Source organism: Microcoleus sp. S28C3 (assembly GCF_036700785.1).
Classification (GTDB): domain Bacteria; phylum Cyanobacteriota; class Cyanobacteriia; order Cyanobacteriales; family Microcoleaceae; genus Microcoleus; species Microcoleus asticus.
The window spans coordinates 1-45,934 of sequence record NZ_JAUBPO010000064.1 but is presented as its reverse complement, the minus strand read 5'-3'; the positions used below and the strand labels follow the sequence as shown (position 1 = coordinate 45,934).

Annotated in this window: 41 protein-coding genes and 3 pseudogenes; 15 read left to right on the top strand and 29 right to left on the bottom strand. The window is 44.0% G+C overall.

The genetic code is table 11. The features are described from left to right. Positions 1 to 69: 69 nt before the first annotated feature. Positions 70 to 354: pseudogene (locus QUA13_RS19310) on the top strand (ISAs1 family transposase); the annotation flags it as partial. A 558-nt stretch (positions 355 to 912) separates the two neighbouring features. Here QUA13_RS19310 and QUA13_RS19305 read toward each other — a convergent pair. Continuing rightward, entirely contained in the window at positions 913 to 1,101 is a 189-nt protein-coding gene (locus tag QUA13_RS19305; protein ID WP_333201030.1) for a hypothetical protein, read from the bottom strand. Positions 1,102 to 1,228: 127 nt separating this feature from the next. Between QUA13_RS19305 and QUA13_RS19300 the strand changes: the two genes are divergently transcribed. From QUA13_RS19300 to QUA13_RS19290, 3 genes are all read left to right on the top strand, one after another. Next, on the top strand, positions 1,229 to 2,551 hold the full coding sequence (locus QUA13_RS19300; RefSeq protein WP_333201028.1) for a class I SAM-dependent methyltransferase: 1,323 nt from the start codon (positions 1,229 to 1,231) through the stop codon (positions 2,549 to 2,551). A gap of 114 nt (positions 2,552 to 2,665) precedes the next feature. After that, positions 2,666 to 3,184 (top strand): type IV pilin-like G/H family protein, encoded by a 519-nt coding sequence (locus QUA13_RS19295; RefSeq protein WP_333201026.1) that lies wholly within the window; start codon positions 2,666 to 2,668, stop codon positions 3,182 to 3,184. A 102-nt stretch (positions 3,185 to 3,286) separates the two neighbouring features. Beyond that, on the top strand, positions 3,287 to 5,545 hold the full coding sequence (locus QUA13_RS19290) for an O-linked N-acetylglucosamine transferase family protein (protein WP_333201024.1): 2,259 nt from the start codon (positions 3,287 to 3,289) through the stop codon (positions 5,543 to 5,545). A 398-nt stretch (positions 5,546 to 5,943) separates the two neighbouring features. On the opposite strand, the gene QUA13_RS19285 is transcribed toward QUA13_RS19290, so the two are convergent. From QUA13_RS19285 to QUA13_RS19255, 7 genes are all read right to left on the bottom strand, one after another. Next, positions 5,944 to 8,946: an O-linked N-acetylglucosamine transferase family protein gene (locus tag QUA13_RS19285; protein ID WP_333201022.1), complete on the bottom strand. Its 3,003-nt coding sequence runs from the start codon at positions 8,944 to 8,946 to the stop codon at positions 5,944 to 5,946. A gap of 157 nt (positions 8,947 to 9,103) precedes the next feature. Next, positions 9,104 to 10,075: a hypothetical protein gene (locus tag QUA13_RS19280; protein WP_333201020.1), complete on the bottom strand. Its 972-nt coding sequence runs from the start codon at positions 10,073 to 10,075 to the stop codon at positions 9,104 to 9,106. Further along, positions 10,045 to 11,205 (bottom strand): DegT/DnrJ/EryC1/StrS family aminotransferase, encoded by a 1,161-nt coding sequence (locus QUA13_RS19275; protein ID WP_333201018.1) that lies wholly within the window; start codon positions 11,203 to 11,205, stop codon positions 10,045 to 10,047. The genes QUA13_RS19280 and QUA13_RS19275 overlap by 31 nt, the downstream gene beginning before the upstream one ends. Before the next feature lie 3 nt (positions 11,206 to 11,208). Beyond that, positions 11,209 to 12,195 carry an NAD-dependent epimerase/dehydratase family protein gene (locus QUA13_RS19270; RefSeq protein WP_333201016.1) on the bottom strand — a complete coding sequence of 329 codons (987 nt, stop codon included), beginning with the start codon at positions 12,193 to 12,195 and terminating at the stop codon, positions 11,209 to 11,211. Beyond that, the gene (locus tag QUA13_RS19265) at positions 12,192 to 13,865 is read right to left on the bottom strand and encodes a methyltransferase, TIGR04325 family (protein ID WP_333201015.1); all 1,674 of its coding nucleotides are present in this window, start codon (positions 13,863 to 13,865) and stop codon (positions 12,192 to 12,194) included. Before QUA13_RS19265 ends, QUA13_RS19270 begins: the two co-directional genes overlap by 4 nt. A 66-nt stretch (positions 13,866 to 13,931) precedes the next feature. Then, a complete protein-coding gene (locus tag QUA13_RS19260) occupies positions 13,932 to 14,909 on the bottom strand; it encodes an FkbM family methyltransferase (protein WP_333201013.1) in 978 nt (325 codons plus the stop codon). A 66-nt stretch (positions 14,910 to 14,975) separates the two neighbouring features. Then, positions 14,976 to 15,389, bottom strand: a complete 414-nt coding sequence (locus QUA13_RS19255) for a tetratricopeptide repeat protein (protein WP_333201037.1) — start codon at positions 15,387 to 15,389, stop codon at positions 14,976 to 14,978. 284 nt (positions 15,390 to 15,673) lie between these two features. Between QUA13_RS19255 and QUA13_RS19250 the strand changes: the two genes are divergently transcribed. Together QUA13_RS19250 and QUA13_RS19245 are read left to right on the top strand one after the other, a co-directional pair. Beyond that, a complete protein-coding gene (locus QUA13_RS19250) occupies positions 15,674 to 15,904 on the top strand; it encodes a hypothetical protein (protein WP_333201011.1) in 231 nt (76 codons plus the stop codon). Continuing rightward, positions 15,891 to 16,331: a hypothetical protein gene (locus QUA13_RS19245; protein WP_445242731.1), complete on the top strand. Its 441-nt coding sequence runs from the start codon at positions 15,891 to 15,893 to the stop codon at positions 16,329 to 16,331. Before QUA13_RS19250 ends, QUA13_RS19245 begins: the two co-directional genes overlap by 14 nt. 233 nt (positions 16,332 to 16,564) lie before the next feature. On the opposite strand, the pseudogene QUA13_RS19240 reads toward QUA13_RS19245, so the two are convergent. The 8 genes and pseudogenes from QUA13_RS19240 to QUA13_RS19205 all read right to left on the bottom strand — a co-directional run bounded on the left by QUA13_RS19240 (position 16,565) and on the right by QUA13_RS19205 (position 23,142). Further along, a pseudogene (locus QUA13_RS19240) lies at positions 16,565 to 17,254 on the bottom strand (Uma2 family endonuclease). A gap of 141 nt (positions 17,255 to 17,395) precedes the next feature. After that, positions 17,396 to 17,896, bottom strand: coding sequence for a Uma2 family endonuclease (locus tag QUA13_RS19235; protein WP_333201009.1), 501 nt, complete (start codon positions 17,894 to 17,896; stop codon positions 17,396 to 17,398). A gap of 101 nt (positions 17,897 to 17,997) precedes the next feature. Continuing rightward, positions 17,998 to 18,624: pseudogene (locus QUA13_RS19230) on the bottom strand (Uma2 family endonuclease). A 35-nt stretch (positions 18,625 to 18,659) separates the two neighbouring features. After that, the gene (locus QUA13_RS19225; RefSeq protein WP_333201007.1) at positions 18,660 to 19,250 is read right to left on the bottom strand and encodes a Uma2 family endonuclease; all 591 of its coding nucleotides are present in this window, start codon (positions 19,248 to 19,250) and stop codon (positions 18,660 to 18,662) included. A 96-nt stretch (positions 19,251 to 19,346) separates the two neighbouring features. Further along, on the bottom strand, positions 19,347 to 20,099 hold the full coding sequence (locus tag QUA13_RS19220) for a Uma2 family endonuclease (RefSeq protein ID WP_333201005.1): 753 nt from the start codon (positions 20,097 to 20,099) through the stop codon (positions 19,347 to 19,349). A gap of 232 nt (positions 20,100 to 20,331) precedes the next feature. Further along, the gene (locus QUA13_RS19215) at positions 20,332 to 21,822 is read right to left on the bottom strand and encodes an MlaD family protein (RefSeq protein ID WP_333201004.1); all 1,491 of its coding nucleotides are present in this window, start codon (positions 21,820 to 21,822) and stop codon (positions 20,332 to 20,334) included. A gap of 90 nt (positions 21,823 to 21,912) precedes the next feature. Further along, positions 21,913 to 22,287, bottom strand: a complete 375-nt coding sequence (locus QUA13_RS19210) for a four helix bundle protein (RefSeq protein WP_333201002.1) — start codon at positions 22,285 to 22,287, stop codon at positions 21,913 to 21,915. Between the two features lie 72 nt (positions 22,288 to 22,359). Then, positions 22,360 to 23,142, bottom strand: coding sequence for an ATP-binding cassette domain-containing protein (locus QUA13_RS19205; protein WP_333201000.1), 783 nt, complete (start codon positions 23,140 to 23,142; stop codon positions 22,360 to 22,362). A 171-nt stretch (positions 23,143 to 23,313) separates the two neighbouring features. On the opposite strand from QUA13_RS19205, the gene QUA13_RS19200 reads away from it, so the two are divergent. Further along, entirely contained in the window at positions 23,314 to 24,714 is a 1,401-nt protein-coding gene (locus QUA13_RS19200) for a gluconeogenesis factor YvcK family protein (RefSeq protein WP_333189122.1), read from the top strand. 136 nt (positions 24,715 to 24,850) lie between these two features. Further along, positions 24,851 to 25,300: a tRNA (adenosine(37)-N6)-threonylcarbamoyltransferase complex ATPase subunit type 1 TsaE gene (tsaE, locus tag QUA13_RS19195; RefSeq protein ID WP_333201033.1), complete on the top strand. Its 450-nt coding sequence runs from the start codon at positions 24,851 to 24,853 to the stop codon at positions 25,298 to 25,300. 41 nt (positions 25,301 to 25,341) lie between these two features. On the opposite strand, the gene QUA13_RS19190 is transcribed toward tsaE, so the two are convergent. From QUA13_RS19190 to QUA13_RS19180, 3 genes are read right to left on the bottom strand one after another with little or no spacing between them, the layout of a single operon-like run. Further along, positions 25,342 to 25,653 carry a DUF5615 family PIN-like protein gene (locus tag QUA13_RS19190; RefSeq protein ID WP_445242730.1) on the bottom strand — a complete coding sequence of 104 codons (312 nt, stop codon included), beginning with the start codon at positions 25,651 to 25,653 and terminating at the stop codon, positions 25,342 to 25,344. Positions 25,654 to 25,675: 22 nt separating this feature from the next. Continuing rightward, complete coding sequence (locus tag QUA13_RS19185) at positions 25,676 to 26,017, bottom strand: DUF433 domain-containing protein (RefSeq protein WP_333200998.1); 342 nt, start codon at positions 26,015 to 26,017, stop codon at positions 25,676 to 25,678. Positions 26,018 to 26,072: 55 nt separating this feature from the next. Next, entirely contained in the window at positions 26,073 to 27,401 is a 1,329-nt protein-coding gene (locus QUA13_RS19180; RefSeq protein WP_333200996.1) for a dihydroorotase, read from the bottom strand. 400 nt (positions 27,402 to 27,801) lie between these two features. On the opposite strand from QUA13_RS19180, the gene lepB reads away from it, so the two are divergent. Next, on the top strand, positions 27,802 to 28,410 hold the full coding sequence (gene lepB, locus QUA13_RS19175) for a signal peptidase I (protein ID WP_172191701.1): 609 nt from the start codon (positions 27,802 to 27,804) through the stop codon (positions 28,408 to 28,410). Positions 28,411 to 28,514: 104 nt separating this feature from the next. On the opposite strand, the gene QUA13_RS19170 is transcribed toward lepB, so the two are convergent. Further along, positions 28,515 to 30,038 (bottom strand): peptide ligase PGM1-related protein, encoded by a 1,524-nt coding sequence (locus QUA13_RS19170; RefSeq protein ID WP_333200993.1) that lies wholly within the window; start codon positions 30,036 to 30,038, stop codon positions 28,515 to 28,517. A 363-nt stretch (positions 30,039 to 30,401) separates the two neighbouring features. Further along, positions 30,402 to 32,018, bottom strand: a complete 1,617-nt coding sequence (locus QUA13_RS19165) for a glycosyltransferase family 39 protein (RefSeq protein WP_333200991.1) — start codon at positions 32,016 to 32,018, stop codon at positions 30,402 to 30,404. A gap of 318 nt (positions 32,019 to 32,336) precedes the next feature. Between QUA13_RS19165 and recA the strand changes: the two genes are divergently transcribed. Further along, a complete protein-coding gene (gene recA / locus QUA13_RS19160; RefSeq protein WP_333189115.1) occupies positions 32,337 to 33,476 on the top strand; it encodes a recombinase RecA in 1,140 nt (379 codons plus the stop codon). Positions 33,477 to 33,789: 313 nt separating this feature from the next. Here recA and QUA13_RS19155 read toward each other — a convergent pair whose 3' ends face one another. Both QUA13_RS19155 and QUA13_RS19150 read right to left on the bottom strand, forming a co-directional pair. Beyond that, positions 33,790 to 34,083 carry a hypothetical protein gene (locus QUA13_RS19155; RefSeq protein WP_333200989.1) on the bottom strand — a complete coding sequence of 98 codons (294 nt, stop codon included), beginning with the start codon at positions 34,081 to 34,083 and terminating at the stop codon, positions 33,790 to 33,792. A gap of 161 nt (positions 34,084 to 34,244) precedes the next feature. Next, positions 34,245 to 34,964, bottom strand: coding sequence for a hypothetical protein (locus QUA13_RS19150; protein ID WP_333200987.1), 720 nt, complete (start codon positions 34,962 to 34,964; stop codon positions 34,245 to 34,247). 561 nt (positions 34,965 to 35,525) lie between these two features. Between QUA13_RS19150 and QUA13_RS19145 the strand changes: the two genes are divergently transcribed. Then, positions 35,526 to 35,999: a Coq4 family protein gene (locus QUA13_RS19145; RefSeq protein ID WP_333200985.1), complete on the top strand. Its 474-nt coding sequence runs from the start codon at positions 35,526 to 35,528 to the stop codon at positions 35,997 to 35,999. 29 nt (positions 36,000 to 36,028) lie between these two features. Continuing rightward, entirely contained in the window at positions 36,029 to 36,253 is a 225-nt protein-coding gene (locus tag QUA13_RS19140; RefSeq protein WP_172191715.1) for a response regulator transcription factor, read from the top strand. A 115-nt stretch (positions 36,254 to 36,368) separates the two neighbouring features. Here QUA13_RS19140 and QUA13_RS19135 read toward each other — a convergent pair whose 3' ends face one another. From QUA13_RS19135 to QUA13_RS19125, 3 genes are all read right to left on the bottom strand, one after another. Further along, positions 36,369 to 37,265 carry an alpha/beta hydrolase gene (locus QUA13_RS19135; protein WP_333189111.1) on the bottom strand — a complete coding sequence of 299 codons (897 nt, stop codon included), beginning with the start codon at positions 37,263 to 37,265 and terminating at the stop codon, positions 36,369 to 36,371. A gap of 217 nt (positions 37,266 to 37,482) precedes the next feature. Next, positions 37,483 to 38,961 carry a D-alanyl-D-alanine carboxypeptidase/D-alanyl-D-alanine endopeptidase gene (gene dacB, locus QUA13_RS19130; RefSeq protein ID WP_333200983.1) on the bottom strand — a complete coding sequence of 493 codons (1,479 nt, stop codon included), beginning with the start codon at positions 38,959 to 38,961 and terminating at the stop codon, positions 37,483 to 37,485. A gap of 75 nt (positions 38,962 to 39,036) precedes the next feature. After that, positions 39,037 to 39,363, bottom strand: coding sequence for a (2Fe-2S) ferredoxin domain-containing protein (locus QUA13_RS19125; RefSeq protein ID WP_333200981.1), 327 nt, complete (start codon positions 39,361 to 39,363; stop codon positions 39,037 to 39,039). 244 nt (positions 39,364 to 39,607) lie between these two features. Between QUA13_RS19125 and QUA13_RS19120 the strand changes: the two genes are divergently transcribed. Then, the gene (locus QUA13_RS19120) at positions 39,608 to 40,069 is read left to right on the top strand and encodes a CBS domain-containing protein (protein ID WP_333201031.1); all 462 of its coding nucleotides are present in this window, start codon (positions 39,608 to 39,610) and stop codon (positions 40,067 to 40,069) included. A gap of 120 nt (positions 40,070 to 40,189) precedes the next feature. Continuing rightward, positions 40,190 to 40,864, top strand: a complete 675-nt coding sequence (gene nblB / locus QUA13_RS19115; protein WP_333200979.1) for a phycobilisome degradation protein NblB — start codon at positions 40,190 to 40,192, stop codon at positions 40,862 to 40,864. 190 nt (positions 40,865 to 41,054) lie between these two features. Here nblB and QUA13_RS19110 read toward each other — a convergent pair whose 3' ends face one another. Next, positions 41,055 to 41,243: a hypothetical protein gene (locus QUA13_RS19110; RefSeq protein WP_333200978.1), complete on the bottom strand. Its 189-nt coding sequence runs from the start codon at positions 41,241 to 41,243 to the stop codon at positions 41,055 to 41,057. A 103-nt stretch (positions 41,244 to 41,346) separates the two neighbouring features. Here QUA13_RS19110 and QUA13_RS19105 point away from each other — a divergent pair, with 103 nt between their 5' ends. After that, positions 41,347 to 42,633 carry a CAP domain-containing protein gene (locus QUA13_RS19105; RefSeq protein WP_333200976.1) on the top strand — a complete coding sequence of 429 codons (1,287 nt, stop codon included), beginning with the start codon at positions 41,347 to 41,349 and terminating at the stop codon, positions 42,631 to 42,633. Positions 42,634 to 42,899: 266 nt separating this feature from the next. Here the strand turns inward: QUA13_RS19105 and QUA13_RS19100 are convergent, their stop codons facing one another. Together QUA13_RS19100 and QUA13_RS19095 are read right to left on the bottom strand one after the other, a co-directional pair. Continuing rightward, entirely contained in the window at positions 42,900 to 43,481 is a 582-nt protein-coding gene (locus tag QUA13_RS19100) for a hypothetical protein (RefSeq protein WP_333200974.1), read from the bottom strand. Positions 43,482 to 43,743: 262 nt separating this feature from the next. Beyond that, complete coding sequence (locus QUA13_RS19095; RefSeq protein WP_333200973.1) at positions 43,744 to 45,384, bottom strand: bifunctional diguanylate cyclase/phosphodiesterase; 1,641 nt, start codon at positions 45,382 to 45,384, stop codon at positions 43,744 to 43,746. Positions 45,385 to 45,934 lie beyond the last annotated feature (550 nt).

Genomic DNA, 45,934 nt, shown 5'->3' with positions numbered 1-45,934 from the left:
ATGAAATGTCAAGTACATTGATATTCACTCATTTGTTTATTATACCTTGCTTGTGTTATTAAATTTTCATTCCTTAGTAGTTTATCAAATGATGCTCAAAAACTTGGTGAATCAGTCCGCAGCCATTGGGAAATTGAAAATTCTTTACATTGGGTATTAGATGTGGGTTTTCGTGAAGATGATTGTCGGATTAGAAAAGATAATGCTCCGCAAAACTTTGCTATGATTAGACACATCTCGCTTAATCTTTTGAATCAAGAAAAAACCTCAAAAACCGGAGCAAGAAATAAGCGACTTCGAGCCGGGTGGGATGATGAATATTTGACTAAGATTTTGGCTGTTGCAGTTAACTAAATTCTCACGAATAACTCATTAGTAACTATTATACAACTTGTAAACAGTGGTTGTAATATTTTTATTGTCTCAAAAATAGCATTAAGTCAAAACCACCATTAATCAGTTCCTATTTTATCTAAAAAGTCATTAGAAAGCGTGTCTGTAGCTTCTAAAAATGGTGAATTTATCTCAAAATTTACTCACCACTGATGAACAGTGTTCAATAAGATGCGTTACCCCTGGTGCATGGGTTTGATGACGCATTCTTTTGGGATGAAGTAGGCAAATTAAGACGCTCAATCTCTATTCCGATTTTCTGGACCGTAAAACCGGCCACTTCAGAATGTTTACCTGTTGCTTTTGGCGTCTCAACAATTTCTCCATTGTGCAGTTCGTAGGGGTATTATGAGTTCTCAGGATACCAGTCAATGAATTCATCGAATGTTACTAATACAGGTATGATTTGAATCATGGTGAGTGCCTCAAGTTTGGTTGCGTTGTGCCGGGAATTAAGATTTGGGCAAAAACACAGTCTTTAGACCTAGTGTAGATCGATCGCACTTTTTGATGGCGTCTTTACTGCTGCTGTTGGCGCGATCGCCAGCCGAGGATCGCAGCTAGGATGATACTGGGGGTAAAGACGGCGATCAGGGCGTTGAGGTCGGTAGAGGGGATGGATAAGCTAGGCCCTGCGTACTTGATGGCCAGGGAAAGGGCGGCGGAAAAGGTGAATACTTTGAGGATGGGGCTGATGTTGGTGTTCATAGAGGTGGTGGTAGGTTCGGCGATCGGGTTTTGAGAGTATTATTGCAAGTATGTGTTGCGGGTGGGCGGGCGATCGGCTATTTTCTGAGATACTAAGGTAATTTGCCAGCGTTGAGCGTAATTGAAAATGGATCACCAAAATTTAGAATTAATCGAGAAAATTCGCCAGCAATTTGACAATACTCCTTATCCCAGAATCCCGCTGGAAGAATCTCCAAAAGATAACAGTGAATTGCTCTATCTTCATAATCTTGTAACTGCTTACTACTTCAGAAATAGAAAAATTATCAATACAGAAGGTAAAGTTATCCTAGATGCGGGATGCGGCACAGGTTATAAATCCTTGGTTTTAGCTATAGCCAATCCAGGAGCGAAGATAGTAGGCATCGATTTATCAGAAGAATCTGTGAAACTAGCCGAGCAACGTTTACAGTATCATGGGGTTGCTAATGCAGAGTTTTATGCTTTGAAGATAGAAGAATTACCAAGTTTAGGGTTACAGTTTGACTATATCAATGCTGACGAAGTTCTGTATCTCTTGCCCGACACTGTTGCTGGATTGCAAGCGATGAAATCAGTTCTTGCGACGGATGGCATCATCCGCACCAACCTTCACAGTTCAAATGGTAGAGCCGGAGTATTTCGCGCTCAAGCTGTTTTCAAAGCAATGGGATTAATGAATGGAAGCCCGGGAGAAGTGGAGATAGAAATAGTCCGGCAAACAATGGAAGCCTTGAGAGATGAAATAGAGATCAAGGCGGCAGGGTGGAATGCCGATTTGGCACAGGATGAGGGATGGATTATGGTTAACTATTTATTCGTGGGTGATAAAGGTTGTACCATTCCTGAAGTGTTTGCTATGTTGAGAGGTGCTGATTTAGAGTTTATCAGTATGGTGGCTTGGCGCAGGTGGGAGTTGATGGATTTGTTCAAAGATCCAGATGATTTGCCTCCGTTTTTGGCGATGAGTCTGCCAGAAGCTTCTCTGGAAGAGCGACTGCATTTATTTGACTTGTTACATCCCCTGCACCGTTTGTTTGATTTCTGGTGCGGCAATCCCGCCAGAACTCAGGCTTTTGTGCCAGTTGCGGAATGGACCCAGGCTCAATGGCGGGAAGCACGGGTACACCTGCACCCTCAACTGAGGACTTCCCAGATTAGGGAAGACTTGAGTAATTGCATTGACAGCCAGACGCCGTTTGAGATTAGCCGTTATATTATTGTGCCAACTCTAGCGCCAGTGGCGATCGACTTTACAATGGCGGCTTGGTTGCTACCTCTGTGGGAGGGGCCGCCGCAGTCTGTGGTGTCACTGGTGGAAAAGTGGCTCCAAATCCTCTCCCAGAGCGGTGTTAACCTAGAGGCTGTTAGTGAGCAGACGGCCTGGGAAGAAGTCAAGAAACTGTTGACTAGGCTGGAAGTCTTTCTGTACGTGCTTTTGGAGCATTAGAGCCAGGAGTTGAAAAAAAAATGGCTCGGGGGTGATATTAAAGTGCCCATAACTGGGTAAGTTACATATAAGAGTTAGAAATCAAGCATCCCACCCCTCAAGGAGAAAAAACTTATGAAGACTGAATTTAAAGCCAAGTTCCTGCAACACATCAACAAAAGAAGAGAGGATCAAGGTTTCACACTGATTGAACTGCTGGTTGTTATTATCATTATCGGTATTTTGTCGGCTATTGCTTTGCCATCCTTCCTCAGCCAAGCAAACAAAGCCAAGCAGACAGAAGCTAAGCAGTATGTCGCTTCAATGAACAAAGGTCAGCAAGCTTACTACGCAGAGAATACCAAGTTTGCTGACGATCCTACTGGCACTGCGTTGGGTCTTGGTATAAAAGTTGCCACCAACAATTACACCTATGTAATAAGCGCTACGTCGAATACAGGAGGAATTGTTAATGCCAATCCCACTATTGGTGGTGCTCTCAGATCATATGGGGGAAGTGTGGCTTTAATTGCGGCTGGAGAGGCAAGCACAACTACTAGCATCCTCTGTGAAGGCGCAACAGGTGTAGTTGGTAAAGTAGTAGTAGGCACTACTGATTGCCTGGCGGTAGGTATGACTAATGTTACTAAGTAATTTTTGAGTTGCATCACTCCTCCTTGTTTATAGTCCTGCATAAGCGGGTAGCGCTTCTGGCTACCCGCTTTAAAATTTAAATAAAAATTCCTTGAAGAGTTTATGATTTCTAGTGATTCATTAGTTGCCGCATGGCAGCAGCAAGCTGATCAATATATTCTTTCAGACAACTATTATCAAGCAGCGAAACTTTACGAAGAGGCGATTTTACAGGAGCCTAATGTTAACTCTTACTACTGGCACTTAGGTCTGATTTTTCTCTTGCAGGGCCAAGAAAGTGAAGCTCAAACAACATGGCTCATAGGAATGGCAGATGGAGAGCCAGAAGACATAGAAAAGTGGACAGAAGAACTGATAGAGGTATTGGAAACAGAGGCAGAGCGACGACGATTACAGGGAACAAAGGAACAAGACTATTGTATAGCATGGGCAATCCGGCAGCATATACGGGAAATTAACCCAGAAGGAGTTAATAACTTGTTACATTTAATCGGGCTGTCCACTTTGCTCAAAACATACAAGGGGGAACTGTTGAATGAACTGCATATCCTCGAACTGCTCAAGTCAGAAGTAGTAGAAGTGGATACTGAGCTATTAATACAAGTGCTGAAAAATGTTTTAGATTTGGCACCCTTTCACCCTTCATCTTTCGATTTTGCAGAAACAGCTCTGGTGTATGTTAAAGACAATCCATCAATTTTAGAGGAGTTGCTACTCCCCTTTGTCTATAAGCTTGGTTACTCATTTAAACGATTTGAGTTGGCAGCCCGTTTTACCGAACTAGGTTTAAAGTTTCTTCCTAAACATCTAGAGTTTTTATCGGCGTTGGCTTCTTTTTATCAAGATAGCCATGAATATACGAAGGGAATCGAAGCGGCTAAATTCTACTTTTCACTTGAAGAGAAGTTAGCCAATAAAATTTATGCTAACTTGCTAATTATGCGTGGTTTGATGGGCGCTGGTGGCTACTGGAATGAATTTTGCTTAGCTTTTGAATTGCAGAAGTCCATGCTAGCTTCTTTGATCGAAAAACAAAATATTAATAAGCTATATATCAATGAGCTATCAGAGACATCAGTGCTGCGATTATTTATTTCCGTTTTTTTCTTTCCTTATTTTCAAGATGATCTTGAGGAAAATTTAAAAATTCGGAGTCAAGTAGCTCGATTAGTACAGTCAAAAATAGAAACATCTATGAAAGATAAGGTAGATGGGTGTCGCCAGTGGAACTCAAGGTTAATAAAAACTGATATTTCTACAAGACGTTTGAAAATTGGATATCTCTCCCACTGCTTGTGGACTCATTCTGTAGGTTGGTTAGCACGATGGGTATTTCAGTACCACGATCGAGAGCGTTTTGAGATTAATGGTTACTTTATGAGCTATTTAAAGGGTTATAATCCATTACAAGAATGGTTTGTGAGTCAGGTTTCTAAGGCTTGCAAGTTAGAACTCAGCGGTCAAGAAGCTGCTGAAAAAATTTATGAAGATGAAATTGACATTTTGATAGACCTTGATAGTTTAACGTTTAATAACACTTGCGAGGCAATAGCAATGAAACCAGCACCAATACAAGTAACTTGGCTAGGTTGGGATGCCTCGGAGATTCCTGCTGTGGATTATTTTATTGCTGATCCTTATGTTTTACCGGAATCCGCCCAGGATTACTATACAGAAAAAATCTGGCGTTTGCCTCACACCTATATAGCGGTGGATGGTTTTGAGGTAAGTGTACCGACTTTGCGACGGGATCAATTGGATATTTCTACTGATGCTGTTATTTATCTTACTGCTCAGAGGGGATATAAGTATCATCCCGATACTGCAAAGCTGCAAATGCAAATTATTAAAGGAGTTCCCAATAGCTATTTTTTAGTGAAAGGAGTAGCCGATCAAGAATCTCTAAAAAACTTTTTTCTTCAAATTGCAGAATCAGAAGGGGTGAGTGGAGATCGCCTAAAATTTTTACCATCTGCTCCTTCAGAGCAAGTCCACCGCGCTAATTTAGGCATAGCTGACGTAGTATTAGATACTTACCCCTACAACGGAGCTACAACTACAATGGAGACGCTGTGGATGGGCGTTCCTATAGTAACCCGCGTAGGGCAGCAATTTGCTAGTCGCAACAGCTACACGATGATGATGAATGCTGGTATTTCGGAAGGGATTGCTTGGACTGATGAAGAGTATGTCGAGTGGGGAGTGCGCTTAGGGAAAGATCCAGTTTTGCGAGAGCAAATATCGTGGAAACTGCGACAGTCACGGCAAACTGCGCCTCTGTGGAATGCTAAGCAGTTTACACGAGAGATGGAGAAAGCATACGAGCAAATGTGGCAGATATATCTGGATAAAAATCGTTAATTACCTAGACATAAATTTGTCAGTTATAGAAATTTTATTTGAGTGGTCAACCTAGGGTTTAGCAATAAAACCTGATTATTCACATTAAGATTTAGAACTGCTATATGACAGGTTAAGATTAAAATCATCCTACATAATATGACGCATTATGAAAACTCTCAGTGAGCTCAAACCTACCCTGCCAAATCTATGGCCCGATCTGCAAAACCGCTATAGCATCATATATTTAGGGATATTTGGCTCCTAGGTGCATGGAATTTACCACATTGGCTGATTTACAGCAAAAGTAGTTAGATTAGCAATTTGTGGAACAGGTTCTTGCAAAAATTCTTTGGAGGCATAATGTCAGCTACAATTTTGACTTTTTTAGTTTGGGAGTGGATTGAATTTTATATTTTTCAGCTGTCTAATTCAAATAAGGCTATGTTCTCTGCTTTTGCATGAGCGATCGCCTCTATATTCTCACGCTCCAATACGATTCTCCCATAGAGGCGCGGGATCAGAACTGACCACTGAATTTCGCTCAACTGTCCAATAAGTGAAATTTCTGGCCCGTCGGAAACATCTAAGTCCTCTTCCATCAAAAGATTCATCGCCACACTAGATAAAAGCAGGTTGGCATCTTCTTCAGAAATGTTGCTATTGTCTATTAGGAGAGTCATGTTACTTCTATCTGGGCGAGTTACCATCGCAATCAGGAGAGCACCCAATTGCTCATACAGTGATTCTTCTGATTGACTCCAATCGGGAAATATAATCAGGTTAACTTGTCTTAACCTCAACTTTGTAGTGATAGCATTTGCCTGGTAGTTGCTAAAGAACTGTTGGAATAGCGCATGCATTTGAGCCGAGTAAGAGCGACTGTCTAAAAATCTAGGCTTTCTCTGCATTTTTTGCTTGATTTGCTCGCTCGTTTTTTCCCGCAACTGTGAGTTAAGTGCCAAAGCTACTGCTAGCTGAATATAGGCTTCTTCGCTGTTAGCGATTAAGTTAGTTACTTCGAGTTCTCGTAACAGCGAAGATCCCAGGCGATAACGAGCAGATTCTCCTTCCTTGACAACCGTTGCCAAACCAGCCTCCAACGGATCGATCAGCGAAGCCATGCCAGAGGAGGGGTAAGAATCTAAATATATATCAGCATTTTTTAAACATTCCTTAATATCCGCACGATTCGGTAATGGCTCAAGGAATCTTAACTGATTTTCATTTAAACCGTGCTTCCCTAGCACCTGCAAAAAACGGTCTTTAAACGCTTTTTCTGAAGAGTTAAGTTTACTGTGATGATTCAAGAAATATAACACGAGAATAGAGTTAGGCACCCTAGCAAGGATTTGCGCCCAAGCTGCTTGTACTTCTGGAAGAATTTTGTCAAAATTAACCCCCGAAATGTAAACTACAGCATTCTGAGCAATTCCTAAACTTTCTCGGCTAATACTTGTTGTCACTAGGAGTTGCTCTTCAGTGGCAAAATCGAAGCACTGAGACGGCCCTTCCACCATCACTAATGTCTCTGTATAGTGTTCTTGAGCGCAATTTTCTACCTCACTCAGTTTACCTGAGATAAAGTAATCAACATTACTCATACCAGTAGTCGCAGTTGAGTTCATGCCGACTACTTGAACTCGTGCCAAACGATGCAAGGAAAGCAATGTAATTAAATTGGTTTGTGATGTTATATCGGAAGCAATGAAAATGAGATCGAGGTCGTCATCGCGGATAGTCTTCACCTGATTATACAGGTCTTCAGGAAGTTGTACTGCAGCATCAGCATGGCCTGAACAGTACCTTTCAATCCGGTGTCCACTAGCTTGGGTAGAATAGAGAATTATTTCAAATAAATCTCTATTTAAGTGTTTATAAACTGACAAAGTGGCAAATGTCTCGGGATTCGGCTCAAAGTTAGTCACAATAATACCCAAGCGGATTTTACTCCTAGCTGGTATTCGTTCGGGAAAATCATACTCTAGTTGATACCCCTGTCTCGTCAAAGAAAATTCCATGATTTCTGCTCGTTTTTTGTAAATTTCCTTCAAATTTTCTGGACTAAAATCCATAAAAAACTTGACATTCAGGGTTAAAAGGAGAGCTAGTTCTTGGGAATTGGTTGCCGTGGGGTTGCTAAAAATGTAGGTGTGGAGAGTATTGATTACTTTTCGCAAGTGGTGAGAATATTCCTCTGATTCACCCATTTCTTTAAAGAAAATGGGAGCTTCTAAGAGGAATTTTATATAATTGTTAAGTAGCCACTGGGGAATTCGGGAGAGGTCATACTGCAACGGTAACTGATGGGGATACATGTATAGCATCGCTACCAGTAAATTCTGAATAGCTTTTGTCTCATTCAATTCATTAGACATATTTGCCATTAACTCCTGTACAAGATTTTTTTCTTTCTTTGTGATAGCTTGGTCAATAGTGCGAGAAGAGAGAATTCTTGTTATAATATCCTGCTGGGGGATATCCTCCAGTTCCTCCCTAGTTAAATTCAACCACACATTAGCCATTTTACTTCGCAAGTATGATGAATCTCCACTAAAAACAATTTTTTGAATAAATTCATCTACTTGAGGGTCACGGCTGATAGACAAAGGATGCCTTAAAGGAAATTCTAGGGGCTGTACCAGCGTATTAGCTAATAAGCTGTCCATATTGATTGTATTTGTAGAATCAGGATTATCAAATCCTATATTAGAAACTAAATTAATTTCAGGAATAATTGTGAAACCATTTTGTAGCCAGCAAGCTAATTTCCAGCGAAAGGCCCAGGAATTAATGTACCCATCATAAGTAGCCTGAAATGTTTTTGTCCACCGTTCTGCTACTTCATAATCTTGTAAAAATTCTGCTAGCCAGTTTCGATCTCGACATTCTGGCCATTGCTTCATTTCAAAGTCAAAGTGTTGCCAAGCACGCCTCCAAGTGGCCCATCCCCAGCAGTCGATGTAGCGAGTGAAATAGTAACTATCATTATTTGGTTTCCATCCAAATAAAAAATTTGTGCCTGCTATCACCATAATTTGCTGGTTGTGGCGGTAGTATTCGAGGAGTTCCTCGCAAAATCGAAAAAATGTTGGGTCTGGCAAACAGTCATCTTCGAGAATGATAGCTTCTTCTACTGTTTCAAATACCCAATCTAAGCCACTCGCCACGCGATGCTTCAAGCCGAGGTTTACGTCCGAGTAATTTTTCAAGACTTCGCAATCCCAATCTACGCCCTCAATAATTTGACGGGTAGCTTCACACTTTTCGGATTCACCCAATTTATCTGGACGGGGACCATCGGCAATTACCAATAGTTTAGGGGGTTTGACTTTGCTAATTGCTTGAAATACCTTTTCAGTGATATCAGGGCGCTTAAATATAATTAAGCATACAGGGGTTTTTAACTTCCAGTCGGTCATGGGGAACTTTCCTCATCATTTAAGTAGGTAGGCGGGATTCAACTGAAAAATGTAACAGTATGTAACCCAGATTCCGCACCCTGGGGTGTCTGACACCATAATTACGCAGTAGACTCTATTGTTAAAGTAATAAATTATGCCTTTATTTTTTGTATTTTCAACTATTATTCTGTGCAATAGCAGGAATTGCTATCCCTCTAATAGTGCTTTGAATAGAAACTTCTGGCAAAAGCGGTGAGACTTCCTTTGCTATTTCTCTTAGAGTCTGAAGATAGGGAGCATAGATATCTCGACAAATGACGCGATCGCTAAATCGTTTCACTTTAAAATCTGGGTTGAGACCAAAAAGCTCAAACTCCTGCTTGTAATGATTAAACCCGTGAAAGTGGAAAAATATGAGAGGTTTCTCATCTATCCACACCCGATTTCCCTCACCATAAATTTGGTAATTGTTAGTATTCCAATGAGCTACGTTGGCTCCCTTGTGTTGCAAGACTACCACGCCTGGAAAACGAGTTGGCCAGTCATCTAAGTATTTTTGATCGGCAAAGCGATCGTCTTCTGGTCGATCGTAACACCATTCAATACATCGTTCCCGCCACCATTGCAGACAGCTTAAACCATTTGCGTCCCGTCGAAACGACTCCCACCCCACATTGTAAATTCCAAATACTTTTAAGTGGATGCGTTCTGGCGAGAAACGGTGTTCAATAATTCCGACCGATTGCTCACCAAGTTCTTCATAAATTGGTTCTACACTCGAATAAAAGAAAAGGTCGGAGTCAAGATAAGTTATTAAATCGACTTCAGGGTAATTTCTGAAGATAAATAAGGGTAAAGAAGGAGTACAGGTGAAGTAGTATTCAACCACGGTGCGGTTTTGCTTAGCAGCGAGAAGGGCTTCATCTCCCCGCTCAAATTCTTCGAGAGCAATTAAGTGGATATCTGGTAGAGCTAACTCAGAAAGAACGTCATAACAAGTTTTGCTCAAGCACAACACCCACCATTTAAATTCGGGACAATGCTGCTTTAATGAGCGATAAAGTGCCAGTCCTCTTGGCAGGTAGCGATGGTCGAAATAACTGCAATAGTAGTACATTATGCCTTGTTCGCTATTTTTTGATACCACGAAATAATCTTTTCACTCACATGCTGAACCTGCTCGTTGCTCAATTGAGGATACATCGGTAAGCTCAAAATCTCCCGTCCTATTTGTTCTGTGACTTCTAGTCCCAGGCCAGCGATCGCTACCCTCCCATGATAAGCAGGTTGTAAGTGAACTGGCAATGGGTAGTGAATCAAAGTGCCAATTGAATTATCCTTCAAAAAGGCTCTAAGGTCATCCCTCTTTTTGTCGCGCACAACATATTGATGGTATACATGATCGATATTCCCACATTTTTGGGGCAGTTTCAGAGGGGTATTGAAAAGCCAACTATCATAGATGTGGCAAGCAATTTGCTGCCTGCGGTAATTCTCTTTCTCAAGCTGTGCCAGCTTCACGCGCAAAATCGCTGCTTGCAGCTCATCTAAGCGGGTATTCATGCCGGGAATATCGCTGATATAGCGCTCCCGCCAACCATATTGTTGCAAACTCCGCACTTTTTCTGCTAATGGAGCCTGATTCGTGACGACAGCACCGCCATCTCCCAAAGCTCCCAGGTTTTTGGTTGGGTAGAAACTAAAAGTCCCTAAGTCTCCCCAGATGCCTGTTTTGCGCCCCTCAATTGTTGCGCCGTGAGATTGAGCGCAGTCTTCAATCACATACAAGTCGTGGCGGCGGGCAATCTCTACAATTGCTGGCATATCCGCTGGATGGCCGTAGAGGTGAACGGGGATAACAGCTTTAAGATTACCCAGAGATGAGTTTTGGCGAGTTTGGGCGATCGCTTCCTCTAGATAATTCGGCTCCATTGTAAAAGTAACTGGGTCAACGTCCACGAGTACAGGCATTGCCCCCGTTAATTCTATCGCTGCAACTGTTGCTACCGCAGTATGAGATACTGTAATCACAGCATCCCCGCTGCCAATGCCACAGGCACGCAGCGCTATTTCTAAAGCATCTGTGCCGTTAGCAACTCCTATGCAATGACTCGCGCTAATATAAGCAGCGAATTCTTGCTCGAAAGCTTCAACTTCTCGACCGAGAATGTACCACCCGCTGTCTAGAACTCGGTGAATCGCTGCATCAATTTCCGCCTTGTGAGCCTGGTAATTAGCTTTGGGATTGGATTGGAAAATGACGGTTTCGTTGGCCATAATTCATAAATAATGCGGTAGATGTTCCCGATAAAAAGCGATCGTCCGGCTTAGTCCTTCTAGTAAAGAAACTTTGGGTTTCCATCCCAACAGTTCGCGAATCAATCTATCGTCTGCATAGTAATCCCCAATATCAATCAGTTTGCGTTCCGCTGGAAAAGAACGAACTGTGAATTCTCCGCCCCCATTGGCTTTAATCAACAATTCTGCTGTATCCTTCAGGCTAATCACGCAATCGCCGCCCAGATTAAAAGCTTGCCCTTTGGCTTCCTCACTAGCCGCTACTATTAGCATGGCATCTACAGCATCATCTACATAGGTAAAATCTCGCAATTGCTCACCTCCCCAAACTTCAAAAGGTTTGCCTTCAACTAGCAAGCGAATCCAGATGCCTAAGAAGGTTTGACGAGCATCTTTTACTCGCATCCGGGAACCGTAGGTGTTGGTTAACCGCAGAGCGCAGGAGCGAATGCCGTAAACATTATTATAGAGAATATGATACCATTCTCCAGCCATTTTATTGATGCCATTGACATCTACGGGGCGCAGTAGGTGCTTTTCATCTACGGGCAAATAATCAGGCTTGCCGTAAAGCTGCCTGGTACTGGCAAAAACTACCTGAATATCGGGGTTATATTTGCGGCAAGCTTCTAAAATGGACAGTTGCGCTCGGCAGTTAATCTCCAAGTCAGTATAGGGGTCGTGCATCGAATCCAAATGGCTGGTTTGGCCAGCTAAGTTGAATAAATAATCTTGCCCTTGCACTAAATAGCGCATACTGTATTCATCGCGAACATCGGAGATATTGACTTTTACTTTGTCTTCAATACCAGCGATGTTGAAGATATTGCCACCGTATTGAGGGACAAGGCTATCTACCACTAACACTTCGGCCCCTATTTCTATCAAACGTCTGGCTAGATTACTGCCAATAAAACCTAATCCACCCGTGATCAAAACCTTCCGTTCTTTAAAAAGTGCGTCAATCATTTTTCTGTGCCTCGCGGACGAAACAAAAACCCTCTACCTTCTCCAGGCTCCGGTGCTCCTGGCACTGGAAATCCCTCTGCCATTATAAATTCCCGCACTAATTCCATCTGCCCCCTATTCATGTAATTCAAAAACTCTCCTCGATTCAAAAACCAACCCAAATATTCTGTTCCGTATCCATATTGATACGGTCTTTGTAATACGACAAAAGAAGCTGCTTTGTGGACAATTGGGAGGCGAGTTATGTAAAGATATGAGCGGCTCACCGCCTCTAACTGACTTACGACTCCCTGCCAATTTTCAGAGTATTGCAGAGATGAGCTTGCCACGACTAAATCGTAACTTTGTTCGAAGCACTCACTGTCATCGTCATAAAACTTGGCTTCTGGCAAAAGTTCACGACCCGCTTCGCAAAGCACAGACACCTCTTTGCAGTGATAGTCAATTTCTAAATCAGGCAATAAAGCTTTACTAAGTAGGTAATACTCTCCAAGACCCCCTCCCCAATCGAGTATAGAAATGCGTTCTTTTCTCTGAGCCGTCAAAGCTAATACATAGGCATAAGCCATGTAGGTGTTGTGAGTTCCATGGTTGTTTGCTACAGGTTGAGCCATCTGAAGCAATTCCCGAAATCTTGACCAATTTGCTTTGCGAATTTCTAAAATACTTTCAACGTTCCAACCCTTAATTTTTAAATTGTTTTTAGCCCATTTTTGTGGAATATACTCCCATTCAGGAAGTGAATAACATTGGCGTTGTTGCTCTAGAATTTCTTCAACAAAAATTATTTCAGTTTCTGTCAGAGGTTGCTCTTTAATAGCGCTGGAAACTAACTTTTGAGAAATATTCGCTAGTTCACCTAAGTAAACATTTGGCAAATGCTCGGCTGGCATATTCAGCAACAAATCTGCTATTTGCCTGCGACTTTTTTGCAGACCCGCAATTGTTGAATCACTATCTAAAGATGTTGGCGTTTGTTCAACACAATTGGAGATTTTAGCAACCACTTTTTCTATCTCGATTAATCTATTAGCTATTTCATTCCGAGATTCACGCTGCGGCAAGGGATAAGTGACCTCTGTTGTAGGGGCGAATTCTCCTTTAGTTAAAGTGACAAAAACTGAAATTATTTCTTGAGGTTTTAGAGTATGAATATCCAATATTCCTGCACTAGCCGGAATAGAGAGCCTCCAGTCACACTCTAATACTGTGAAGCCAGCTTCTTTACTCAAAAAGCGCAAACCCTCTGGCGAATAACGCCAGTAGTCACGAGGAGATGGATGGTAGGGGAATAAAAATACAGTTGAGATCACTAATAAACTATTGGGCTTCATTATTTCGTAAAAAGCACGAAATACCTCAAGGGGATTTTCTATGTGTTCAATGACATTGAGGCAGACAGCAGTCCCGAAGAAATTGATGTATTTTTGAGGTAGAGCCTCTATTGCGGGATCGCCCTTTTCAGGATTTAAAATTAAATAACTTGGATCTATATGGTCAAAAGGTCTTTGCCTCAAACCGACATATCTAGCAGACTGGTCTCCTGTTTTAATGGTTAAGTCATAATCAGCAATCGTAGGTTTTTCCAGTCCACCTAAATCTACAAAAGGTTTTCTGAGTCCATATTTTTGTACTTGTTCTGTTACTAGCTTTATATCATCCCAAAACATTTCTTATTTCCTTGTTTAATGTAATAACTACCATCTCTTAGCACTACTAATTTAAAAGCCTATCTATCATTGGATTATTCGCTCGAAAGATGCTAGTTTACTTTTCGGGAAATCTTCACGCTTAATTTCACTATTCAGGAATATTTCATGTACTTTTCCTAGTTTTAAAAAATAAGTAATTGCTAGTTGATCGGCGGATAAACTAAGCAACAGTTCGGCAAATTGTTGGCGTGCTTGCTGAAGGTTATTAATCGAAACTTGAGTTCGTTCTTGGCGATACGCTTTGACGCAGTTATAAATATTATCTATTACCTTGGATATTTCTCTCCCCAGTGCAGGAAAGGCAACATAATTTTCATAAAAAGATTGCGAATCGGTCGCAAGATCGCCAATGCTGCCATCGATCTGAATCTGATGAGTCTCATATCCATTTTCACTCAGTACGTCAAAAGTATCTTTAGCTTTACGGCTCAAACCCTCTAACATTTTTTGAGAAATTTCAAACTGGATAAAATGAATTGCTTTTCTTTTGAGAAGTTCAAATGCTCCTTTTAAAACATCACTTTCCGCTCCTTCTACATCTATTTTTAAATAATGAATAGTTTCTATTTTGTTTTGCTGACAAAAGCGATCGAGAGTAATTGCTTCAACTATTTCTGTACGAACAATAGGTACATAGGCTGCGTGATTTTCCGGATCTAGCATTTTGGGAAAGCCAAGGCTATTCCAAGATGAGTATTCTTCTGGGAATTCATTAAATTCTATTTGCTTATTTTCCGAGAAAATAGCTTTTTGAAAAGCATAGATATTAGAGCAATTAAATTCTTGAAAGCGACGCAATAATTGCCTAAACGTACTTGAAGTCGGTTCAAATGAGTACACTTTCCCAGAACTGCCAACAAGTTGACTTAGAAAAATTGAATAGTTGCCAATATTTGCTCCTACATCAAACACAGTCATGCCTGAAGAAACAAGCCTTTTTACTAGCAATTGCTCCTTGATTTCTGTATAGAAAGAAAAGCTGCTTTGCTCTCGGTCATTCATAGGATTTACGCCTAAATAGCACTATTAGCCTCAAAAGCAGAAACCTAGCGATCGCCCCGACTTGCACTACTTCTTCCCCTCACCCTGCGACTTCGCCTGTCCCAACAGCGCCTTATAATCAGCTCTGTCAGGATTCAGCTTCACTAACTTCTCCAAAGGCTCGATCGCCCCCTTTCCATTCTTCATTTCCAACCGCACATTTACTAACCCTTCCAAAGCCGTCTGATTTTCAGGCTCCCGCTTTAACACTAACTCATATCCCCGCTCCTTGGCCGCCAATTCCGACTCTTGAGCCACCGCCACATTAGCAGGTTGCTGCTGAGCCGGAGGACGACTAAATAGTTTACCAAGACCAAACACGGTCGAGCCAGCAAACGATACCATTGACACTAGCACCAATATTTGCTGTATCCGCTTAGACCGCTGCATCCGCTGCACGCGGACTTTTCCATATTGTTTTTCAAGCTGAGCGTCATCCATTGCCAATCTCTTATCCTCCTGACTTCCTAGTCACCTCTCCTTATAATGCCCAAGTTCGATCGCAAAACGATCGCCCCTCCCAATTTAAAATTTTCGCTAAAACTACTTACACATCAACCGATATTTGTCAAGCAAATTCAACAAATTGTCGGGTTCACAAGCGGGCCGAGCTTATAACAATTATCCTATAATTTTACAAAGACGCGCCCGGACGCAGTACCGCAAATACTTCGCCCAGACGACTTCTCCAATGTTGTCAACCCAACACAGGGAGCAATACAATTATGCCAAATAATCCAAACTGGTTGCGTTACGATGCAGGGGAAGACAAGTCTCGACATGGAGCTGCCGATCCAGATTGTTGTGAAGAGATGGAAGAAAAGTATGGTTGGAAGCTGATTGAGATTGAGAAAATTGATTGCCCTATTCTAAAAGTTGATTGTGTTTTTCAAGGCAAAACCGAGTTTCCCGACTGGTACAAAGAACTAGAAAGCAAAGAGGATGAAGATGCGTAAATGGATAGTCTTTAGAGCAGACAAGCGCCAACCTGGTTGGGAAAAACGCAAGTTTCAACACACCCAATCATTAACAAAGATTTTGGGAGAACACTTTGACTCTTCTGATGGTCCAATTCCTGAAGTTGGCTATCGTCCCCCAGAGTTTGTTCGCGTGGAAGCAGAACACGATCCAGATAGGCACGGTTACAGCACTCATTACCGCACCAGCGATTGGGAAGTTGCGCGAGTTGAGACTTATACTGCCGATATTCCGATCGGTGAATTTGATATGGTAGTAATCTGCTATTGTCAATATTCGCCTATTGATGCTCCCCTCAAACCCATGCCAGAACGTCAAGTTTCTGTCGATTCCTTTGGAGGTGACAAGGAAGCTTATCAACTTTGGTTAGAGTCTCAAAAAGGCAAAGAATACACTGAAGTGTAAATGATAAACCTGTATTTTTATCCCGCTTCAGAGTATCGATCGACTCTGTTACCGCATCTCTAGAGTGCCCAAGTTCGATCGCACGCGCGATCGCCCTTCCCCGATTTAAAATTTGAGAGTGATTCGACCGCATAACACAAAATTTGATAGTTGTCAAGGACATTCAACTAACAATTTACCCGATCAATAAAAGTCCGATCGCCTCGGTGAAGCGCGATCGCACCCCTGCATCTTTAGCCGTTATCCTCGGGCAATTCTCCAAATTGTTCTCGATAACGCGCCAGCAAAGATTCCAGTTCAGCAGCCCGTTGCCGTTCCGCTTCAGCTCGTTGCCGTTCCGCTTTCAAAGCTGAAACCAATTCATCGGGAATCAATAATTTATCTCCATTATCTTCCCGATAAAACCCAAGCAGTTTTCCTTCTATTTCTAACCGCAGTTGCAATACATCGCTGCGATTATCTCTAATTAATTGATACCCCTCTACTCCCAGTCGATACCCGCGCAATTGTTCGGGAATCCATTCACCTCTCGGGTAAAACAACCAGTATTCCTGAACTTCTAACCTTTTGTACAAGTCTTTTTTATTATTTTGATCTTGCGACTTTGTACCTGCTGATGTAATTTCAAAAATCACTTTCGGCACTTGACCTTCTTCCCAGATTTTGTAATTATCTCGGCCACCCGGTTCTACATCAAAAATCACCATCACGTCTGGTGCTACGCGGACTTTTGGGAAACCTTGAGCGTAGTATAAAAATTAGTTTGCTAAAATAGTAGCTCGACGGTCTGCGAGGTATTGTTTTAAGACTTCTAAAGTGGTTAAGATTGCATAAACATGGTCGTAAGTTTCTGCTATTGGTTCTCCATCAGCGCTAGGGTATATGAGTTCAGATTTTTTGAGGGTGGGAACGACTGTTGTCATGGTCGCGCTTCCTATGATTTGTATATCTATTATAAACTTTTTTACTGCAACTAATCGGATTTTATTTTTAATCGCAGATAGCTCAGATCCCGGACGCCAGTGCCACAAAAAATGTAGTGTATTTACGATCGCCCTTTTTGACTACAAATCCCGATCGAACCCACTGCGAAATTCTTTGATAGCATCAACATGATTCGCGATACTCATGGACCTAACAAACAAGGCAATATCAAGTTCTGGTAGCAACTCGGAACAGCTAATCCCTTCGTATCCTGCCTCTCTGAGAGCATACAGAGACAATTGGCTTTTTTCCCAAAACCAAACTTCACGAATTCTCAGGCGTTTGTAAGCCTCAAGTTTATCAATTCCGCCGCTAGTGACGACAACTTCTATCGCCAAATCTGGACGTTCCCTATTAGCACCCAATTCGTATGATTTATCTGCTTCCCTTCTGACTAAACCTTCTTCGCTTTCCAATGTCATCGAACCTGTTGGAGTGTAATCTCTATCTGCTTTCATCAAATAGATTTGCAGAAAATCACCAATTCTCTCCTTAGCTGTTTCGTGTTTTCTTCCAGGCTTTTTCTCTATCTCCAGCACTCCATCTAAAAACGACAATCGAACACCTGGAATATCCAGCATCGGTTCTAAGATTTTGAATAGTTGCCAGGTTAATCAGGGAAATAGCAATGGCCGATCTAATTTTTTTTCTAATATTGTTGTAGTCATAGCCAACTCGCTCCTTATTCATTAACAATTCCTGCGTTAAACACCTGTTGAGCAGTCAAGTTCAAATCTGGAAAAGCAGCCGATTCAATTCTCTAGTCTCCCCGGAACTGCGTCAACTCGTACTCCCCATCAACCAATTGATAAAGCGAAAGCGTAGGTTGTTTGGGATTGCCGATGTAGCGTCTCCCGCCCAATCCCAAATAATCCACAATCCAGTATTCAAGAATGCCCATTTCTTCATAATCGCGTAGTTTGGTAAGATAGTCAGTCTGCCAGTTAGTGCTGACAACTTCTACTGCTAAACGCACCGACGAACCCATTGTGATAATTGATTCTGCTGCCCAACGCGGTTCATTTATCACTTGCTGTCGATCGAGAACGATGACATCTGGCTCATATCCTGATTCGTCGCGATCGGGTTTAAGGACACATTCTTTGGGAAGGAAATAGGGCAATCGGGCATTGCGACATACAACGCCAACTTCTATATTGAGAAAGCCAGAGATTTCTGAATGTTGGCCAGTTCCTTTGGGCCTTTCAACAATTATTCCATTGTGCAGTTCGTAGCGGTATTCGGAATTTTCCGGATACCATGCAATAAATTCGTCAAATGTTACTAATTTTGTTAATGCTTGAACCATGTCGATCGCTCCTTTATTCGAGTTATATTTAAAGTTTATTTTAACTCTTCCCGCAAAGACTTGATGAATTCAGTAACAGCATCATATTGGTCAAAGTAAGTTATATATCTCACTAACAAAGCAATGTCTAACTCCGGCAACAACTCGCTGCGAGCGACTTGCTCGTACTCCTCCCTCAAATAATAGATACTCAGCACCCCATCTTCCCAAAACCAAACTTCTGGTATGCCCAACCGCTTGTATAGTTGAAGTTTATCGATGCCACCGCTGGTGAATACAACTTCGATCGCCAAATCGGGAATTGCCTTTTTACTCTGCAAATTATAAGACTCATCAGGCTCTTTTCTCGCCCCTAATTCTTTACTACCCAAAGTCGGCCCGCCCTTGATATAAAATCGGATGCCCTTCTCTCTCAGGTATGCTTCTAATAAAGCCCTGATAGTACCCTTTGTCTCTTCATGTTCGGGGCTAACTGTCATAATTTCTAAAATTCCATCTAAGTAAGCAAATTTGATACCGCCGACCGACTCAAAAGCGGCTTCTAGCGATTCAAATTGTGACCAACTCACTGCTCTTAGAGTCAGGCAACTATCAGTAATTGAGTTTTTGACTGCTGTTTGCGTCATATTTTCTCCTTATCACTTTTTTAGATTAATCTCTTGACAGCGCAACTGTTTTCTCAATTTTATTAACTTTTGTTCGATCGCGCGAGCCCTACACCCTCAAACTCCATCGGGATCGATGCCCTGACTTCTCAAGTATGCTGCAAGTCGATCGGCTCGCTGTTGCTGAATTTCGGCCCGCTGTTGTTCCTGTTCCACCCGTTCGGCACCCCACAGCAACAAATTGCCATTCTCATCCCACCACCGCAGCCAATAACCCCTTCTCTGGGATTTTTCGCCTTCCCAAACCCCCAGAAATAAACCCATTGATTCTATCGAATAGCGATCGTCAGCATCCGGTTCTTGCAGCTCGTATTTTCCCGAAATCAATCTGTATACTTCCAATCTTCCCGATTTTGGCTCGAAAATTGCATAAACGGGAACTTGCAAAATTTGCTCGTAAAACCGCCACTTTCCGTAAGGATATGTCGGTTTTATGGAATATTCAGCCTCGTCATTATCCGATAAAAACTCCATGACTACCGCCGGCACTTCCCCCTCCGCATTGCGAGTGTAACTGCGGCGAACTTCTCCTGGTTCTGCTGGCAATACTGAGGGAACGTACACCCAATCCGGTGCTTTTACTACTGTTTTGTCGTTAACTTTGGCACCGAGTCCAAAATTGGAAGCTATTAGCATTGAAGCTAGGATAAATCCTGCCCAATCCAAGGCTTCTCGCAGGGCGGCGGCTAAAAGTGGTTGGTCGATATTTTCCACTGGAGCGTCGGGTAATTTAAAGTCATCTGGCAATTTTTCCCAAGTTACAGTATACTGGGTTTTGGTTTCGACTGGTTTCGATAATGTTTGCGTCATTGGTTTTCCTTGTTTCGATCTAAAGAGTTTTTTGTTAATAGGATTTGGACAATAACTTTAATGCCGGGGTGCACACTGCTAACTAATCGTAGGGTGCGCTTCCGGGGTAAATTCTGAGTCTCTGGTCGCCCGATTCTGACAGTAAACGCACCCTACAATAACTACAATAACTTAGTAACTATAAAAAATCCCGAACCTTGTAATAATTGCGTTTATTGAATGATACCATGTTTTAAGGAGTATTTTCTGGAGCCACTGGTTCTGCTGACCTTGCAGTTTGAGAAGGTATAACAGGCAATTTTTGCTGTTTTTGCAAGCGGGGAAATCCAGGCTGTACTGATTGATTTCTGGCAGTTGTACTCGCATTTATTTTCTCAGAAAGTGGAGCTAAGGTTTGAGCGACTTTAACTTGCTGTCGCAGTTGTTCTGTCGAACCCAACAAGCCTCCTAATCCGTTGAACAACCTGCGAATGTTGTTGCGGAAAGCCGGATCTCCCGTCAAATCATCCACGTCGGAAGTAATTTTCTGGACGTTCTGAAATGTAGCTCGTGCAGAATCTAGAGTTTGCTGCAATAATAGCAAAGTGGCCGGATTGTTTACCTGGCTGGATAAATCTCGCAAATTACCAGAAGCTTGGGCTGCATTCGCTGATAAAACTTCTAAATTGTTCAGCAATTGTCCTTGGTTGATTCGATTAATTGTCGGACTCAAACTGCTGACAGCTACCCGCAGTTCCTGACTGCTTTGATTGATGTTATTCAGAGTTGAAACTAAACTGGCGCGGTTGGTTGCTACTAAAGAATTGAGTTGGTTGGCTGTTAATGTAACTTGATTGGCTGCTTGAGTTACTGAATTGGCAGAATTTATCGCAGCGGCAGATACGGCTTTTGTGGAAGTGTCCGCCGTAGCTGCTACTTTAGAAATATCAGCGACGACTCCTGATATTTCCCCTTTAAGCGATTGATTTAGACTTCTTGCCTCTCCCTTTAATGATTGATTTAAACTATTAACTTCTCCCTTTAATGATTGATTTAAACTTGTTAAGTCGGTTTTTATAGATTGATTTAAGCTGCCAATGTCTCCCCTTACAGATTGATTTAAAGTTTTTATTTCGGTTTGGGCAGTTTGAGTTAAATTCGATAAATCTTGAGTGAGTTTAGCTGCCCCTTTAGCTGTGTTAGCTGTATTCTCTGCCAGAGATTTAATATTGTTAAACAGCGCTGGGTCAGTGTAGAAATTAGCTAGGCGGACTGTGGATCGAATAAGTTCGTCGATAGTGACTCCAGCTTGACCTTTTAAGCGCGAATTTTGGCAGATAATCTCAGGGGGACAGTCGGCACTAACGGGATTGGCGGTAAGTAAGGATTCTGGCAAAATCGAGTTGGGGGTAATGTCGATCGACGATTCGCCAATTAAACCCGATTTATTCGCTTCGATCACCACATCCCGGGGAATCACTAAAGTACCGGGGGCAATCTCCAGCGTCACGTCTACGCCGTTGGAACCCGGTTTGAGGGCGGTAATTTTACCGACTGCAACTCCGCGATACCTGATGGGCGTGCCTATTTGCATTCCTTGGGCGCTGGCAAATTCTACGGCAAATTTGTAGCTGCGGTTGCCTACCTGCACGCCCCGCAACCAGAGCACTAAACCACCAAATAAACCGATTCCTACTAAAATTAAGAACCCGACAGAACCTTCTCTTACAGTTCGCGATTGCATATTACCTCCTTAGGCAGTTGGCAGTTGGCAGTTGATAGTTGGCAGTTGATAGTTGGCAGTTGATAGTTGATAGTTGGCAGTTGATAGTTGTTAATTTTTGTCATATGTGTTGCCGATAGATTTTAGATAGGCGTTTAGCCGGGGCGACAGTTCATCAATAATTGGCTTGAGTGTTTCTACTTGCGTACTTGTTAGTAGTTGCCTAGTATAAGCCCGTCTCAACCAGTGCTTTGTTTCATATAAAGAACCTCTGGCGATCTTGATAAATCGCCGATGGTCCTGATAGCTACCTCGACCATCTCCTTCAGCAATATTAGCACCAATACTATCAGCAGAGCGAATAATTTGCTTGCCGACCGTATCTTTTGCGAGTGCGTCCCATTTTATAACAATATTCCAAATTTCATCAGCTAATTTTTCAGCTAATTTATAAACATCTAACTTCTGAAAGTTTGTTTGTGACATATACTATCTCCCAACAATACAAACAATTAACCACGGCAAACTGACCACGGACAACTGACAACTGACAATTGACTATCCAATCACTTGAATTGGGCCAGTAACGCTGCCGCTAAAAAATTGTTGAATTAACAAATTATCTGTTGATGCAATATCGCTGACAGTTCCCTCCCACTGCACTTTGCCTCGATAGAGAAACACGATGCGATCGGCAGTGCGACGGATGGTACTGTCTTGGTGAGTGACGATCGCATAAGTGCTGCAAACACCTTGGGCCACCTGTAACTCGCGGATTAAATCTTCAATAACCGTCGAAGCGATCGGATCTAAACCCGCCGTCGGTTCGTCGTACAGCAAAACCTCTGGATTATCCCTGTCATTATCGGGATTCGCCATGATGGCGCGCGCAAAACTTACCCGCTTCCTCATTCCCCCAGACAACTGCGCCGGATAGCGTTCGCCAATTCGCGGCAAACCCACCATCTCCAACTTTTCCTCCACCAATTCCCGAATGCGGCGGCGCGGCAGCTTAGAATGCTGGTAAAGTAAAAAACCGACATTCTCCTCCACCGTCAGCGAATCAAACAAAGCCGCTTGCTGAAACACCATCCCAATTCCGATCGGATCTGCCACGTCGTCCACCCATCCGACCCTGCGCTGTCCCTGAACGAAAACCTCACCGGCATCCGGGGCCAACAAACCCGCAATTATCCGCAAAATCGTAGATTTCCCCGTCCCGGAAGGGCCAATAATTGCCAGGGCCTCTCCCCGATAAATCCTCAGATCTACTCGATCGAGGATCGGGTTCTGGCCGAAGGACTTACTTACCCCCTTGAGTTCGATTAGTGGCTCAGCCATAGGATGTTATCAATAAATTATCAGTCCTCAGTCATCAGTCTAGCTAATGACTAATGACTCATGACTAATGATTAATGACTAATGACTTAAATTGACTGCCAGAATCAAAACTCTCTTGTATTGTAAATTTGTCAGCTTGAGCTGTTCCAATACCCTTAAGACTAATTAACCATGTCAATTAGTTCACTTCCTAAAGCCCTCCGCGTCTTGGCTAAAGCCAAGCAGGTTTTTGCCCAATCCAGAAATCCTTACCCCCCTTCTTTGCGGAACGGGCGAGTTCACCAGTGGTTTAAGTGGTTAGCCCCCGGACTGTTGGTGAAACGGTGGCTGCTGATCAGTGCCAGCGGCGTGGTACTTGCCACTTTGGGTTTAGCGATTTGGACAGGGATGACTCCCATTTTCTTCTTATTGCAATTGTTGAGAAATTTTTTGGCGTGGATTGCCGAAGTTGTTCCCAATTACGTGTCGGGGCCGCTCATCATTGTTGGCGGGATTTTGTTAATTCTGTGGGGGCAAACTCGCAGTTTGAACTCTATTACTCAAGTGCTGATGCCGGAAGGGAATGAGGAATTGGTCGATCGACTCCTCAACCACCGCAGGCTGCACCGCGGGCCGAAAATTGTGGCACTTGGGGGCGGTACGGGCCTTTCTAATTTGCTCAGGGGATTGAAAGATTACAGCGCCAAAATCACTGCTATTGTCACGGTGGCGGATGATGGGGGGTCTTCCGGGCGGCTGCGGCGGGAAATTGGGGTATTGCCGCCGGGAGACATTCGCAATTGTTTGGCGGCTTTGGCAGATGAGGAAAAGTTATTAACTGAGTTATTTCAATATCGCTTTCAGGCCGGTGACGGTTTGATGGGTCACAGTTTTGGGAATTTGTTTTTGACGGCGATGAGCGATATTGCTGGAGATTTGGAACAGGCGATCGCCGCGAGTTCTAAAGTTTTAGCAGTTAGGGGAGAGGTGCTGCCGGCTACTCTGAGCGACGTGTCTTTGTGGGCAGAACTCGCTGACGGCCGCAGGATTGAGGGGGAGTCCAGCATTACAAAAGCTAACGGAAAAATCCTCAAAATAGGCTGTACTCCTGCTAATCCTCCCGCCTTACCTAGGGCTGTGGAAGGGCTTCGGGAAGCGGATTTTATTATTATTGGGCCAGGGAGTCTTTATACGAGTGTCATTCCGAATTTGTTGGTGCCGGAAATTGCTGATGCGATCGCCAACAGCGAAGTTCCGCGCATTTATGTGTGCAATATTATGACTCAGCCGGGGGAAACTGACGGATACAGTGTTGCAGACCACATTCGGGCGATCGACCGCGCTTGCGGCCGGCCGCTGTTCGATGCTGTAGTAGTTCAGGGAAAAGTCCCTTCTGCAAAAGCTTTGATCCGCTATTCTCAGGAGAATTCTTATCCGGTTGTGCTCGATCGAGAAGCCGTAACGCAATTGGGGCGGCGAATTGTCATCGCAAATGTGATGGATGAAGATAAAAATACGGGTTTAATTCGCCACAATTCTCAAAGGTTGGCGGGGATGTTGCTGCGTTGGTACGGCCGCGCCCAGAACATTTAAGCTGCTGACTGTTAACTGTTGACTGTTGACTGTTGACGGTGCAGACTAATGTTATTTGTTATTAGCAGCCCCAAGCGAGCAACTAATGACTAATGACTAATGACTAATGACTAATGACTGATAACTAATGACTAAGATGATACTTTCTCTTCCAGATGCTGAAGCTACGCGCAAGTTGGGCGTATCATTAGGTCGATCGCTCCCCCCAGGCACTGTAATCTTATTACAAGGAGATTTAGGTGCTGGCAAAACTACCTTGGTTCAAGGTATCGCTGAAGGTTTAGGAATCTCAGACTCGATCGAAAGTCCTACTTTCACCCTGATTAACGAGTATTTTGCAGGGCGAGTTCCGCTGTACCATCTCGATTTGTATCGACTGGAACCCGAAGAAGCCGAAGCTTTGCACTTAGAGAGTTATTGGGACGGATTAGAAAGGGATTTGGGAATTGTGGCGATCGAATGGGCGGAAAGATTGCAATACAAACCAGAGAATTATTTGCAAATTTATTTGAGTTATCTAGATAACGGGCGGCAAATTGAAGTAATTGGTAATGGGGACTTATTTAATTGGCAATTGGAAATTTGAGAAAAGGCGATTTTCTTCGGGATAGCTTCGCTCGCGCTTACTTACTGCGGACGGTTGACACGAATCAATTTACCTCTCAAAGTTTCCTCAATTGAAATAGCATCATTGATGCGTGTTGCCAACCTTTCTAGATTTTTATCGTCTGTACACACGATAATACCAGCATGGTTGGGTTGTTGAGCGTGCAAACGAATGAAATGCCGACGATTTTGCGTCATAACGGCCCGATTGTTATTCACAGCAAAGGCTAATACTTCCGGGTCATCATCTCCGGCATTTCCTGCCTCTTGAATAGTCAGGGCATCGTGACCGCAATTTCGCCAATGCCACAACAGGAAACGGGAACTGTTCATCTGCATAGAGACGTGCCATAAATTATACTTCCTGCATCATTGCTGCTGCTTCTTCTCGGAGTGCTGTTTCAATTTCTTCGGAGTTAGCCTCAGCATAAGTCCAGACATTTACTAAGTTTGCAGCATTCAAATGGGGATAAAATTGTAGAAGTTCAGCATCGCTTGAACCTTGACGGCGCAAACTCACGAACAGCCAAACGGGAAGTCTAGTTTTGGCAATGCAAGCATCGCCGCCACACACGTCTGGAGTTTTGGTAATTCCTGGCCAGCTATTGTTTAAACTTTGGGTTAAAAGCCGGATGGCTTCAGCTTTCTCAGTCGGAGTTAAGGCCAGGAGTTGTGTTTCTAGTTCTTGGGGAAGCATGGGTAATATCGCCTTTGCGATGCAGGAATACCCAATTATAACATTTGAGTTAAATTCATGCTTGCTCAGCGTCAAATGTCAACGCTTTTCCCCTCACATTTGTATCCAATTTACCATTTTCAAAAACAACTTTTCCTCCAACAACAGTCACAACTGGCCACCCTGTCAAACTCCAACCTTCAAAAGGACTCCAGCCGCACTTGGTCACCATTGCTTCTCGCACTACTGGTCGATACTTCTCCAAATCTACTAATACCAAATCGGCATCAAAACCCGGAGAAATCTCCCCTTTGTTGGGAATCTTATAAGCATTAGCAACTGCTGTTGACATCCAATTAGCAACTTGCGCAACTGTACATCTTCCCTCTACTGCTTGCGTCAGCATCAAAGGCAAAGAAGTTTCGACTCCCGGCATTCCAGACGGCGTATTCGGATAATCTTGAGCTTTTTCTGCTAAAGTGTGCGGCGCATGATCTGTGGCGATAAAATCAATTACGCCGTCGAGTAAAGCTTGCCAAAGTATTTCGTTATCGCGGGGTTCGCGCAAAGGCGGATTCATTTGAGCTAAACTGCCAATTTTTTCATAGGCGCTGGTATTTAACAACAAATGCTGCGGCGTCACTTCCGCCGTTACCCAACTCGGTTTTTCCTGACGCAAAAACTCAGCTTCATCCCCAGTTGAAAGGTGCAGAATGTGTAGACGGCGCTGATATTTATTAGAAAGTTTTAAGGCTAGCTGAGTTGCTAATAAAGCTGCTTGATTGTCTTGAATTTGCGAGTGCACGGCAACATCGGAAATCCCGGCAAATTCCTGACGCCTCTGATTGATTCTAGCTTGGTCTTCGGCGTGTACGGCAATTAGTCGATCGCCCTTGGCAAAAATCGCCTCTAAAGTTGCTTCTCCATCCACCAAAAGCTGGCCGTGCATCGAACCCATAAAAACTTTAATTCCTGGAGTCGGATTCGCAGTCAACAAATCCGGCAAATTTTCGGCTGTTGCACCAATAAAAAAGCCGTAATTCACCAAACACTTCTCGGCGGCGCGACTTAGTTTATCATCTAAGGCAGCTTGGGTGGTTGTCAGGGGTCGCGTATTCGGCATTTCCAGAAACGATGTGACGCCGCCTTTAGCGCAAGCACAGCTAGCGGTAAACAAGTCTTCCTTGTGTTCTAAACCCGGTTCTCGGAAGTGTACCTGGGGGTCAATGACTCCGGGTAACAGAGTTAAGCCCATCGCATCTATTTCTCGATCGCCAGATGCGGCAATTTCAGGAGCAACCCGAACAATTTTGCCCTCGCAGATTTCCACGTCCCCTACCAAAAACTCGCCGTTGGGCAAAAGAACGCGAGCGCAGCGGATTAACAAACTTGATGTGGTCAGCATAAGCTATAATTAAATGAGTAAGGTGTGTGTCAGCCTGGAAAAATTTTATCCTCAAAAGAGTTCTGTCAATAGTAAGAAATATGAATGCGAGTTGCGCTCAGAAACTCGGTTTATACGGAAAATAAGAGGTTGAGGACGATATATCTATGTAAGAAACCGGGTTTCTTACCGGGCGCGTTTGAGGTAACAGGCAGATGCCTGTGAAGCAACAAATATTTTTTTTTAGGAGGCGGCACTCCTAGCCCGCTCCTAAAAAGATTATTTCAACACAAATAGAGCTTTTGCAGTCGTCTGCAGGACCAATGCAAAAACCCACCCCGCCGGCGAAGATTTTGTAGATTTCCTGAAAAAACTCCGAATTAAGTTTATAATTTGTATCCAGCCCAGTCACTTAATACTTATGACTCGTCTAGACAAGTCAGCCGACGAAAAACCTCCGCAAGACACCGAAAATCCTTGGATAGAAGGAATTAAGACGATCGGCTTAGCAGCATTTTTGGCCTTTGGCATCCGCACCCTGGTTGCCGAAGCTCGCTACATTCCCACCGGCTCGATGCTTCCAACCTTACAAATTAACGATCGATTAATTATAGATAAGGTGAGCTATCGATTCCAAGAGCCCCAGCGAGGAGATATTATAGTGTTTATGCCTCCAGATCCAGCTAGTTTGTGCACGGGACAGCCGCCGCCGATCAAAGATGCCTATATCAAGCGAGTGATCGGACTTCCAGGAGACACTGTGGAAGTTAAACAGGGAAAAGTTTTTATTAACAAGCAGCCGCTACAGGAAAAATATATTGAAGAAATTCCACAGTATCCCTACGGGCCTGTAGTTGTAGCTCCAAATTCTTACTTGGTGCTCGGCGACAACCGAAACGCAAGCTGTGACAGCCATTATTGGGGCTTTGTACCGAGGCAAAATATTATCGGTAGGGCGATAGTCCGTTTTTGGCCGCTCAACCGCACAGGTTCGATCGATCCCACGCCCATTTATCCCGCTAAAAATTAGCTACAACCCGCAACCCGCAGATTAAAATCTGCGGTTGTCAGTTTAAAGTACCAATTACCTATTAGCCATTTCTCACGACCAAATAATTAATGGTTAAATGAGATTTAGTATGAGGTTTCGCGATCGAGCACTTTCACAACTTTGTTATACATCTGCTCAGCTTCTTGCTGCGAATTGCCGATACTCGTCAATCCCAATTTGCCAAACTCCGACAAACAGCCCATTAAATGAAACACACTGCCCGTCTCAGTACCGGTGTCAAAATGCAGTTGATTGTCAGCAATAATATCCATCAAATCGTTCGGCAACAATCCCCGATAACGCTCTTTTTTCAAATTGTCGGAAGCAACATAATATTTCGGACGGCCCTGCTGACTGTAAAACAATCCCGTAGTACGCTCGTACCGACCGTTTGTTAACAGCTTCAAAGCCATAAACGGATGAGTTGTGCCTCCTTTCCGTAAGTTAATTTCTATTGCTTGAAGATCCCATTTCCCATCGGATTGCTTTACCGCGAGAAAATCCACTCCAAATCTCTCTAAAGCACCTTTTTTAGCTAAGTTTTGCCCTACTTTCCATCCCAATTCCTGCAACGCTATTCGATAAGATTCGTCCGCCGGAAATCGGCAGCCTAAGAAAATTTGACCGTCTGGGCCTCCTAAAATTTGGTCGTGGGTTGAGAGAATTTCTACTTCGCCGCTGGGGACAATTCTGCCTTGAACGCTGGGCGAGAACTTTTTTTCTCCTTCGATAAATGCTTCGGCAATTGCTCCTAATTCGGGAATGCGGCTGCTAAAATTTTCCCAGGTTTCGCCTGTGGATTGAAAGCGTAAATTATGGAAGCTGTCGCCAATTGCCTTCGCTTTTTCTGTAGGTGCTTTACCTGCGAGGGGCTTCAGATCTAAAATTGCATTCCCTTCCCCCGAAAAACCTTCATTTAACTTAATTACCATCCGCTGCAAATGCGGCTGCCTTTCCCACAGCCCGGCCGCAGATTCTGCTAAATCTTCCGCATTCCAAACCAACTCGGAACCGTCAGGACAAGGCACGCCACATTCTTTAAAAATTTGCCTGCTACCGCTTTTTGTTCCCCAGTATAACAGATCGGGATCGCTGGCCCACAAAGGAATCCCCAATTTAACAGATAACTCGCGTTCTAAGGGCGTCGAGTTGTAACAAACCATATAAGATTTTGTCGGCCGCGCTGCTTGACGAATGCGCTCCATCAAGCGGGGACGATCTAAAATTTTCTGGGTGAGGGATTTGGCAGAAGCATCGTAAGCACAGAACAGCAAAAGCCGATCGCGCGCGTGAGAAAACGGAATTCCCGGCAACAATTGCAGGTAATAATCCACAATCATCGGGTGCAAAGGCTCCGAGGTAATGTAAATTAAGCGCGTGCGGGGATTTCGCAGGCGAATCAATGAAAATAAATGCCGCTCTTCGTAGTGGTAAGCCCCCTCAATTTTCAGCATTTCTTGCTGATCTAAGCTGAGAGAAGGAATGACGATAATGTCACAATCTCCGCTGTCGAAGTCTTCGATCGCTCCCCAACGTTCGCGTAATTCTGTTTGAAGATTGCGAAATTGCTGTGCAGATTCGGAAGATGAATTATTTAACTCTTGCATTGCGTTTTATCCTAAGTATTCAAATAATTATTGCTGATTATGTCAAATGCGTCCGCCCAAATACCTGAGACAACTGACACAGCTTTTTTCTGACGCACTTTAGCGGGAATTTTGACAGAAATGCCCCAATAGTGATTTAAGGTGTGTCAGTCGAAATATTTGAGGCAACTCAAACAGTTTTTGATGACCCCGCCCAAAAACGGATACCGTGCCACGTACTCCTGTCGTGAAAATCCAAAAATTTCAGACCAAAGTTTAATCTCCCAGATTCATCTGTGGAATAAATCTACAATCTAAAATCTACAATCTAAAATCGGCTGACGTACCCTACCGGGGACGATCGTCCATTTCTGTCAAGCTGCTCTAAGAAGCTCGCCGCACTCGAAAAAGTTTGGCATACTCCAATATTGGCTCTAAGCGGCGTTGATTTTGCTTGAGTGCCGATCGCAATTTTTCCGAAGGGCGGAATACAAGGGGAGCCGAATATTTGTTCAGCATCTCCATATCTGGCGACTGGCTCAGCAGCATCAGCCGCACGTCTTTGTCAAGCAAATAACTCAGAGAAAGCAAATCTCCCATGTTAGTAAAATCGTTACCGCGATCGCTAATTACAATTGTATCTTTAATCGATCGGTTAGCTATCGCCTCTTTGTTAATAATTTTCGCAACTTCAGCATTAAAATAACTCAAGTCTTTGCTCCACCAAGTATCAGAAAAAGCGCTGACCGTACAGGATGCTATACTTGCTGTAAATACCAAGGCTAAAATAACTTGCCAAAACCGCTCCTGAGTTTTCACGTTACTTGCGAGCAAGTAAGCAACTGCTAGCTGCACTCCCGGAAAGCAGGAAATCAGATAGCGACTGACGGCGGAACGTTTGCCGCCTAAGATTATATCCGGTAACGCCAGGATCGAAAAAGGTACAAAGATTGATGTTAAAATAAACAGCCAAGTTGAACTGCTAGTCCAGCGGCAGATTTTGTAAATCGCTGCGGCCATTAACAGCAAAAATGGCAATCTCAGCACATAAGTCCAGATATTATCAAAGCCTAAGTCGAAGTCAAAAAATAATGCTGTAAAGCTGAGCGCCCACAATTTGACAAGATACAGCAAACCAGGAGATACTCGCGTCCAATCTGTCGTAGCTGATGCTCGTTCCAGGTTGGTTGTCAGCACGTAAATCCAGGGAAAATACAATATTAAAGCTGCTATTACTGCTAGAAAAAATAGGGAATTAGTTACGTGACCTTCCAATTCTCTTTTTTTGACAAACAACCAGTAAGCAATTATAAAAACTCCGTGTCCGATGAGAGTTAAACTGAAGAAAGGGTGAGTGTAGAAACCAATGGCGATCGCCAGCGAGTAACACGCCCAGTTTTGCCAACCCTGCAACCGCACTGCTCTCAGCAGCAGCCAACTGCTGCCCATAACTGTAGCTGTCAGCAAACTGTACTGCCTTGCTGTCTGAGCAAACAATATGTCAAAGGGAGATAAAGCCAAAAGTGCTGTTGCTAATAACGCCGCCAAATTCGAGGCAAAAAGTTCCTGAGCTAAAGCGTACATCAAAGGCAGCGACAGCAAACTCAATAGTGCTGGCAAAGTGCGGGATGCTGTTAGAGAACTGCCAAATTGCTGCATCCACCAACGAGCCACGAGAAAGTATAAAGGCGGATGCTGCGGGTCTTCTAGTGCTAAAGAACGAATTGTATCGGCTTCTGTACTTCCCGGTTTAATCCGCTGATATTTTTGCAATTCTGGTGCGGGAACAATCCGGTTTTGGAATAGTTTGTCGTCGATTTCTTGGCGTGTGAAACCAGCAGCGCGGATTGATGTGTAAGCTTCGTCGTGCCAGTAAAGTTTGCGATCGATCTCGAAGAACCGAAATCCGATACCTAGTAAAATGCCGATCGCCAATAAGCTCATCAGCCAGCGGGAATTTTTGGTATTAACAGATGTGTCTTGATGTGTTTTAGATCCCATGCTTGTCCTAATTGTGGCGATTCCCTGCGGGATAGCTACGCTTCACGGAATTTGGCACTGTAGACCATCTTAAACCTCACTCCGAGAGCGATCGATACCCAGTACATACCCCAACAGACAATAATTCTACCCTCTGCCGGATGCCGAATACCTTCTAGATCCGACCCTTGTGAAAGCTGGCTCAGGCTGAACCACCCCCAAAATCAAGAATCTTCAAGCAGATCCTCCCAGAACCTCCAGACCCCAAAAATAACTGCTAACATACGTGTTGTACAGTTAATCAACAAGCTCCGCAAGGGGTCTACCCGCATACCGCAAATGGCAAAAAAAGAAACGTCTATAAAAACTTCCACTGAAAACTCAGAAAAGCAAAAAGCCCTAACTTCCGTACTGTCCCAAATCGAGCGCAGCTTTGGCAAAGGGGCGATCGTCCGATTGGGAGACTCCACTCGCATGAGGGTAGAAACCATTCCCACCGGAGCCCTGACACTGGACATTGCTTTGGGCGGCGGTTTGCCAAAAGGCCGAGTCATTGAAATTTACGGGCCGGAAAGTTCCGGTAAAACCACTCTAGCCCTCCACGCGATCGCCGAAGTCCAAAAATCCGGCGGTATCGCAGCCTTCGTCGATGCCGAACACGCGCTCGATCCCACCTACGCCTCAGCTTTAGGCGTCGATATTGAAAATCTATTAGTTTCCCAGCCGGATACCGGCGAAATGGGCCTAGAAATTGTCGATCAACTCGTGCGTTCCGTCGCCGTCGATATCGTAGTCATTGACTCCGTAGCCGCCCTCGTCCCCCGCGCCGAAATTGAAGGCGACATGGGCGACTCTCACATGGGTTTGCAAGCCCGATTGATGAGCCAAGCTTTACGGAAAATCACCGGCAATATCGGCAAATCCGGCTGTACCGTCATTTTCCTCAACCAACTGCGGCAGAAAATCGGCATAACTTACGGCAACCCGGAAACAACAACCGGCGGCAACGCACTCAAATTCTACGCCAGCGTGCGGCTCGACATTCGCCGGATTCAAAGCTTGAAAAAAGGCACAGAAGAATACGGCAACCGCACGAAAGTTAAAGTTGCTAAAAATAAAGTTGCTCCGCCTTTCCGCATTGCCGAATTTGACATTGTATTTGGCAAAGGCATTTCTACTTTAGGCTGTCTGACTGACTTGGCCGACGAAATGGGAGTAATTATGAAAAAAGGTTCTTGGTATAGCTATAACGGCGAGAACATAGCTCAAGGACGAGACAAAGTGATCCAACACATGGAGAAAAATACCGACTTCAAAAATGAAATTGAGGAGCTAGTTAAAAAGAAACTTGAGACTGGTGCTGTGGTTTCTGCTAATTCTGTCGCTCCTGTTGACAATGATGATGAGGATGTAGAAGATCTAGACAATGTAGAAGATCTAGATAATGTAGAAGATGTAGAGGATCTGGAAGAAATTTAAATCTTTTAGTCAATAAATCCCATAGCTGTTAGAGCCCGGACTTTTTAAAGAAGTCGGGGCTCTGTTTATTCTGTTTTTTTAAGATGTAGGGGTAATATCAAATGCGGTAGCATCGGAATTAATATTACCCACAGCTTTCGAGACCGTGAGTGCAATGCCGTGTCCCTACAATTAATCGCGGTAGGGACACGGCATTGCCGTGTCCTCTATATAATTCCGGTGCAACCGGAAACGATATAAAGCATTTGAGAGAATACAAAGAACCCCGACTTCATCGAAGAAGTCGGGGTTCTAAAATAAGAGTATTTCACGTTTAATGTTGAGGAGTTTGGTTGAAGGAAATCTCTAAAACTTCTATCTGCTGGTTGAGAGTCGCAGAGCGCTTCTGAGCATATTTGTCGTGCAGAAAAATAGTTAAGCCCACACCCACTGGCAAAACAAAATCGGTGCTTACGGCAGTGTCGGATCTGTAATTTACGCCACCCTTTATAGCTTTCTGCCCCAAACAGTTGCAGGCAACCGCAGCTTCTTTGAGGTACTCGGAATTGCTGCTGTAATTGTGTGCTTCCTTTGTATTTTTATCCTGAAGGAACCGAAGGTTATTCAAAGCAAAGATTTGGCAGAAGAAGCTATGCTGCTCGGTCACTAAATCGCAAATAAAGTTTTAATTAGAACAAGTTAAAACAACAGAAAACCCAGCAGCCTCACTTCTTTCTTTAAGAAGTAGGGCTTTGAGATGAGCAGCAGTTTATTTATCACTTTTGTCACTTACTGTGGCAAAGAAATTGGCTGAATGTATTGAGAATTAGCGCGCACATAACAGCCATTTGTTGTCAGGAGCCAGGGTTGACCTTTCTCAATTTTAATTGCATTTGTTCCCCTGAGTTCACCGAAAATTTTATCTTTGTTCGCGCTGTAAACTTGTTTAATTGCTCCGTTTGGCGTCTGGCGACAGTTGAGTTTTCCATCCCGTGACGTGATTCGCCACAATGGCCAAGTTCCAGAACCAGCAGTTTCAGTCAACCAAGTATTAGCATTGCTAGAAGTATAGTCGCCACTTGCATTAGCACGCGGTAAAGCTTCGACTAAATTTACTTTAACTGTCTTGCCCACAGAAGAACAATTTTCTCCTGCTTTCACCTTCCAAGTAACTTCGGCTCCCAATTGGCTGCTCCTTCCAACTTGACGCGTGACAATGGTAATATCTCCAGAACAAACAATTTTTTTTCCAGGGCCACTCGCACTGTCTTTGAAAGTTCCGCTGTAATAATAAGAGCCTGCTGCTCCTTCGGAACGGGTAACTTTAATATTGCCCAAAAATTCCCGATTGCCTACTTTTGTCAAGTAAAAACTGCTGCGATTGTTCCCTTTTTCTGACAGGTTTAAAGTAGTTTGACCGTTGGGATCAACATAAGTGGTAGCGCTAGCAGCACTGCACCAAATTAATGACAAAACTCCTGCATAAAACCAAATATTAAGTTGTTTCATGGCAATACCTTTTATAAATTTATACTTTATTATACCTAGTATTCAAATACTTCACCAGTCGCTTAAATGAGTGACACTCATTTGAGCGACTGCGCACTCGTCTGACCCTAGGCGCGGAGCATCCCCAGCATCAACTTTGCATAACTTCACCTTACTTCAGGTTCTTTCAACTCTCTTCACTTGCTAGCACCCGCATCGCTTGGTTTACACGGTTCAACTTCTGACTCATTGCAGGTTCCAATAATGAGCAGCAGAATAAATTTATATACGTAAGTAAGGGAGTTCCAATCACCGCTAGATACTGTGGATTTTACGGTTACTTCCCGGCGGGTCAAGTTGCGGTAACTAACACTAGCCCGATTTTGACAACTGGCAGATTTTACCTCTGAGGCTGTTTGTAAAGAAATGTAAAAGCTCCTGAAAGTCAATTGCTGTGACAGAAAGTACGGTTTCTAAGCTGAGTAGGTAAAAAAAGTCGTCTTGATTCAGCGCAAAAATGAACTTGACAAACACCAATTAATTTGCCCGAAACTTAAATTATTGTTGAAGGGAGAATCAATCATGGCTGACGGTCAATTAGAAGCTATATTAAAGATGGCTCGAACAATTAATCCTCAAATTGAGAGCGATCGACCTTTTGAAATAGACTTGGAAAAATTGCGCCAACTGCCAGCAGGAACATTAGGGTGCGAAGTGGCGCGGTTTTTGGACGAACAAGGCTTTGAGCCGATCGCATCGGGAGACTGGATTCAGCGAAACCACGACGTTTGGCACGTTCTGACCGGTCTTTCAGCTTCAACAGAAGATGAATTTGTACTTCAAGCGTTTACTCGCGCTCAAGTATTTCGTCCTTCCTGTGCGATTTTAGTGTTAGTTGGACTGATCGGTGGCAAATGCGCGATCGGACAAATTATCAAAGGCTTAAAACACGGAAAACTAGCCACTCGGCTAATAGACTGGGATGTTGCATCTGATTGGGAAACTCCTTTATCTCAAGTTCGAGAAAAACTCGGAATTCAACCCTTAATTGATTAGATTTTAACTCGTTACCTCATTGCAAAAGTATGCAAAGCACAAGTGACAAACCGGAAATTAGCCTGAGTCCACGGGAAAGAGCGATCGCGCAATTAGTAGCCCAAGGTCTGCCAAACAAATGTATTGCCAAAAATTTAAATATCAGTCACTGGACGGTTGCTACTTACGTAAGGCGGATTTTTATCAAACTCGGTGTTTGTTCCAGAACTGCAATGATTGCACTGCTGATCCAAGAAAATTTGCTCTGGGATTAACAAACAGTTGAATGTGTCAGATATCAAGAACGGGCAAGATGCCCGTTCCACAAAAATTCAATCTTCTTGTGGAACGGGCATCTTGCCCGTTCTTATTTGCAAGCGTTAATTTTTTCTATGCCAAAGCCAAAGAAGGAGAAGAATTTCTCAGAAAACTCAGCAATTCTCGATTCACCGTTTGCGGTGCTTCCTGCTGAATCCAGTGACCGCAGTTAGGAACTAATTTTAACTTAAACGGAGCCGTAATTAACCGGTCTAAACCTTCTACAAGTTTGTGGCTCAAAAACGCATCTTCTTCTCCCCAAAGTACCAAAGTAGGCACTGTCACAGGTTCTAATTTCTGTCCCCAATGCCAAAGCCGCTGCGGGTGAAACATCTGCTGGTAATAATTCATCGCCGCCGCTAACACTCCCGGCTTTTCTAAAGCAGTCTGATAAATCTTAGTTTCCTCAGCGCTAAAAGCTCCTTTGCGAACAGCTTGTCCTTGAAAAACATTTTTCACAAAATCTTTCAAGTTTTGCCGGATCAACCATTCGGGAATGCCGGGAACCTGAAAAGCCAAAACGTACCAACTGCGGCGGATTTGATCTAAATTGCTCGCCATTTCCTGCACGAATCGCTGCGGGTGCGGAGCGTTTAAAATTGCCAAGCGGTTGAGCTTTTCGGGGAATTTTTGAGCTAAGTGCCACGCGATCGCACCTCCGCAATCATGACCGACAATGTGAGCTTTTGTATAGCCGAGCCGATCGATCAAACCGCGAATATCGGCGCTCAGCGTATCTAAATCATAGCCGCTTGTCGGTTTGTCGGAATCGTTGTAGCCCCGCAAATCCGGCACCACAACCTTGAAATGACGCGCTAACGCAGGGATTTGATGGCGCCAAGAGTACCAAAACTCTGGAAACCCGTGCAGGAGCAGAACGAGATCGCCTTCTCCTTGAGAAACACAGTGCAGGCGGATGTTGTTGGTTTCGACAAAAATGTGTTGCTGTTCGGAATCGAAAGAATTCATAGTTGGAAAGTTAGACTTATTTTGGGGAAGTACAGAACCCGCCGACTGGTAGCAGGCTGAAACTGCCCAATGGTTTTAATGTTTCTGCTTTTATTGTAGCTGCTTTTCGAGTCCCGCCGCTGCAATCTAATTAAACTTAAAACTTGTAGGGTTTTTGGGTGTTCTGTTTTTTAGGTGTAATTACTAATCTTAACTTTCTCACCTTAAATTTGTTGTTTTAACAGCGGCGCAGGCGATTCAATAATAGCACAATTTCGTCAGTTGCGGATCGCATTTTTGCAGCCGATAGGTCAGATTGATTGACGATAATGCTAAACACCAGCGGCTCGTAATTCGGAACTTCGATATATCCCGACAGCGCCGAAACTCCGCTCAAAGTTCCTGTTTTTGCTTGCAAAACTACGCGGTTTGGTGTAATATTTAAGCGATTTTTTAAAGTGCCGTTCTCGCCCGCGATCGGCAGTGACTGGCGGTAAATAGATGCAGCAGGTGAATTGGCCATAAATCTCAAAGTTTGCACCAAGGCTTCTGGACTAATTAAATTGTGCCGAGACAAGCCGGAACCGTCGGTTAATATGTAGCTGTTGGGATTTACTCCTAATTGAGTTAAAGCTGTTTTTAACTCTTTCAAACCGATTTCACCTGTATCCTCTTGTGGCACAGGCATCTTGCCTGTGAGTGTTTGTGGCAGGGGCATCTTGTCTGTAACTTTTCCCAGCAACCTCAATAAAACTTCTGCATAAAGATTGTTGCTTTCTCGATTAGTTTCTTTCACCAATTCCGTCAGCGATGGCGATTCAACCGTCGCTAATTCTTGATTAAAATTGCGAGGCTCAGATGCAACGAAAGCCTGTTTAACAGGAATTCCCTCAGCCGCCAGGACTTGCTGAAAATGCTGCAAAAAATTATTAGCGGGGTTGACAACGGCGACATAAGCTGGTTCTGATTCTGCACCAACTTTCAACTGTCCGCTAACTCGAATTACAGGTCGATCGAACTCCCTGCCAACTTCAATAAACTCAGATTCGCTTTGAGCGACTGTTACTGAATTGTTCTGAATTTGCCACTGATTTGCCAGCTTAGGTTCGGCAAAAGTAACTTTCAGAGGTTGCCCGATATCCTGCGGGGACAAGAGAAGTTCGATCGCGTTTTGATTGAAAATTAAACTGTTAATCGGCGCTCCATAGCCTGCTTGCGCGTCTTCCCATTCCCAATTCGCATTGACTGCACTGCCTTGAAAATAGCTGTCATCGCCAATCAACTCGTTAACTTGACTGATTCCCCGCTGCTTCAACTGCTGCGCCAAGGATTTCAACTGAGGCTCAGCAATGCTCGGATCTCCCCTGCCCGCAACGTACAAACTTCCATTTTCGCCGCTGTAAACCGATGTCTTAATCCGAAAATCTGCACCGAGTTTCTGCAAAGCAGCGGCTGTGGTTAGCAGCTTGACATTTGATGCTGGAATAAAATATTTTTGGGCGTCGCGGCTGTAGAGAGTAGCAGTAGAAGATAGAGGTTGAATCAAAATGCCCCAGCGCGATCGGCTAAATTCGGGACGGTTGGCGATCGCATCTACTTGTGCCCCCAATTCCCCCGGACAAATATCCCCAGCAACCGTCTGCGTTTGAGCCGCAACCGCCGACGGACGCCCCAGAATTAGGACTAACAAACTAAGCGCAATTCCTTTGATTTTCAAAGTGCAAGTCCCATAACAATAACTATTAAAATTAGATGCGCCAGAGCTGAGAAGTTTGACCGAATCAAGTCAATACTAATAATAATAACGGGCATGAATTCTCGGATTGAACAGCGCCTCTACAGGTTTTCCCTCTTTGAGGTGTTCTTCCACAATCAACGGTACATCACTCGGTTTAACTCGACAATACCAAATTTCGTCTGGGGTAACTCGCACAGTCGGGCCAGTGTTGCACTGTCCCTGACAGCTACTGGCCTCAACTGTTACCCCTGCAACTTGTTGAGCTTCAAAAGCAGCTAGCACTGCTGCTGAACCATTTTTCAGGCAAGATTGATACTGGCAAACCAATACACAGCGCGGTTCTGGTTGGGAGTCTGGTTCTCGGGCTGGAGATTCTGGCATTGGTAAGGATTTATCGGCTCTTTAATATATCTTAACAATCTTGTCAGGCAGATGGCTCGCCCGAGGGAGGCAAAGGGCAGAATTTTACAGTGCGATCGAAAAAAGTAGCAAAATTCTGGTACTCAAACTTTTTCCTTCCTTCTACCTTCAAACCAATCCTTTCAGCAGAGCTGCCTTTCTTCAGTCTGTGTCACGCTTTCCCTATATGATCGATTTAGAGCAACAACTCAATCAACCGCTAATCATGCCAAAAACAGTAGCCGATGTAATGAGCCGCGAGCCGATTTTGGCGCGACCCGAAATGCCCTTGAACGAAGCGATTAAAATTTTAGCCGATCGACGCATTAGCGGTCTTCCCGTCGTAGATGAGAATAACTTGTTGGTAGGAGTCATCTCCGAAACCGACTTGATGTGGCGGGAAAGCGGCGTAACTCCGCCCGCTTATATCATGGTGCTCGACAGCGTGATTTATTTGGAAAATCCATCTCGTTACGAGCGAGAGCTCCACAAGGCTTTAGGACAAACAGTAGGAGAAGCGATGAGTACAGAGCCAGTTACCATCGATCCCGACAAATCTCTCCAAGAAGCTGCAAAACTGATGCACGATCGCAGCATCCACCGATTGCCGGTGCTTGATACTGCCGGCAAAGTAATCGGCATCCTCACTAGGGGAGATATTATTCGAGCGATGGCGGCCGAATCTTAATTAACTTTTGCAGTTCCAGGACTGCATCAGAAAACGAGTCTATCGCTGTTTCAATCTCGCTCGCTTTTGGCAATTACCAATTACCAAATCTAAAATCTAAAATCTAAAATCTAAAATCCGATGAGCATTACCCCTGAGTCTGTCGAACAATTGCTGAATTCCGAGGATTTTGGCGAAAGGCTGCGAGCAGTCAACCAACTGCGGCAACTAGATCCCGCGATCGCCTATAAACTGATTCAAATTGCGATCGGCGATAAAAACGTCCGGGTTCGCTACGCAGCAGTCAGCCAAATATCAACCCTCGGCACGCAGAATCTGCCGAACGCTTTAGAGGTACTGCGTAACAGCCTGAACAACGACCCCGAACCCGACGTGCAAGCAGCAGCAGCCGATGCTTTGGGCGCATTGAAATTAAGCGATGCTTTAGAAGATTTGCAGAAAGTTTACAGCAGTACATCTGAATGGCTGGTGCAGCTCAGCATCGTTGCGGCTTTGGGAGAAATGGGAGATCCGAAAGCCTTTCCGATGTTAGAAAATGCCCTCTCTTCTGAAAACGAATTGATCCAAACCATTGCGATCAGCGCATTAGGTGAATTGGGAGATAAACGCGGGCTGCCGCTGCTGCTTCCCTACGCTTCCAATGCAGATTGGCAGATCCGTTACAGAGTCGCCCAAGCTCTCGGGCGGTTGGGCGGTGCAGAAGCAGAGACAGCTTTGGAAATTCTCGCCAAAGATGAGGTTGAGCAAGTGGCTCAGGAAGCTAGAGCCGGAAAAGAGAATATTTTAAAGTTGTGAGTTTTGAGGTGTGAATTTTGAATTAATTTAGAATTTTTTCTGAGGATTCTACTAAAAATTCCGTTCGCCATCGCACACAGAATTCAAAAACCCGGTTTCTTCCTATATTTCTCGTGACAGTCCGCCAAACTCGTAGAAACCGGGTTTCTAGCCCGCTAGCCAGCGGGCTGGGTGCGCACCGCAAACCTTACTAATCAGGAAAAATCTCAAATCTCGAATCTAAAATTGTCTTGATGCCACGGGCGATCGCTAATTTCCTGTAAACTCTCCTCAAAGTCGATCGCACTCTTCCCTTTCTCAACCACAGCCGGGATCTTGACATCGGCACTTTGACAACAGCTATAATCAAAATAGATAAAGCAGCGGCAGGGATTAACACAATTATTGAATTGTACCCAACCAGCTAGCGATCGGGGAAACTATCGTTAAGAGGGCAAGCAATCTACCAGCAAAACCCACTCTTAAAAGTGTTTATCATCCCCATGCTTGAACAACTACAAAATTCTGGTTCTCAGTCCTCGGACATTTTAACAGGAGAGCGATCGGCCTCTCAAGTCGCACCAACTCCAACCAATCCAAACTTTATTTATAGAGTTTTAGAACTTACCAACATCGAACGCAGTAAATTAGGTTTGTCCCCGCTAACCTTAAATACTCAGTTACTAAATGCGGCGGAAAATCACAGCCAAAACATGGCACTGCAAGACTTCTTTTCCCATACCGGAAAAGATGGTTCGTCATTCACCAGTCGGGTTACTGCAACGGGCTATCAATTTTCAGCGGCAGCAGAAAACATCGCTGCGGGATCTTCTACACCCGAACAAGTTGTATCCTCGTGGATGAACAGCGACGGCCACCGGGCTAACATTCTTAACCCCAATCTCAAAGAAATTGGCATCGGTTACTATTTCTTAGCCGACGATACTGGCACTGAAAATTGGAATCACTATTGGACGCAAGTTTTTGCGACTTCTCTTGACGGTAGCGTCAATCCCGCACCCACACCAACTCCCACACCAACTCCCACACCAACTCCCAACACATTGGTATCGATTATTTCGCCCATACCCAATGCGACAGGGGACGGCAGCCCGACGACAGCACCCAAAAATACAGCCAGCGGCGGCAATTATTTCCTATCAGATAGTGCCGATACTCAAATACCGACAAATGCTGCGGGATTGCCAATTTTTGCCCTTTCCGGCAAAGACAATATCACCGGGGGAGAAGGTGTTGATAGCATTAATGGGATGCAAGGTGCGGATACAATTAATGGCGCAGGTGGCAATGACAGCTTATCGGGCGGCAAAGAGTCGGATTCAATTGATGGGGGTGTTGGCAATGATTTTATCAGCGGCAACAACGATAACGATCGGCTAATCGGATCGGACGGTAACGATACTATTCGCGGCGGTAAAGAAGATGATATCTTGATTGGCGGTAACGGCGAAGATTTGTTGGCGGGCGATCGCGGTCAAGATATTCTGATCGGCGGCGCTGGAAATGATACGTTTATTTTAGCAGGAGGTTTGTCTGCTTCGTCTACTTTAATTGGTGCGGATGTGATTACCGATTTTGCGATCGGGGATAACATTGGTTTGACTGACGGTATCGGGTTTGCAAACTTGACTTTTGAAGCTGTGAGTTTGCAGTTGGATGGAGGGGCAAGCATCGCTTCTACGGCGATTAAGTCGGGCAATAATTATTTGGGAATCGTGCAGGGTGTCAGTCAAAGTCAGCTTGCATCTTCTGTTTTTATTAATGGTTGACACTGTTGACTGTTTACCTGTTTAATCTTTCTTTACACAGCATTGTTTATTTATGTCCGACTACTTACCCGAATTTTGAGGGTCAGGTATTCTGCCGATTTAAGTTGTTTTTCTAGATCGCTAGGCGTAAAATTGAGGGAACATAATTATTAGATGGGGCCACTTAACAATTTCGACCCCATCTTTTTTGAGCTGCGATTTGTGTAAATACGCCACAGGTATGGCTTTTGAGGGGGTTCTCACCAGTCAATTATTACCCTAAAACCCTAAAGTTCGTCCAGCTTCAGATCGTCAATATAAAGCAAGAAGAAACCACCGAACACTGATATTACGGCACGCAAAAATGGTTGCATGGGAATTGTGTAAAAGAAACCCCAGACACCGCACCAACATAAGATGATTGCAATGAGAGTATAAATAGTAGACAAGCCGGGATAGTTATTTTTGAAGCGATGAAATACTTTCTCCCTAAAATTCATAGCCTCGAAAGGTTTTTCTGAAGGAGTTTTTCTCCCAAATAGCAACTCCTTCAAGGATAGGTCGTCTAAGAGAAGCATTATCAGGCCAAGCGCTAACAAACTAAGATAGTGCAGAATAACTTCTGGAGAAAATTCAGGGGCGCGTGTTTCTAACAAATTTTCTCCACCAGCCCATGAGTCCAATATAGTGAAAGAGCCAGTCCAGATAGCAATGATGTTGAAAAACACGTAGAAAATGTGAAAATTGGGATATTTTTCCTTGAGGGCATCGAAAAACCTCTCTCGCCTGCCGGAACGACGAGGACGCTTTTTTTGCAAGTCTTCAACGGCGGCTTGAACGGGTTTTTGAGGTTGCATATTAGGTTCCATGATTGCTCCTTTGTAAGTAAAGATTTAAAGTATTGCCGAAGGTAATATTTAAGTGAAATTAGAGAGCTTCTCAAATGGTTCTTCCGTACTTGTAGAGAAAAACAGCCTATTAGTAATTTGAGTTAAGCATAAGCTTAGTTGATCGCTATAGGACGGGAGAACCATCTTCAAATTGCAGCGTGCGCCAGATCGCATTCAACTCAACCGCAGGCATGGATACTGAGCTTACGATCGCATTACCAGTGAAAGCCAATGGTTTAGCTTAAAAGTGGGTGGCAAGAGCCATAGATGCTGCATCAGACTGAAACGACTCGTTTAGCAGTTTGGCGATCGTTTCAGCGTTAGCAGGGCGACTGAAGTAAAACCCTTGACCTTCATCGCAGCCTCGCGCTTGCAGGTAGTCACGCTGCTCCTTGGTTTCAATGCCTTCTGCGGTGATCGTTAACCGCAGACTTTTTGCCAGAGCAATGATGGCATCAGTAATGGTGGCGCTGTTCGGATTAGACAGTACATCTCGGACAAACGATCGATCGATCTTGAGCATATTAACCGGAAACCGTTGCAGGTAGTTGAGGGAAGAATAACCTGTGCCAAAGTCGTCTAGGGCGAGGGACACGCCAAGTTGTCGCAGTTGCAATAAGGTTTTGACCGATCGCTCAATGTCAGTCATCAAGGCAGTTTCAGTCACTTCCAATTCTAAATACGCAGCTTCGAGTTCGGTCTGGGCCAAAATTTGGCGAACCATCTCAACCAGATTCGCCTGCTCAAATTGTCGAGCCGACAGATTCACCGAAATCCGCAGCGCTGGCATCCCAGCCAGTTGCCAGCGACGGGTTTGAGCGCAAGCCGTTCGCAAGACCCATTCACCAATGGGCACGATCTCGCCATTGGCTTCGGCGATCGGAATAAATTTTGCCGGAGAGACTAAACCCTCTGTAGAATGCTGCCAGCGAACCAGCGCCTCCGTTGCTGTCACCTGTCCGCTGTCGAGGTCGATCAGCGGTTGATAGTAAACCAGTAGTTCGTTACGCTCCAGCGCTCCGCGCAGGCTATTTTCTAGGATCAGTCGCTCCTGTAACTCAACGTTCATTTCGGGTGAATAAAATTGATAGTGACTCTGCCCTTGCTGCTTTGCCTGATGAAGTGCGAAGTGAGCTTGCTGAAGAAGTTGCTCTGCAGAATTGGTATTTTCTAAATGGTTCAATGTAATGCCAAGACTGGCGGTGAGGTGGATCGGTTGGCCCTCTATAGAGAAAGGTTTTGCTAGCGTACTCAGCAGCAGTTGGGATAGCTTGACCACACTCTCCAGCGAGGGGAGTTCGCTGCGAGCGATCGCAAACTCACCATCGCCCAAACGCGCCAAGAGATCTGACCGATCCATGCACTGTACCAGCCGTTGGGAAACGGCTCTAATTAGTAAGTCAGATATCCCAGGCTCCAACGCATGGCGCATCGCTGTCAAATCATCGATACCCAATACCAGAACTGCGACCAGGGATGAGTGATTTTGGGATCGGGTTTGATTCAGGCGATCGCAGAATAAGTCACGATTTGGCAATCCAGTCAGTTTATCGTAGTGGGTAATGTAATCAATCAATTCATCTAGTTTGTAAAGCGTTTGTGAGGAATTTGCCATCAGCGTACCGATTTCATCAGCAAACTCTGTGGGTAAGTTCGGCAATGTTTTTGTATCGAGGTAGTTTTGTAGAGCCTCCGAGGTTAAGATTACCGGAACCAGGAGGTAACGTAGGGTAAAAAGCGTTGCTGCCGTACCAGCTAATGTCGCCAGCAGAGCAATCAGCAGAACCCGGACTGATGTCTCTACAGAGTAAGCATTTGAGGTAAGAAACCAGACCATTAAGGTTAGCAAAGGAACGTGCGTGCCTAAAAATGCAACCATCATAATTTTGGCAGTGTAGCTTTTCTTCAGCCAGGGGAGATGCGCCAAGGATGAGTATAGGTTAAGGTTAGGCTTTGGTTGCATAGGACTCGGTTTTAGAATTTAAAGTGGGTAAAGTATCCAGCAGTCTGGTACTAGGTGTGTTGGCTTCAGAAACGGCTTTTTTAACTAAGGAGCGATCGCCTTAGATTTGACCGATATTTTACAAATCGATCGACAATACCGTGCCGCGATCGCTGGTCTGATAAAATATCCAAGCGATCGCCAAACAACAAATATATATACTGACCCTAATCGCCTTTTTTTAAAACGTCAGTGATCCGCGCCACAAATCACCGAATTGACTTTTTTGAAAGCTACAAATTAGATCGACCTTCAGCTTTTAGTATGCTACTGATATAGCAATCCTAAATCATTATCATGATTGTAATACAATTATATGCAATACTTGATTGTGACAATTAAAAATGGATAACTTACAAATGCAACAAAAAGATAGAGAAAAAGAAATAGCCCAATTAGAATCTTTCATTAAAAGCGATATCGATGCCAG

Bases quoted from the DNA above. Each gene is read 5' to 3' on its own strand.
- QUA13_RS19215 (WP_333201004.1), bottom strand. From the start codon at position 21,822: ATGCAATCGCGAACTGTAAGAGAAGGTTCTGTCGGGTTCTTAATTTTA.
- QUA13_RS19250 (WP_333201011.1), top strand. From the start codon at position 15,674: ATGCCAAATAATCCAAACTGGTTGCGTTACGATGCAGGGGAAGACAAG.
- QUA13_RS19235 (WP_333201009.1), bottom strand. From the start codon at position 17,896: ATGCTGGATATTCCAGGTGTTCGATTGTCGTTTTTAGATGGAGTGCTG.
- QUA13_RS19170 (WP_333200993.1), bottom strand. From the start codon at position 30,038: ATGCAAGAGTTAAATAATTCATCTTCCGAATCTGCACAGCAATTTCGC.
- QUA13_RS19225 (WP_333201007.1), bottom strand. From the start codon at position 19,250: ATGACGCAAACAGCAGTCAAAAACTCAATTACTGATAGTTGCCTGACT.
- QUA13_RS19185 (WP_333200998.1), bottom strand. From the start codon at position 26,017: ATGCTTCCCCAAGAACTAGAAACACAACTCCTGGCCTTAACTCCGACT.
- QUA13_RS19270 (WP_333201016.1), bottom strand. From the start codon at position 12,195: ATGATTGACGCACTTTTTAAAGAACGGAAGGTTTTGATCACGGGTGGA.
- QUA13_RS19165 (WP_333200991.1), bottom strand. From the start codon at position 32,018: ATGGGATCTAAAACACATCAAGACACATCTGTTAATACCAAAAATTCC.
- nblB (WP_333200979.1), top strand. From the start codon at position 40,190: ATGAGCATTACCCCTGAGTCTGTCGAACAATTGCTGAATTCCGAGGAT.
- QUA13_RS19305 (WP_333201030.1), bottom strand. From the start codon at position 1,101: ATGAACACCAACATCAGCCCCATCCTCAAAGTATTCACCTTTTCCGCC.
- QUA13_RS19105 (WP_333200976.1), top strand. From the start codon at position 41,347: ATGCTTGAACAACTACAAAATTCTGGTTCTCAGTCCTCGGACATTTTA.
- QUA13_RS19220 (WP_333201005.1), bottom strand. From the start codon at position 20,099: ATGACGCAAACATTATCGAAACCAGTCGAAACCAAAACCCAGTATACT.
- QUA13_RS19260 (WP_333201013.1), bottom strand. From the start codon at position 14,909: ATGAATGACCGAGAGCAAAGCAGCTTTTCTTTCTATACAGAAATCAAG.
- QUA13_RS19275 (WP_333201018.1), bottom strand. From the start codon at position 11,205: ATGGCCAACGAAACCGTCATTTTCCAATCCAATCCCAAAGCTAATTAC.
- QUA13_RS19300 (WP_333201028.1), top strand. From the start codon at position 1,229: ATGGATCACCAAAATTTAGAATTAATCGAGAAAATTCGCCAGCAATTT.
- QUA13_RS19205 (WP_333201000.1), bottom strand. From the start codon at position 23,142: ATGGCTGAGCCACTAATCGAACTCAAGGGGGTAAGTAAGTCCTTCGGC.
- QUA13_RS19295 (WP_333201026.1), top strand. From the start codon at position 2,666: ATGAAGACTGAATTTAAAGCCAAGTTCCTGCAACACATCAACAAAAGA.
- QUA13_RS19200 (WP_333189122.1), top strand. From the start codon at position 23,314: ATGTCAATTAGTTCACTTCCTAAAGCCCTCCGCGTCTTGGCTAAAGCC.
- QUA13_RS19190 (WP_445242730.1), bottom strand. From the start codon at position 25,653: ATGAACAGTTCCCGTTTCCTGTTGTGGCATTGGCGAAATTGCGGTCAC.
- QUA13_RS19265 (WP_333201015.1), bottom strand. From the start codon at position 13,865: ATGTTTTGGGATGATATAAAGCTAGTAACAGAACAAGTACAAAAATAT.
- QUA13_RS19255 (WP_333201037.1), bottom strand. From the start codon at position 15,389: ATGGATGACGCTCAGCTTGAAAAACAATATGGAAAAGTCCGCGTGCAG.
- tsaE (WP_333201033.1), top strand. From the start codon at position 24,851: ATGATACTTTCTCTTCCAGATGCTGAAGCTACGCGCAAGTTGGGCGTA.
- QUA13_RS19125 (WP_333200981.1), bottom strand. From the start codon at position 39,363: ATGCCAGAATCTCCAGCCCGAGAACCAGACTCCCAACCAGAACCGCGC.
- QUA13_RS19150 (WP_333200987.1), bottom strand. From the start codon at position 34,964: ATGAAACAACTTAATATTTGGTTTTATGCAGGAGTTTTGTCATTAATT.
- QUA13_RS19135 (WP_333189111.1), bottom strand. From the start codon at position 37,265: ATGAATTCTTTCGATTCCGAACAGCAACACATTTTTGTCGAAACCAAC.
- QUA13_RS19210 (WP_333201002.1), bottom strand. From the start codon at position 22,287: ATGTCACAAACAAACTTTCAGAAGTTAGATGTTTATAAATTAGCTGAA.
- QUA13_RS19095 (WP_333200973.1), bottom strand. From the start codon at position 45,384: ATGATGGTTGCATTTTTAGGCACGCACGTTCCTTTGCTAACCTTAATG.
- recA (WP_333189115.1), top strand. From the start codon at position 32,337: ATGGCAAAAAAAGAAACGTCTATAAAAACTTCCACTGAAAACTCAGAA.
- QUA13_RS19180 (WP_333200996.1), bottom strand. From the start codon at position 27,401: ATGCTGACCACATCAAGTTTGTTAATCCGCTGCGCTCGCGTTCTTTTG.
- lepB (WP_172191701.1), top strand. From the start codon at position 27,802: ATGACTCGTCTAGACAAGTCAGCCGACGAAAAACCTCCGCAAGACACC.
- QUA13_RS19290 (WP_333201024.1), top strand. From the start codon at position 3,287: ATGATTTCTAGTGATTCATTAGTTGCCGCATGGCAGCAGCAAGCTGAT.
- QUA13_RS19285 (WP_333201022.1), bottom strand. From the start codon at position 8,946: ATGACCGACTGGAAGTTAAAAACCCCTGTATGCTTAATTATATTTAAG.
- QUA13_RS19120 (WP_333201031.1), top strand. From the start codon at position 39,608: ATGCCAAAAACAGTAGCCGATGTAATGAGCCGCGAGCCGATTTTGGCG.
- QUA13_RS19145 (WP_333200985.1), top strand. From the start codon at position 35,526: ATGGCTGACGGTCAATTAGAAGCTATATTAAAGATGGCTCGAACAATT.
- QUA13_RS19245 (WP_445242731.1), top strand. From the start codon at position 15,891: ATGAAGATGCGTAAATGGATAGTCTTTAGAGCAGACAAGCGCCAACCT.
- QUA13_RS19100 (WP_333200974.1), bottom strand. From the start codon at position 43,481: ATGGAACCTAATATGCAACCTCAAAAACCCGTTCAAGCCGCCGTTGAA.
- QUA13_RS19140 (WP_172191715.1), top strand. From the start codon at position 36,029: ATGCAAAGCACAAGTGACAAACCGGAAATTAGCCTGAGTCCACGGGAA.